The organism is Bacillus atrophaeus (genome assembly GCF_001584335.1).
GTDB lineage: Bacteria > Bacillota > Bacilli > Bacillales > Bacillaceae > Bacillus > Bacillus atrophaeus.
The window spans coordinates 683752-726248 of record NZ_LSBB01000018.1; the positions used below are offsets into that span (position 1 = coordinate 683752).

A 42497-nucleotide genomic window follows, 5' to 3' on the forward strand; every position below is an offset into this window, starting at 1 on the left:
TACGGGGGATGACGCTCGTTGCCAAAATCCATAAACAATTCCACAAAAGCATTTCGTTGAGAGAAGTGTTTCAATGCCCGACGATTGAAGAAATGGCGAAGGTCATTGCAGGTGCGGAAACGTGCGGACCGGATGATATCCCTGCTGCAGAGGTCAAAGATGTTTATCCTGTATCTTCCGTACAAAAGATGGTTTACCTGTCTACACAAATTGAAGGCGGAGAATTAAGTTACAACATGCCGGGAATTTTGACGTTGGAGGGAAGAATCGACATGGATCGTTTACAAATTGCGTTCCATAGACTGATTCAGCGCCATGAATCGCTGCGCACCGGATTTGAAATGATCCGCGGAGAACCGATGCAGGTGATCAAGCCGCAGGTGAAATTTTCTATGGAAAAGTACAAGGCAGCGGCTGACGAAGTCGAAGAGCTGTTCCGTACCTTCGTGCGGCCATTCGATCTTAGCCAGGCTCCATTGCTTCGAGCCGGTCTCATTGAGTTGGAACAGGACAAGCATATTTTTATGTTTGACATGCACCATATCGTTACGGACGGCGCTTCCATGAATATATTTGTCGAAGAACTGATTCAACTATATGACGGCAAAGAATTAACTCCGCTCCGGATTCAATACAAAGACTTCACTGCATGGCAGCAGCAGGCAGGGCAGAGGGAACGCATCAAGAGGCAGGAGGACTATTGGTTGGATGTATTTCATGAGGAGCTTCCGTCATTTGAGCTGCCGAAAGATTTTGCCAGACCGCGCGTTCGAAGCTTTGATGGGAAGCGATACAATTTTGTTCTTGATGAGACTGTGGTCCAAGGTCTAAAACAGATGGAAGAATTGACCGGAGCGACCGCTTATATGATCTTGTTGGCATCCTATACCATACTGCTGGCCAAATACAGCGCTCAAGAAGATATTGTCGTCGGTACGCCTATTGCGGGAAGAGTGCATGAAGATTTACAACATATCATCGGGATGTTTGTGAATACGTTAGCTATTCGTACGGCTCCGGCCGAAGAAAAGACCTTTATGGACTATGTAACGGAAACCAAAGAAACGATGCTGAAAGCTTATGAAAATCAAGAGTATCCTTTTGAAGAATTAGTTGAGAAGCTGGGAGTGAAACGAGATTTAAGCCGTAATCCGCTATTCGATACGATGTTCGTTGTGCAAAATACGGAACAAACGGATATTGAAGTGGATTCTCTTACTGTCAGACCTTATGAACAAACGAATACGGCGGCCAAATTTGATTTCCAGTTGACTTTCGTGATGAACCCGCACGAGATCCAAGGCAGCTTTGATTACTGTACGAAGCTATTTAAACAGAAAACCATCGCTACGCTGGCCAAGGATTATGCCATGATCCTGTCGGCGATTATAAAAGACCCATCGATTCCTTTAAAAGAAATTCAATTAAGTGAGAAAGTAAACAAAAGAGAACACTACGCAAGCGAAATCGAATTGAATTTCTAAAAACGGCCGGTTACGGCTGTCCGCGGCATGTTTATGCGGGGACAGCCGCCAGCCGGCTAAAATTTACTGGAGGGATATTATGTCAGAATTTAAACAACAGGAGTTGTTCTGGAGCAGCATGTTCAATGCGGAAGATCGTCCCAGTGCAGTCCCTTCGTTTCAAATGTCGGACTCAACAATAGATCACGATGCGTCGAGTGCCCCTACCTGTATTTACAGTTCATTGAGATCCGATGTATCCCTGCGCATCATGACTATGACGAATAAATCGCCAATGGCCGTTTATATGGTTCTCTTGGTTGGAATCGAGTGTCTTTTGTACAAATATACAGGAGAAGAGGGCATTATTGTAGGTGTTCCAACCTTTGAAGACGAAACCGATGAGGATCTTCGTTTGGATCAAATCATGTTAATCAAACAAAACATAATGGCGAGCAGCACATTTAAGTCTCTATTTAATGAATTCAAACATACGCTGAACGAAGCCATCTTAAATCAGCACGTGCCCTTTGATAAAATGGCCGGTCCATTGAGTCTGAATTACGATTCGAATCATTTGCCAATGATTCCTACGATCGTATCATTAGATCAAATTCACCCCACTCATTTCAGAGAAACAGTTGCTTCGGATACTTTATTTCAATTTGACATGAGGGATGACTCCATTCATGTAAAGGTAACTTATAATGAGCAAGCTTATGATCGTCAGTATATGATGCAAGTGATTGAACATTTAAATCGTATTTTTTCGATCATGTTATTTCAACCTGACCTCACGATCCGCAAGCTTAATATTCTGTCAGATTCGGAAACAAATAAATTTCTTGCCTATAATCAAACGGCGGCCGAGTATCCAAGAGAAAAAATGATTCATCAATTGTTTGAGGAACAAGCGGAACGTACGCCGGATCAAGTGGCTGTTGTATACGAGGATAGCCAACTGACGTACCGGGAACTGAATGAAAGGGCGAATCGACTTGCTCGGACGTTGCAATCCGAAGGCGTGCAGCCGGATGAGCCGGTTGGGATTATGGCCGAACGCTCCCTGGATATGATCGTGGGGCTCTTCGGGATCTTGAAAGCCGGCGGCGCGTACGTGCCGATTGACCCGAGCTTTCCGGAGGAACGGATTCAATACATATTGGAGGATTCGGATACGAAGTTGTTATTAGTACAGAATCATTTGCGGGAGAGAGTACCTTTTACGGGGAAAGTGCTTGAACTGGAAGATCCGCATACCTTTTGCAATGACGGTTCGAACTTGGAGCCGGCGGCTGGTCCGAATCATTTGGCCTATGTTATCTATACATCAGGGTCAACGGGCAAGCCGAAAGGTGTAATGGTAGAGCATCGATCAGTGATCAATCGACTGGTGTGGATGCAGGAAAAGTACCCTCTGGATGAGCGGGATGCGATTCTGCAAAAAACTGCGATCACCTTTGATGTATCGGTGTGGGAACTGTTCTGGTGGTCGATGGCAGGTTCTAAACTGGTGCTGTTGCCAAGCGGAGGAGAAAAGAACCCCGAGTTGATTTTGGATACGATTGCACAAAAAGGTGTTAGCACAATGCATTTTGTACCGGCGATGCTGCATGCCTTTCTGGAATCCATGGAGCAGAAGCCGAGCGAGACGCTGAAGCGAAAGTTAGCGTCATTACGACATGTGTTTGCAAGCGGCGAAGCTTTGAAGCCTGTGCATGTGGCAGGATTCCAAAGCATAATCACGTCGGTGAGCCAGGCTCAAATCATCAACTTGTACGGACCGACTGAGGCAACAATCGATGTGTCATACTTTGAATGCCAGGCGGATGATAAGTATGCATCGATTCCCATAGGCAAACCGATTTCCAACATTCAATTGTATGTATTACATGCCGGTTTGGAACATATGCAGCCGACCGGCGTGGCAGGAGAACTGTGCATAGCGGGAGACGGGCTTGCACGGGGTTACTTGAACCGTCCGAAGCTGACGGCGGAGAAGTTTGCAGATCACCCGTTTGCACCAGGAGAGCGGATGTACCGGACGGGAGACTTAGCAAGGTGGCTGCCGGACGGCAATATTGAGTATTTGGGCCGAATCGATCACCAGGTGAAAATCCGCGGGTATCGCATTGAAATTGGCGAAGTCGAAGCCGCCTTTTTTCGTATACCGCCGATTCAAGAAGCCATTGTTATTGCACAAGAAATCAACGGAGAAACATCCTTGTGCGCCTATTACACCGCAAACCGTGCATTAACAGCAGGCGAGCTCCGTGAACAGCTGTCCCGGCAGCTTCCATCCTATATGATACCTGCTTATTTCGTTCAGTTAAAAGAAATGCCGCTTACTTTCAATGGGAAAATCGATCGTCAGGCGCTGCCTTCTCCAAGAGAGAATCTTACAGGTATGAACTATGAACCTCCACGTACAGAACTGGAAAAAATACTGGCCGGGGTGTGGGAGTCGGTATTAGGCGCAGAGCAGGTCGGAATCTCGGATCATTTCTTCGAATTGGGGGGCGATTCCATTAAGTCGATTCAAGTGTCCTCAAGATTATATCAAGCCGGGTATAAGTTTGAAATCAAACACTTGTTTAAATACCCAACGATCTCCGAGCTTGTTCCTTACGTAGAGCCGGTAACCCGAATCGCAGAACAAGGAGAAATCAAAGGCCAGGCGCTGCTGACCCCGATTCAGCATTGGTTTTTTGCCCAGGAATACCCGGAATTACACCATTATAATCAAGCGGTTATGCTTTATTGGAAAGAGGGGCTAGATGAATCGAAGCTTCGGGAAGTCATGAAGAAGATTACGGAGCATCACGATGCTTTGCGCATGGTCTATGTTCCGACAGAACATGGATACGAAGCTCGAAATCGGGGGATCGGTGAAGGTGATCTGTTCAGTCTTGAAGTGATCTCATTACTCGAAGAAAATAATGTTGCCCAAGCGATAGAAACGGTATCCAATGAGATTCAGCAATCCATTCATCTAACCGAAGGCCCGCTCATGAAACTGGGATTGTTTCAGTGTCAAGAGGGGGATCATTTGCTGATCGCAATCCATCATTTGGTCATCGATGGCGTTTCATGGAGAATTTTAATCGAGGATATAGCGGCTGCTTATGAGCAGCTTCAAAACGGGGAAGCGATCCGGCTTCCGAAGAAAACGGACTCCTACCTATTATGGGCCGAACAGTTGAAACGTTATGCAGGAAGTCCGGAATTTGAAATGAAAAATCAATACTGGTTCGGGCATGAACATATTCGAGCAAATGTATTGCCAAAGGATAACGAACAAGTAATCGGTCAGGCCAAAGACCAGGAAACGATCATCGTCCAATGGACGGCAGAGGAAACCGAACGTTTATTAAAAAACGCTCACCGGGCTTATTCGACTGAAATGAACGATTTATTGCTGACTGGACTGGGAATCGCTATTCATCGCTGGACTGGATATGAAGACATTCTTATTCATCTTGAAGGACACGGCAGGGAGTCTATTATTCCAGATCTCGATATTTCACGTACAGTGGGCTGGTTCACAAGCCTATACCCGGTTTCGCTCCAAATCAAGGCTGATCAGGATATCTCGCAGCGGATTAAAACAGTGAAAGAAAATTTGCGAAAGATCCCCCAAAAAGGAATAGGTTATGGCCTGATCAAGTATTTGTCAGATCACCCGATGGCGTCCGAATTTACCGGATATCCGGAAATTAGTTTCAATTATTTGGGCCAATTCGATCAAGATTTCCGAAACGGGAGGCTCGAGGTATCTCCTTACTCCAGCGGGAAATTAGCCAGCGACAAGCGTCCCATAACCTATACACTTGATATCAACGGCATGATATCAGACGGCCAATTGTCGTTGGCCATCAGTTACTGCAGTAAGCAATATCAAAGAGAAACAATGGAAACATGTGCCGATCTCTTAAAAAGCAGTTTGCAAAAAGTCATTGAACATTGTGCATCTCAAGATCAAATTCAGCTGACACCCAGCGATATTTCGTTAAAAGAAATAACAATCGACGAATTAGATCAATTTGTGCAGCAAACGCAGCATCTTGGCGACATTGAAAATATATACCCATTAACCCCTATGCAGAAGGGGATGCTGTTCCATAGCTTGATCGATTCGGCTTCCGAAGCTTACTTTGAACAAGCCGCTTTTGATCTGAAAGGTGTCTTGGATATCGAGGCATTTAGGATGAGTTTAGCGCATTTGGCCGAAAGATATGACATTCTTCGAACTCATTTTTATACGGAATGGAAAGATCAGCCTTTGCAGATCGTATTCCGGCAAAAGCCGATTGAAATAGTCGTTGAAGATATTCGCAGCATGAACGTTCATCAACGCAGCGAATTCATTGCCGCTTTTGCGAGAAAAGATAAGGCGCGAGGATTCGATCTCACCCGAGATGCTTTAATGCGCGTATCGATCCTGCGAACAGAGGAAGATCAAGCGCGATTGATATGGAGCTTTCATCATATTTTAATGGATGGCTGGTGTTTGCCGCTTATTATGAAAGAAGTGTTTGAGACCTATTATGCGATTCTTGAGCAGAGGCAGCCGAAGCGGGGGGCCGTTACTCCGTACAGCCGATATATCGAATGGCTGGATGAACAAGATCACGAGCAAGCTGCAGCCTATTGGCAGGATTATTTGGATGGCTATGAAGGGCAAACCGTTTTGTTGAAAGAACAACCTTCCAATCAGACCAAAGGATACGAAAAAGAAGAGCATGTGTTTCGTTTAGGAAAGCAGCTCACAGAGGAGATCAAACGGACCGCCAGTCGCCATCAAGTCACCGTCAACACATGGATACAAACCGCATGGGGCTTATTGCTGCAAAGATATAACGGCAGTCAGGATGTCGTTTTCGGCACGGTCGTATCCGGTCGGCCTGCAGAAATTTCGGGTATTGAATCCATGGTCGGTTTATTTATCAATACCATTCCCGTACGAATTCATGGTCCATCTGAGATGACGGTTTCACAAGTATTGAAATTGAATCAGGAGCTGGCGCTGGCTTCTCAATCATACGATACTTATCCCTTGTATGAAATTCAGGCTCAAACCGAGCAAAAGCAGCAGTTGATCAATCATATTATGGTATTTGAGAATTACCCGGTCGAGAAACAAATGGAACATATGAAGAAGGGTGAAACCGCATTAGACATTATCAATTTTCATATGGAAGAACATACGCATTATGATTTTACTTTCATTGTCATGCCGGCTGGGGAAATTGAAATTCGTTTTGTGTACAATGCCAATGTTTATGACCAAGCTAGTGTAGAGCGGATGCAGGCGCATTTTATGCAAATCATCAAGCAAATGGCGGACGATACGGCGACTCGCGTCCAAGAACTGAATATATTAACAGCGGATGAACGATCGTTCCTCGTAGACAAGTTTAACGATACGGCGGCCGAGTATCCAAAGGAAAAGACAATTCATCAATTGTTTGAGGAACAAGCGGAACGAACGCCGGAGCAGGTGGCGATTGTTTTTGAGGATGAGAAACTAACGTATCGGCAGCTCAATGAACGGGCCAATCAATTGGCTCGAACGTTAAGGGCTAAAGGCATGCGTGCGGATCGGCTCGCAGCCATCGTCAGCAAACACAACATCGAGTTGGTTGTGGGAATACTGGCCGTATTAAAAGCCGGCGGCGCCTATGTGCCTATTGATCCGGATTATCCGGAGCACCGCATACAGTATATATTAGACGACTCCAAAGCGGAGATCATCTTGACGCAGCACCATCTTCAGCAGCGATTGGCACATGCAGGCACAATCGTTCTATTGGATGAGGAAAGCTCTTATCACGAAGAGCACTCTAATATGGAGCGGATCAGCAGTGTGAAGGATTTGGCGTATGTGATCTATACATCGGGCTCCACAGGCAAGCCCAAAGGCGTATTAATTGAGCATCAAGGCTTAACCAATTATATTTGGTGGGCTGACAGGGTATATGTGAAGGGGGAGAAAACCAACTTTCCACTATATTCGTCCATCGCTTTCGACTTAACGGTGACGTCTATTTTTACGCCGCTCATCAGCGGCAATGCCATCATTGTCTTCGGAGGAGAAGACAGGGCTACCTTGCTTTCATCCGTTGTACAGGATTCCAGGGTGGATATTATCAAGCTGACTCCGGCTCATTTGCAGTTATTAAATGAAATGAACATTCCCCATGAGTGCACGATCCGGAAAATGATTGTTGGCGGCGACAATTTAAGCACGCGGCTGGCCCGGGACATCAGCGAGCAATTTCAAGATCAAATTGAAATCTTTAACGAATACGGACCAACGGAAACCGTTGTCGGATGTATGATTTATTCCTACGATCCGCAGAAAGACAGACGAGAATCGGTGCCAATCGGTACGGCCGCGGCCAATATGAACATTTATGTGCTGAATGCAGATATGAAGCCGGTGCCGATCGGCGTCCCCGGAGAAATGTATATTAGCGGGACCGGCATAGCCAGAGGATACTTGAACCGTCCCGATTTAACGGCTGAGAAATTTGTCGAACATCCGTTTACCGCAGGCGAGAAAATGTACAAAACGGGAGATGTCGCTCGATGGTTGCCGGATGGACATATGGAGTATTTGGGACGAATCGATCATCAGGTGAAAATTCGAGGCTACCGCATTGAAATTGGCGAGATCGAAGCGGCTTTATTGCAAGTTGAATCCGTCAAAGAAGCGGTCGTATTCGCGCTCGGAGAAGAGGGCTCCAAGCAGTTGTGTGCTTACTTGGTAGGAGACAAATCATTAAACACGCTGCAGCTCAAGCAGCAATTGCTGCACAAACTGCCGGCGTATATGATTCCAGCCTATTTTATACGGGTAGAGGAAATGCCATTAACAGACAATGGTAAAATCGATAGAAAAGCTTTGCCTGCTCCTGATGGAAATATGCCGACCGGAACCGAATACGTGGCGCCCGGAACGTTGATTGAAAAGCAGTTGTCCGAGATATGGAAGGACGTTTTGGCTCATTCTGACCTGGGGATTAAAGATAACTTCTTTGACGTTGGCGGCCATTCGCTCAAAGTATTGCAATTAATTCATCAAATTAACGCGGTCTTGGGCATCAAAATGCATTATCACGTCGTTTACGATTGTCCTACCATCGAAACAATGGCACGCGTCATTCAAGCTGAGGCTTCAGAGTACAAGACGGACAGCGTATTCGTTAAGATGAATCAGAATGGTTCGATCCCTGTGTTCTGTTTCCCGCCTTTAATTGGGTATGGGCTGGTTTATAATGAAATGGCGAAAAGACTTGATGGCGACTGCATCGTCTATGCCGCTGATTTTTTAGAAGAGCCGTCTTATGAGAAACCGATGATCGACCGGTATGTAGAAAGCATAATAGGCATTCAAGAAAAAGGGCCTTATGTTTTGCTTGGTTATTCTTCAGGATCGAATTTGGCTTTTGAGGTTGCTCAAGCCATGGAGCAGCGGGGATGCGCCGTATCCGATGTTATCATGCTGGATTCTCAAATAACCACTTCGGTGACTCATTTATCGGAAGAGGAAATCGAAGAAATCGTCCATCTGAATCTGGATATCATTCCAGATTATTACAGAGAATTATTAACCATTCCTTCGATTAAGGATAAAATCAGAGGCTATCTCGCGTACCATAATCAGCTGATCAATTCCGGTGCCGTCAACGCAGACATTCATCATTTGTTATGCGACGATTTGATCGAAAGAGGATGGGCGCAATCAACTGCACACAATTACCTGGAATATGAATTAAAGGGAGACCATGTTACGATCTTTGATCTTAAATATATTGAAGAGAACGTGAATACGATTCGGTCTATTGTGAAAAGTATTGATGAGCGACATCATGGTGAACTAGTACTTCATGAACAACTGTCATTGGAACCGTTTGTGAGAAACGCAAAATTTGATAGAAGATAATGGGTAGTTCTATGGGTTGGTGTGACATTATTGCTAGTCTCCCATTCTGCTAGAAATCTAGGGGAGAACGGCGGTTAGTTGCCCTAGCGATGCCTTCGATCCGTGTTGGATAGATGCAAATCAACTAGCATTAAGATTTGGGGACAATCCCTATTTAACGCGGGAAAGTAGTTAACGCTCTCAAAATCCCCATACCTGAGGAAGAGCGTTTCCAAATGATCATATATATCAAAAAATCTCTCGGTAATGGCCGAGAGATTTTTTGAAGTGAAAGACACTGATGTTTTAAGCGCCATAGAGTGTCACACTACTCTCAAAGGAAACTTCTCAAAAAAGGCCTACTATGAATTCTGTTTATTCTGAATACTATAAATTGACGGACCCATTTTCTCTTCTCATAAGGAGACATAAAAATAATTAAAGATGAAAAAACAGATGATAAATGGGATGTTATAAAGAATGTCAACATTTAATCAAGATGTTATTGTTATTGGTAAGGGACCTGCCGGAGCAACTGCGGCTTCTAGTGGTTTACAGGGTCTAATCATTGATGAAAAACCATTTCCACGGTATCGATCTGGGAAAACGCTTCACCCAATAATTGATCTTGAATCGCTGTATGTTCTGTTAAATATCTTATAGTATTTACTATTAGATTTGTGTTTAGCGGAGGATGAAGTTTGGTTTGTCATTTTATCATCTGACCTCCTCAACGATTACGTTATCATTGAATTCTTTTCTATTCCAACGGACACATTTTGAAGAAAAAGTAAATCTAACAAAGTATGAATTTCTTTTTAAAAAAGAGCACTGATACGAGAACTTAAACGAAAAATACGATAAAATGAACTAAATAAACTATGTACCAAATGTTCATTATAAATTGTTTTCGCTCACTAGCCATATAAACAGCACATACAAATACACGAAATAATGATCTAAGAAAAAAGCAGGAAAAAAGAGGGGGGAATTGAATATTTAGTACATAGTGTTTTCAGTTAATAGAAGGAGTGTATACGCATGAAAGAAGAAAAAAGAAGTTCTACCGGATTTTTAGTGAAACAACGCGCGTTTTTAAAACTCTACATGATTACAATGACAGAACAAGAAAGGCTGTATGGCCTGAAGTTGCTCGAAGTGCTGCGATCTGAGTTTAAACAGATTGGCTTTAAACCGAATCATACGGAAGTCTATCGGTCGCTCCATGAACTGCTTGATGACGGGATCTTAAAACAAATAAAAGTCAAAAAAGAAGGGGCCAAGCTGCAGGAGGTTGTTCTCTACCAGTTCAAAGATTATGAAGCAGCGAAACTATATAAAAAGCAGCTGAAAATCGAACTCGACCGCTGCAAAAACCTGATTGAAAAAGCACTGTCAGATAATTTTTAATAAAAGCCAAAACACCCGAAATCCAGTATATGAGCGGGTGTTTCTGTTTTCCATTATACATATTTGTCGAAAAGAAACAATAAGAATCAATAAGACCTTCAAACTTGACATCGTATCCTCACGTGGTAACATTTTAAACGTGTGAAAATTTGAGCAATAAAGGAGATGTTACCGATCTTTGATCAAAAAAGAGTAGCTTTTATTGGAGCTGGATCCATGGCAGAGGGAATGATATCAGGTATCGTTCGGGCCAACAAAATTCCGAAACAAAACATCTGCGTTACAAACCGCAGCAATACAGAGCGTTTAACTGAACTTCAACGCAAATACGGGATACAAAGCGTTACGCTGGACAATATGCCTTGTGAAGATATTGATGTGTTTATTTTGGCCATGAAGCCAAAAGACGCAGAAAGCGCTCTGTCATCCTTAAAAACGCGCATCCAACCCCATCAATTAATACTGTCGGTGCTAGCCGGCATTACAACCTCATTTATAGAACAATCATTGCATAACCAACAGCCGGTCATCAGAGCGATGCCAAACACGTCAAGCATGATCGGTGCTTCCGCTACAGCCATGGCGCTCGGCAATTATGTGTCAGGCGATTCGAAAAAGCTGGCGGCATTATTGCTTAAATGCATGGGTGAAGTGTATATCATTAAGGAAAGCCAAATGGATATTTTCACCGGAATTGCCGGAAGCGGACCTGCTTATTTTTATTATTTAATGGAATTCATCGAAAAAGCGGGAGAAGAAGCCGGACTTGATAAGAAATTATCACGAAGCATCGGCGCACAAACGCTGTTAGGCGCCGCCAAAATGTTAATGGAAACAGGAGAACAGCCGAATGTTCTTAGAAAAAATATCACTTCGCCGAACGGGACGACAGCAGCCGGACTGGAAGCTTTGAAAAAATGCGGCGGCGGAGAAGCGATCTCTCAAGCAATTAAAAACGCCACTGACCGTTCCATTGAAATTAGTGAAAATATCGAAAAAGCGACAGCAACACTATAAAAGCGGATAACAGGAGTGATACAGTGACGTCTGATACAGAGATTAAAAGGGTCGTTGTGAAAATCGGAAGCAGTTCACTGACGAGTCTTCAAGGGGAGATCAGCAGACGCAAGTTAGAAACATTAGTCGATCAAATTGTTAAACTGAAAGATAGCGGATATGAAGTAATTTTGGTTTCATCCGGTGCTGTTGCGGCGGGATACCGCAAGCTCGGATTAATCCAAAGGCCTGAGAGTCTGCCCGAAAAGCAAGCCTCAGCTTCAATCGGGCAGGGACTTCTCATGGAAGCTTATTCGAAATTGTTTTTATCACACGGTTATATTGCATCTCAAATTCTAATTACGAGAAGTGATTTTTCGGATGAATATCGGTATAACAATGTTCGTAATACAATGAATGTGCTGCTGGAGCGCGGGATTATCCCGATTATTAACGAAAATGACACCGTAACGGTCAATCGTCTTAAATTCGGGGATAATGACACGCTTGCTGCGAAGGTCGCCGGATTAATCGACGCCGATATGCTTGCCATTTTGTCTGATATCGACGGCTTATACAATGATAATCCGAGAAGGAATCCTAACGCAAAAAGATTAAAGAAAGTCAGTGACATCACACCGGACATAGAAGCATGCGCGGGTGACGCGGGCAGCGAGGTCGGAACTGGCGGAATGCGATCTAAGCTTGATGCCTTTAAAATCGTTATGGCCTCTGGCATTAAAGGATTTCTCGGTCAGGCGGATTCCCCGGATATTCTGCGGCATGCGGTTACTGAATTAGCCGAGGGCACTTATTTTGAAGCGGAAGGAACACTTCCTTTAAATCATAAAGAACAGTGGATCGCATTTAATTCCGGTCCGGAAGGCGAAATTGTGCTTGTTGATGAATGCACTGATCAAATCGCGGGCGGACAATTGTGCTTATATCCGGAAGGGGTAAATGAAATTAAAGGAAGGTTCAGCAGCGGATCAGTCGTCCGGCTGCTAGATCAAAATGACGAGGAACTCGGACTCGGAATTGTAAACTTTTCTTCAGCCCAGCTTCAAACCTGGCAGAAAGACCCTCTAAAACATAAAGACATGTTAAACAAAGCAGTGATTGACCAAGAAGCGTTTGTTTGTCATGTTGAATTGTCTCTGCCTCTTTAATAGAAGAAATAAGATATACGGGCACAGAAAAACCCGATGCTTCATGTTGAAGCTCGGGTTTTTTCATTTATTTATATTGCTCCAGTCTGGAGAAAAAGCGAATAACAAATTCATAAAAATCCTTCGCCGACGGAGCAAGATCCCTGTTTTTCGGCTTAATGATGCCGACAGTTCGTTTGACTTCAGGAAATTCAATCGGAATCTTCACAGTAAAGCGCGGAATGGTTTCGGCAAATGTGCTTTCAGGCAGAAGAGTCACACCCATCCCGGCAGAAACTAACCCTTTTATTGCATCTAAATCCTCGCCCTCTGTTGAGACAATAGGGGCAAAGCCAGCCTGTTTACAAGCGTCGATCGCCATATTTCTAAGAATAAAACCTTCCGGAAACAACACAAACTGATCATTTCGCAAATCGACCAAGTGAACATTTTTTTGTTTTGCAAGCGGATGATTTAATGGAACAAGCGCGTAAATTTTCTCTGTGAATAAAATATTTCCTTCTATGTCTGGGAAATGGGTCGGAACGGGTCCTAATAAAGCGATATCAATATCTCTGTTTTTCACTGCTTCTATCAAAAATTTATAAGAGCCTTGGCGCAGTAAAAATGCTACATTCGGATATTCTTCCTTAAATGCTGAGACTACAGTCGGCAAGAGCTGACTGGCAAGACTTGTCGGAAAGCCGATTTTTACCGTTCCGCGATTCGGATCAAGGTATTCATCAATTTGCTCCTTCGCGTAGTCAATTGCTTTCATGGCCGTCTTTACATGATCTAAAAACTGTTTTCCTATTGGTGTCAGCTTAATATTTCTGCCTTCCCGTTCAAATAAAGTAACATTCAGTTCCTCTTCGAGATTTGCGATTTGTCTGCTGATGGCCGATTGGGCGACATGCAGATGATCAGCGGCTTCTGACACATGTTCTCTGTCAGCGACCTCCATAAAATAACGCAGCTGGCGCAGTTCCATACTAGTCTCACACCCATCTATCTCATTTTGAGATGCTTTTGATCTAAATTATATATTGTTTATATTGTTTTGAAAACCTACAATGAAGATAGAGTTGTTAGATTTTATGACCGGTAATTAACGGAAATTGATCGGGGGAGAGGAATTATGACTTACAATCACATGCCGAAAGCTCAAGGTCTCTACCGTCCAGAATTTGAACATGATGCGTGCGGAATCGGCCTATATGCACACTTGAAAGGCCATCCGACACATGACATCGTCAAACAAGGGCTTAAGATGCTTTGCCAGCTAGACCATAGAGGAGGTCAAGGCAGCGATCCGGATACCGGAGACGGTGCAGGCTTAATGGTTCAAATCCCTGATGCTTTTTTTAAAAAAGAGTGCGGAGAGATGGAGCTGCCAGAAAAAGGACGTTACGGGGTAGGAATGGTCTTTTTCTCAAATAAGGCGGATGAAAGAAAAAAAATTGAAAAACAAATCAATCAATATATTGAAAAGGAAGGGCAAACCGTTCTTGGCTGGAGAACTGTACCTGTAAATGTCGGAAAAATCGGAACAGTGGCACAAAACACTTGTCCGTTTGTCCGGCAAGTATTTATCGGCGCAGGTTCAGAGGTGAAAGACAATCTTGCCTTCGAACGTAAATTGTATGTCATTCGCAAACAGGCTGAAAATTGGGGAGTCAAAGAGGAACTCGATTTCTATTTTGCAAGCTTGTCTAGCCAAACCATTGTTTACAAAGGGCTGTTAACGCCTGAGCAGGTTGACGCTTTTTATATTGATTTGCAGGATGAATCCTTTGTTTCAGCTTTTTCACTTGTCCATTCTCGATTCAGCACCAATACATTTCCGACTTGGGAAAGAGCGCATCCAAACCGTTATTTGATCCACAACGGAGAAATTAACACACTGCGCGGCAATATCAACTGGATGAGAGCGCGTGAACAGCAATTTGTATCTGAAAGTTTTGGCGACGATCTCGAAAAGATCCTACCAATCTTGAATGCAGACGGCAGTGACTCATCTATTCTCGATAACGCGTTTGAATTCTTTGTCATGGCAGGAAGAAAGCCGGCGCACACAGCGATGATGCTGATTCCTGAGCCATGGACAGAAAACACACACATGTCTAAAGAAAAAAGAGCATTTTATGAATATCACAGCTCACTGATGGAACCATGGGACGGGCCGACTGCCATTTCGTTTACTGACGGCAGACAGATCGGTGCCATTTTGGACCGTAATGGTCTTCGTCCGGCACGCTATTACGTCACAAAGGATGATCATATCATTTTCTCATCTGAAGTCGGCGTCATTGAGGTAGAGCAGGAAAATGTACTGTTTAAAGATCGTCTGGAGCCTGGAAAAATGCTTTTGATTGACCTTGAAGAAGGGCGCATCATTTCAGATGAAGAAGTAAAATCTGAAATTGCAAATGAATACCCATACCAGAAGTGGCTTGAGGAAGAGCTTGTCCAAGTGAACCCGGACCCTGAGACAAGGGAAGAAGAGCAGTTTAAAGACCTTCTAGTCCGTCAAAAAGCCTTCGGTTATACGTATGAGGATATTCAAAAATATTTAATTCCGGTCATTACGGAAGGCAAAGACCCGCTAGGCTCCATGGGGAATGACGTGCCGCTTGCCGTCTTATCTGACCGCGCGCAATCATTGTTCCAATATTTTAAACAGCTGTTTGCCCAGGTGACGAATCCGCCGATTGATGCAATTCGCGAGCAGCTTGTGACATCCACGATGACTTGGCTCGGGGCGGAAGGAGACCTGCTTCACCCAAATGAAAGAAACGCGCGCCGTATTAAGCTATACACACCGGTTTTATCAAATGAGCAATTTTATGCGCTGAAAACAATCGTTCATCCTGATTTTAAAAGCCAAAAAATCAATGTCTTGTTCGATGAAGATATGGAGCGCGGCCTTGAGGATATGTTTGCACAAGCTGAGAAAGCCATTAACCAAGGTGTGAGCCTTTTGATTTTGTCCGATAAAGCGATGAATCAAAACCTGACTCCAATACCGCCGCTTCTAGCAGTAAGTGCATTGCATCAGCACTTAATCCGGCAAGGAAAACGCACAAAAGTCAGTATCATCGTTGAATCCGGTGAAGCGCGTGAAGTTCACCATTTCGCAGCATTAATCGGATATGGAGCAGACGCCATCAATCCATACTTAGCTTATGCAACCTATAAACAAGAAATTGACGAAGGCCGGCTGAATATCGGCTATGAAGAGGCTGTCAGCAAGTATGGAAAAAGCATTACAGAAGGCGTCGTAAAGGTGATGTCTAAAATGGGTATTTCCACTGTACAAAGTTACAGAGGCGCCCAAATCTTTGAAGCTGTAGGAATCAGCAGCGATGTCATCGACCGTTTCTTCACCGGTACGGCATCACAGCTTGGCGGAATTGACCTGAATACGATTGCGGAAGAAGCCAAACGCCGCCATCAAGACGCCTACCTTGATGATTACACCCAAACGCTTGATTCCGGAAGTGATTTCCAATGGAGAAACGGCGGAGAGCATCACGCATTCAATCCGAAAACCATTCATACCTTGCAATGGGCTTGCCGCAATAATGATTACAATTTATTTAAGCAGTACTCTAAAGCAGCTGATGAAGAACGAATCGGATTTTTACGCAACTTGTTCTCCTTCCATGATGGCCGGAAACCTCTCAGAGTTGAAGAGGTAGAATCGGCTGAATCTATTGTAAAACGCTTTAAAACCGGAGCGATGTCATTTGGCTCATTGAGTCAGGAAGCACACGAAGCATTGGCGATTGCGATGAACCGCCTTGGCGGAAAAAGCAACAGCGGAGAAGGCGGAGAAGATCCAAGACGGTTCACCCCGGATGAAAACGGTGATGACAGAAGAAGTGCGATAAAACAAATCGCATCCGGCCGTTTTGGTGTGAAGAGCCATTATCTTGTTAATGCAGATGAGCTGCAAATAAAAATGGCGCAAGGCGCGAAACCGGGAGAAGGCGGACAGCTTCCGGGCAACAAAGTATACCCTTGGGTTGCGGACGTTCGCGGATCAACACCGGGAGTCGGACTAATTTCACCGCCGCCTCACCATGATATTTATTCGATTGAGGATTTGGCACAACTGATTCATGATTTAAAAAATGCGAATCGTGACGCCAGAATCAGTGTCAAATTGGTTTCAAAAGCGGGAGTCGGAACGATTGCTGCCGGCGTTGCAAAAGGAACCGCGGATGTTATCGTGGTCAGCGGTTACGACGGAGGAACTGGCGCATCCCCGAAAACAAGCATTAAGCATACTGGTCTTCCATGGGAGCTCGGGCTTGCCGAAGCACACCAAACATTGATGTTAAACGGTTTGCGCGAACGCGTCGTATTAGAGACAGACGGTAAGCTGATGACGGGCCGTGATGTAGTGATGGCAGCATTACTCGGAGCGGAAGAATTCGGATTTGCGACAGCTCCGCTAGTTGTTCTCGGCTGCGTCATGATGCGCGCTTGCCATTTAGATACATGTCCGGTCGGCGTGGCGACCCAAAATCCGGAGCTGCGCAAAAAATTCATGGGCGACCCTGACCATATTGTGAACTACATGCTGTTTATTGCTGAAGAAGTCCGTGAATTTATGGCAGCTTTAGGATTCAAAACATTCGATGAAATGATCGGCCGGACGGATGTGCTGCAAATCAGCGAACGGGCGAAGGCTCATTGGAAAGCAAGCCAGCTTGATCTGTCCACACTTCTGTATCAGCCAGAGGGTGTGCGCACATTCCAAACACCGCAAAACCATAAAATTGATCAATCCCTTGATATGACGACGATTCTTCCGGCTGTAAAAGAAGCAATTGAATCAGGAAAAGAAGCGGATGTCGATGTAGAGATTAATAATACAAATCGTGTGGCAGGAACCGTAACGGGAAGCGAAATATCAAAACGCTATGGTGCGGAAGGCCTTCCGGATGACACCATTAAGCTCCGTTTCACAGGATCGGCCGGCCAAAGCTTCGGCGCGTTTGTTCCGAAAGGCATGTCACTTTATTTGACTGGAGATTCAAATGACTATGTCGGAAAAGGGCTTTCTGGCGGGAAAATTATCGTCAAAGCGCCTGAGACGTTCAATTGCTCCTCACACGATCATGTCATTATCGGCAACGTGGCATTTTACGGCGCGACAAGCGGAGAAGCGTTTATCAGCGGGCGTGCCGGAGAACGCTTTGCCGTTCGGAACAGCGGAGTGAACGTTGTTGTTGAAGGGATCGGGGATCACGGGTGTGAATACATGACCGGAGGCCGGGTTGTCGTACTTGGAGATGTAGGCAAAAACTTTGCGGCCGGGATGTCTGGCGGTATCGCCTACGTCTTAACGGATGATCCAAAAGCGTTTAAACGCAAATGTAATCTTGAAATGATCTCATTCGAAGCATTAGAGGATGAGCAAGAAATTCAAGACGTCAAAGCAATGATTGAAAAACACGCGGCATACACAGACAGTCCAAAAGCGGAAAATCTCCTTAATCAATGGGAAGAAACCGTTAAGAAGTTTGTGAAGGTCATTCCGAAAAATTATAAACAAATGCTCCTCAGCATCGAAGAACAAAAAGCGGCGGGCTTATCAGAAGAAGAGGCTATTATGTATGCTTTTGAAGCCAACACGAAGCCGGCGGCAAAAGCGAAAGCATCTGCAGATCAAAAACAAGCAGTAGCACAGTAAGAAAGGGGAGAGGAACATGGGGAAACCAACTGGATTTATGGAAATCAAACGAGAAAAACCAGCTGAGCGGGACCCTCTCACTCGCTTAAAAGATTGGAAAGAATATTCGGCTCCTTTTTCAGAGGAAGCATCGAAACGGCAGGGGGCGCGGTGTATGGATTGCGGTACACCGTTTTGCCAAATCGGTGCGGACATTAACGGATTTACATCAGGGTGCCCGATATACAATTTGATTCCCGAATGGAATGACCTTGTTTATCGGGGCAGATGGAAGGAAGCTTTGGAACGTCTCGTTAAAACGAATAACTTTCCGGAATTCACAGGGCGGGTTTGTCCCGCTCCATGTGAAGGATCTTGTACAGTAGCGATTTCTGACCCGGCCGTTTCAATTAAAAATATTGAACGGACCATTATTGACAAAGGGTTTGAAAACGGCTGGATTACACCGAGAATACCAAAAAAACGCACAGGCAAAAAAGTTGCTGTTGTAGGTTCGGGTCCGGCCGGTCTTGCCAGCGCTGACCAGCTGAACCAAGCCGGGCATTCCGTCACTGTCTTTGAACGCGCAGACAGGGCAGGCGGCCTCTTAACATACGGGATTCCGAATATGAAACTTGAAAAAGGAATTGTAGAACGCCGCATAAAACTGCTGACACAAGAGGGAATCGACTTTGTCACAAATACCGAAATCGGCGTGGATATCACGGCTGATGAATTGAAAGAGCAATTTGACGCTGTCATTCTTTGTACGGGGGCTCAAAAACAGCGTGATTTATTAATGGAAGGCAGGGAATCTAAAGGTGTCCACTTAGCGATGGATTACTTAACGCTTGCTACGAAAAGTTATTTAGATTCTAATTTTAAAGACAAACGGTTCATTGACGCAAAAGGGAAAGATGTTATTGTCATCGGCGGGGGAGATACAGGTGCTGACTGTGTGGCAACGGCATTGCGCCAAAAAGCGCGGAGTGTGTATCAATTCGGTAAGCATCCTAAGCTTCCGGCAGCACGCACGAGCGACAACATGTGGCCTGAACAGCCCCACGTCTTTACACTTGAATATGCGTATGAAGAAGCAGAAGCCAAATTTGGAAAAGATCCGAGAGAATACTCGATTCAAACCAAAAAAATCGTCGCTGACAAAAACGGACGTTTAAAAGAGCTTCATACCATTCAAATGGAAAAAGTAAAAAATGAGCACGGAAAATACGAATTCCACGAACTGCCTGGAACGGAAAAAGTATGGCCCGCTCAGCTTGTCTTTATCGCCATCGGTTTTGAAGGCACAGAACAGCCGCTATTAAAACAGTTTGGCGTAGATTCAACAAATCATAAAATTAACGCAGCATATGGGGATTATAAAACAAATATTGACGGAGTTTTCGCTGCAGGGGATGCCAGAAGGGGCCAAAGTTTAATTGTATGGGCAATTAACGAAGGCCGTGAAGTGGCGCGCGAAGTTGACCGTTATTTGATGGGGAGTTCAGTATTACCGTAAATAAAGGGGTTTTTATATATGATTCAGGAACTGGTTTTGCATTAGCCGGTTCCTGAATTTTTTATTTGCGTTAAATCCGAATATCTTTGGCCGTTATTCAGGTTTCATACATTTCAAATCTGTGAGTAAGGGGGAGCGTCAGGAAAGTGCTTATTTAACACCGTTAAAGAAATTCTAAAATGGGATACCCATAACTTTTCGGAAGTAAATTTCAACATAAATATAGCCAAATTCCTGTATGTTTAGGAATTTGGCTTATGTATAGATTTTTAATCTTTATTTATTGCAAACCCAAATTATTCGATGTAATGTTTCGCTAGAATTAGAATCTAATATAAATAAGGATTTATCACTTCGCTCCGTGGAAGTTTACTAGATCCGTCTAAGCTTTAACGGCGTTTATATGAAGATGCTTTAGCGAAAGCGGATGATTTATTTGGAATACTCTACATCTAACAAAAGCAGTTGCATAGCATCATATGTCACCTTTAGGCTGGGAACATATTAATTTACTAGGAGAATACCATTTTAATTCGGAGAAATTGGTATCATTACATTCTTTAAGACCACTAAAACTTTCTTAACGTTGTTAAAGACAGGGGGAATCGTCTTGAAAATGGGCTTAGCGTTGTAAATCCGCATTTTCCTGACGGTACCCCAGTAAGAAAAAATGCCAGGGAAGGCTTGGTGTCTAAATTTGTTAAAACGCCGTGTCGTAAAAAATAAATTTTTCAAATCACGGAAAGTCCGATGTTCCCAAATTGGCCCCCGTGTTTCATTCGGCTGAATGCAGCAGCAGCTTCCTGCAAAGGGTACATTTGATCAATAATAGGCCGAAGCGAATGCTGCTCCATAAAATGAACCATACGAGTAAATTCTTCACTGCTGCCCATTGAAGTACCCAGTATGCTGATCTGCGGAAAGAAAAGGGACCGCAGCGGGATGTCAATTGTATCTCCTGAACTTGCCCCAAAGCTTACAATCCGGCCGTTAGGCTTCAGGACTTCAAAATAGTTAGAGAATACCGCGGGACCTATACTGTCCAGAACGATATCAGCCTTTTCGCCATTCAGGCTTTTCTTCCAATCGCCGTAACTGTCAAAGGCGAAGTCGGCTCCGATTGTTAAAGCTGTTTTCCTTTTATCTTCACTGCGGGAGGTGACGCTTACTTTCGCTCCCGCAGCTTTTGCCATTAATAAAGCGAAAGTTGCCACACCGCCTCCGATTCCCGGTATAATGATGTGTTCACCTTTTTTTAACTTGCCTTTTGTAAAAAGTGCCCTATAGGCTGTCAGTGCTGATAATGGCAGAACGCCTGCTTCTTCCCATGACAGATAGGCTGGTTTTTTCACTGCATTTTCCGCAGGTATGATTACATATTCAGAAAATGTGCCGTCAGAAGGTCCTCCTAAAATATCTGGAACCTCCGGGAGGTTATCAGCTGATTTCCAATTCATCGTTGGATTGATAATGACTTCTGTATTGGCAGAAAGGCCCTTTACACCTTCTCCTACTGCTTCGATTATCCCTGCACCATCAGAACCAAGAATGAAAGCTGGATCATTTTCAGATCGGGCTTTCATTAAAAATAGGTCACGGTGGTTTAATCCCGCTGTTTTTATTTTCACCAATACTTCGCCGTACGCCGGTGTTTTACTAGGCACGTCCTTATATTTCAGTCCCTCAATGCCGCTCTTTCCATCATGAATAATCGCTTTCATTTCATTCTCCCCCTAAATGATGAGATCTCTTTTGTATTTACATATTTTACACACCTGTTTACATCAAGTAAAATGAACAAAAGTGATAGACGCGATCAATATAAATAATATCAGGAAGGCTGATTTAAGTGGAAAGCGGAGATTTGAAAATATTTCAGGCTGTTGCCAGGGAAAAAAGCATCACCAAGGCGGCGGATGCCTTAAACTATGTACAGTCCAACGTAACAAATCGAATTCATAAGCTGGAATCCCACCTAAACACCAAACTCTTTTATAGAACGAATCGGGGAATGATCTTAACAGCATCAGGAGAAAATGTATTGGCTTATACAAACAACATTCTGCACTTATTAAAGGAAGCTGAAAAATCGGCGCAGCTGACAGAGTATCCAAAAGGGCCTCTGCGGCTCGGCTCACTGGAAACCACAGCCGCGATTCATCTTCCAAAACTTTTGGCGGACTATCATAGCCGATTTCCTGAGGTTGATTTGTCACTGATCACAGGGGATACACACACCCTGGTGCAAAAAGTTCTCCATTATGAACTGGACGGCGCCTTTGTATACGGACCCGTTGAACATCCGGATCTTAAGCAAATTGCTGCTTTTGATGAGGAATTAATATTAATTTCAGAAACAGAAGAAAGCACGTTGAATGAATTACTGCAAAGGCCCTTGCTGTTTTTTGGGGCCGGCTGCTCTCACCGGGCAAGAGTGGAGAGATTGCTAAACGAAGAAGGTATTTTTCAACATAAAATGATGGAATTCGGAACATTAGAGGCGATTTTAGGCGGCGTCTCCGCCGGATTAGGGATATCATTACTGCCGAAATCGACCCTTAGCCATTTAAGAAATAAAGAGGATTTATACGTTCATACATTGCCTGAGCCATATCGGGAAATGAATGTATCATTTATTTACAGGAAGGACCTTTTTGCGACTTGCGCTTTTCAAAAATTAATTGACGATTTGAAAAAAATGCCGCATAGTCCGCTTTGATTGGAGTAAAGAAGAATGAATTTTTTGAGCGGAGAATCTGATCAATCAATAAAATAATAATAGAAAACAAGCCGTTTTTGTGATAAAAACGGCTTGTTGATGTTGTTCGGTTATCAGATCATCGCTTGTGCTTTAAATTAACACCAATCGCCGCTCCATTTCTGCTTGAATCGGCGACTCCTTTAAAAGTTCCGTTTTCATGGTCTATAAAGATGCTTTGTACGTTTCCAATTTTCACAGGGCTTTTGCCGAATTTATGCCCCATGCCATTTAACTTGCTGATCACGTCTTCAGGAACATCATCTTCATACCGGTAAGAGTTGATATTGTTGGTATAGATTCTCGGCTCCTCAACGGCTGCCTTCAGTTCCATCCCGTACTCGATGTTGTAAAGGATGGTTTGGAGAACGGAGGAAATAATGGTTGCGCCGCCTGGTGAACCTACAGTTAACACAGGCTTATCATCCTTAAATAAAATGGTTGGGGTCATGCTGCTCAACGGCCGTTTATTCGGCTGAACTTCATTCGCCCCGCCTGGGACTGCGTCAAAATCGGTTAATTCATTGTTTAAGACGACACCATATCCCGGAACCATGATACCGCTTCCGAATAGCTGTTCAATTGTTGTCGTATAGGAAACGACATTGCCCCAGCGATCCGCCACGGTAAAATGGGTGGTTTCGCCTTCTATTTTATCTTTCGGCTGTTCAACCTGCTTATAATTTGCTGAATCTTCTTCGTAAACCCAAGGATCACCGGCTGCAGGCTTTTTATTCACTTTATCTAAACTGATTAACTTTTGGCGTTCTTTAATGTAGTCGGGGTGGAGCAAACCTTTGAGAGGAACATTTACGAATTCGGGATCACCTGCATAAGCTGCGCGATCTGCGTAAGACAGATGCATCGTTTCTGCCAGCAGTTGATATTTTTCCCATGAGCGGATATCGTATTGTGAAAGGTTAAAATCATCCAAAATGTTCAGCATTTGCAGTAAGAATGCACCGCCTGAACTCGGAGGAGGCGTAGTGGCGATTTGATAGCCTTGGTATTCTCCCCACATTGGCTTATCGAGCGTCACATCATAGTTTTCTAAATCTTCTTCAGTCATTGATCCGCCAAAATCTTGCACCGTGTTTGACAGGGTTCTGGCGAATTTTCCGTCATAAAAGGCGTCTGTGCCTTTAAGCCAAATTAATTTAAAGGTTTTCGCAAGATCTTTCTGAACTAGTTTGTCACCTTCTTTTAACGGCTCGCCATTCGGAAGGAAAACATCTTTGGCTGCAGTGCGGGATAATTTGTCTTGATAGTCTGAAATAGCTTCTGCTAAGACAGAATCGATAGGAAATCCTTTTGCTGCGAGTTTAATAGAAGGAGCGATTAATTGCCTCATCGAACGCGTTCCCCACATATCGAGAGCCTTCTCAAGACTTTTCAATGTCCCAGGTACACCGACGGCTGTTCCTTTTGTTACTCTTTCAGAAAATGGGATCGCTTTTCCGTTTTCATCAAGAAACATATCAGGAGTGGCGCCGGCTGGAGCGCGTTCACGGCTATTAATGATCGTAGTGTCTTTTGTCTTGCCGTCATAGACCATCATGAATCCGCCTCCGCCAATGCCGGACATCATAGGTTCTACCACATTCAATGCAAATTGAATGGCAACTGAGGCGTCAATGGCGTTTCCGCCTTTTTTCAAGACTTCAGCCCCGATTTCAGAAGCAAGGGGGTGGGCGGTTGCGACCATGCCGTCTTTCCCAACATCTACCTGAGTATACTCATCATAGTTTTTTTGCGGTTTTTTCGCCTCTGCCTGAAAAGGCGCAATTCCGGCGGCCAACATGACACTTAGCAGGACGGTTAAACAGAGATTCCACTTTTTTTTCATATTCTCCCTCCTAAAGTTAATATCTTACATCTATAGCGTAAGGAAATTATGATGGTTTTACAAGTGACAAATGAAATATTCTGAATATTTATAGAGGGTATTTATGTGTATATTTGATTAGATGAGACTAGTCATTTGTCTCAAGACTGATAGCTCAATGAAATAAGGCTGTTATATTTAAGAAAGCCATTAAATTCATTCTATTGATTTATTTCATCATGCATTATAAAATCTGAGGATACGGAGCAGGCAGCAAGTAAAAGCAAGCCATTCTTTTAAAGGCTCAGAATGGCCGGAGAATATGAGTCTGAAAGGAAGTTGGGTCATGTATTTAACGATTAAAGAAACAGCAGAGTTTACTAATCTTCCTGAAGCGTATATCGAGAATCTAGTGATGGCGAATAAAATTCGCGCTGTCCATGACGGGCAGCAGTACTTAATTAACAAAGAACAATTTAACACCCATTTGGAACAGCTGGAAACATACAAAGAACTGATACAGGAAATATTAAATGAACCGATTCCAGAAGATATTGATGTAAAGGATGAAGATTAAAAAGACACAATTTCATATTGTGTCTTTTTTTACATATTTTTATAAAAATATCAAAGTTGACGAGACCTCAGAATGACCTGTAATCAATTTTTTCGTTCATTTGAATACTATAAGTCTCGCTAGAGGAAAAACAGCATATCGAGCCGTTAAATGCTTTTTATGAGATTGATGATCATGTTAAGGTTTTTTACCCTTTATGTAACACTATGTATATTATGTTACATAAAGAGGTTTAAGCTTTATTAATCAAGGGTTTTCTATTATACTAGTAACAATAGACTCAAAACGTTACATAAGCTAAAAAGGAGGATTTTGAGGGCAATTTGTCCGAGAAATCATAATGACTGCAATTTTAAAGGAGAAGCAAGATGCATATCGTTCAACCCATACGAAATTTAGAAAAAATTCAAGAAATAAAAAACTATTTAATTCGAAAAAACAAACGTGATCATTTTTTGTTTATTTTCGGCATCAACAGCGCGCTCAGGATTTCTGACATTTTGCCGCTTAAAGTAAAGGATGTGAGAAACAAAGACCATCTATGGGCAACGGAAAGCAAAACAAAAAAGAAGCGGAAAATCCTCATATTAGAATCATTGAAAGCTGAGATTTATGCTTATACAAGAGACATGAAGGAGCATGAATATTTGTTTAAATCCATCAGAACAAACAAGCCGATCTCAAGAATTCAGGCTTATCGAATATTAAAAGAAGCAGCGGCGGCATGCGGACTTGAAGAAATCGGCACACATACACTCAGAAAGACGTTCGGCTACCATTTTTATCAGCGGACAAAAGACATTGCTGAACTGCAGCGGATCTTAAACCATTCTTCTCCGTCGATTACCATGAGGTATATCGGAATTGACGAGGATACGACAAGAGCGGCTTATAAAGTATTCGGTGGATTGTAAAGACAAAGTTCTTGAAAATTATCATTTTACGCGCTAAGATAGATAAGTGGTTCAGGCTCTAGTAGCACAGCGGATAGTGCAACAGTTTCCTAAACTGTAGGTCGGGAGTTCGAATCTCTCCTAGAGCGTTTTTTACATAAGATAGGTGCAGGTTAATAATGTCTGTAAAACAGAAAAACCCTTGTGAAACAAGGGTTTTTGTCGTTTTCTTGAGTTTCTTATTTGTGTAAGAACCCGCTGGATAACGATGTGAATTTATATTATTTTGCACATTTTTTGCACATTGCTATACAAATGTTTACGCGGTCGGCATTTTTTCAAATAATTCAAGGGTGTTTCGTGTATCTTCTTCACGGAGTTCTTTAATTACATGTGAATAATAATTAAGCGTGGTAGCGGGCAGTCAAATCCACGAAAGATGAAGCGATGACAGTTGAGCAGGCTGCAGAATATCTAAAAGTGCATCCAGATTACATACCGGTGCTCGTGGCAAAGTCAGACGATCTGAAATTGATCGGCGATGAAACAATCATTGCCAAGCGTAATAAGACAAATGCTTGGCTCCTTGGGGCGATGGTGGCGGTTTTATTCTTTGCAATTGCGGTTCGCCGAGGATAGGGGGATGACAGCATGATTAAACAGCAATATGACGATGGCAAAAATCATATACACGTTCTTTCATACGGAGGGGGCACACAATCAACGGCCCTTCTCCTTATGGCTTTGAAAGGTGAAATAAATGGTGTTATTCCTGACTAAATCATTTTCTCTGATACTGGCTGGGAGCCTCAACACGTTTACGACTGGACCCGGAAAATAAACGAGTATATCAAGAGAACTTATGGACGAGAAATCATCTTTACTGATAACAGAAATATCCGAGATGACATTGTACAAGGTGCTGAGACAGGTGATCGTTTCGCGAGTATTCCATTCTTCACTCAGGATTCAAAAGGAGAAATAGGCATCGCCCGCCGGCAATGTACAAACGAATATAAAATACTGCCGGTTAACAGGAAAATCCGTTCACCCCTGGAAAGGCATCAATACCGATGAAATTCAGCGGGTTAAGCCAAGCCGGGAAATATGGCAAGTAGCCGAGCATCCTTTGGTTGATGTGGCTTTCATAGATCGTTCACGCTGCATTACCTATGTTGAACGTGAAGGGCTTGGGACACCGGCAAAGTCTAGCTGCATCGGCTGCCCTTTTCATGACTTTAACGCATGGCGTGAAATGAAGATGAAAGAACCCGATCCATGGAAAGACGCGGTGGAAATAGATCGGCTTATTCGGAAGCTGCCACGTTTCAAAAATAACGCCTTTCTACATAAGTCCGGGAAGCCTTTGGAGGAAATTGATTTCAATGAGGATCAGCTCGACATTGATCATTTTTTGAATGAGTGGGAATGGATGTGCGGTGTTTGATCGAATGCAGCTGCCCTGAATATGATTACGCTCAATACAACGGAATTAAAAAAAGATAGGGATGAAAGTCCCTATCTCCTGAAAAGATTAAACCCAGCCTTGATAAAAGCCAGTCCAAGATCCGTCACTATTTTGCCATGCATCTTTTAAATAAAATTTTGTACCGAAAACTTCAATTACATTTTTCAGTTCTGCTCTAGAATTAGCCCCTAGATAATAATCTTGTAAAACCGCTTGGGGTGATACTGATTCGTGATTTGTACTATGGTTTGTAGGGCTTGTAGCAAAGGCAGGAGCGGCAGAAACAAGTAAAGCAAGGGACAATGCAGAACCAGTTAAAACTTTTTTCAATTTCATTTTAAACACTCTCTTTGTTTTTTTAGTACAACTGTATTATCTCTTTATATGCAAAAATATACAAGGTAATTTTTGTTAATGTTTTGTGAACTTAGTTTAAATATAGAAATCCGACCAAATGCGTGTTGCCAGAAATGCAGCTGCAGCATAATAAGTGAGAAGGGGAATTAAATGAGTTTAGATCAAGCTTTAAGTGAATTATTTAAGTTATTAAAGATCACTAGTATTTTAACTTGTATATTCTTTATTTTAAAGAATATTAAACCTGTTTCTTTTTTTCGGCTATGTTGTTGAACGAAAATTGTTTTCAAAAGAACAAATGTTTATCTTTAAAGCAATTAAACATGTTTTAAATACGTTATTATGGATGATTGTATTATATCCAACTACATTTTATATTAGGGACATTATACCCGATCCTAATGATTTTTTTCCTATGTGATTGTAATTGTTGGTGGAATTATATGGGGTGTAGTGAATATAAACAAATGAGGGAGCTTTACAACAAATTAAGTCTAGTAGACTATGTAAGGCTTATTTGTTGTAGTTTTTATGGTTTGTTTAATACTTTTTTATACGCAGCTCTATAGCTTTTTTATAGATTCATTGTTATCAGAAAAGGAAAAGTTTAACCTGAAAGTTTTTGGGGTGAGTATGCTTGTTTTGTTCTTATTTACACTTCCAATTCCGTTTATTTTAATACCTATTTCAAAATTTATTAAATGGTCACACGAACAAAGTGTTTATATAGAAGATAAAAAAAACAAAAATGGTATATTTTATATTCAATAAATAAAGAGACTGTTTTGTTAGGAAATAAAAATGAACAAAGATTATGCAGTAAAACTATGATCAAGAGGAAAGAAGAGCTATATAACACACCTTTCGAGATGGTTAAAACTGATAATTAAGTCCAAGACGGAGAGCCTGCGGACACTGATCCTTGCACAGAAATTACTGTGCAAGGATCAGTGTCCGTTTTTTCAGGAGGGATGACATGAAAAAGGAAAAGAAAAAGCCAAATAAAAACGCACAGGAGCGTTCAGAACGCTTTTGGCGGCAAATGATGGGCAGCTGACAGGCAAACGCTGAAACGAGGCAAAGGCGGGGCTTTAAGACGCAAATAAACGGGAGGGTAAAAATATGAATCAATTAACTTTAAATATACCTCGGATTGACGAAGAAGCGACTAAATCAAAAGCAGAGGAGCTGCTTGATCAATACCGGCTATATCTTTTACAAGTGCCAGATGATTTTTTACCAAAGGTTACACCAACTTATAGCATCGTTCCGCCAAGTATTACAAATGAATTTCATTCATCGACAGAAGATACAACATTAAAGCGTCTTGATTGGGAGATTCAGCGTGATAAATTCTTAAAAGGATACAAAGGGCTGTAAACCGGCTTTCCCAAAGAGAACGGCAAATTATTGTCATGCTCTATATGCAGCCGGAAGAAATGTACGATTATGAAGTATATGGAGAAATGGATCTGAGCCAGCGTAGCTATTACCGTGTGAAGGCAAAAGCTTTCTACAGACTGGCGTTTGCTCTGAGAGAAGAAGTCTACAAGAAAGGGGCGGCTTCTTAATGAATTTTGTACAGCCTATACGTGATCCGGAATGTATCTTCTACATCAAGAGGTTTTTAAAAGAGCAAAATATGAGGAATTACATGCTATTTGTGACCGGCATTAATTCGGGGCTTCGCATATCGGATATTCTGCAGCTGAGAGTAAGTGACGCGAAACGCCCTTATTTCAATCTTATAGAGAAGAAAACGAAAAAGAAAAAGAGAATCGACATGACGCCAGCTCTTCAACGGGAATTTAAAGCATATGTTGAAGAGAAAGAGGATCATGAATTTCTCTTTAAAAGCCGTGAAGGAATCAACAAGCCAATATCACGGTCGATGGCGTACAAGATTCTCAGGGCCGCTGCTGAGTATGTGGGTTTAGATGACATCGGCACGCATACATTGAGGAAAACATTTGGCTATCACTTTTACAAACAAACAAAGGATGTGGCTATGCTGCAGAAGATTTTTAACCACTCGGACCAACGGACAACACTGCGATATATCGGAATCAATCAAGACGCCATGAACAACGCCATGAAGAAATTTAAAATATAACTTGGCTCATCCAAAACAACAAGGATGGGCCTTTTTCTTTGCATTTTTCTTCAATTCCTCAAAAATAACAGGTGTGTAATTCATTTTAGGGATATTGGTTAAAAACAGAGAGGACAAGGGATTGGCTCAGTTCGGCGAGTTGCACAGTATAAAACATATGGGTAATTCGTGGATTGTGTGGATAACCATGTTGCTATTATTTGGATTAATATGTACATTATTATTAATATTATGTCTTTGGGAGTGTTAGCTTATGGACAAATTTATAGATTTGTTTAGTCAAGGATGGGTCGGTTCGTTAATAGGAATTATCGGAATAATATTTGCGGTTTATTCCTATTCAAAAGGAAAAATCAAACGTGATTTTGCATATTTGCTTAGTACTCGTAGAGTTGTTGGAAAAGACAATTTTGCAGCGAAAGATATTGAGATTAACATTAAAGGTAAGTCTATAAAAACACTAGATAATACAATAATCAAAATTAGAAATAACGGGAACGAAACAATTAATGGTCAAGATATATCCGCGAAAGATCCTATAAGGTTTGAAGTTAATAGCGGTGAGGAAATTATTTCTGCAACAATCTTAAATCAAACTAAATTAACAAATGACATCTCAATTAAACATAGTTCTAATGAGCCTAATATATTGCACATAGAATTTGACTATTTAGATCCCGGAGATGGAACCGCAATAGAGGTTTTACATACAGATAACAAGGGTCCTCATGATATAAAGGGAACCATTAAAGGTATAAAGTCTTTTAAAAATTATACAGACAATACTATAAAGAAACGCTCTCAAGTGTTTGTATTGTGGACTGTGGTAGTTCAAACAATAATGATATTTGGTCTTGTTGAACGAGATTCTATTGAAGCTATTTCTCGGACTGCTCAGGTAATACATTCAATAATAATACTAGTAATAGCATTAATTATTTTGACACTGCAATTTTTAATGTTTAAAGATAGTTTAAAAGAAATGAAGTTCTTAAGATTTATAAAAGATAAATAATAAAATGGCACAAACTTGGCAGAATAACGGCACACCATTTTATTTTCAGTAAGGTATTATTGTAATAGGTAATAATAAATTGAGGAGCGGCACTGCTAATGAGGGAGGGCGCTTTTTTATATGTCACCAATAAAACTATGCACTAAATTTTCAATTGCAAAAGTAATTCTGTGATTAAGGAAGTAAAGCTTTACGGTGAATCATTCGACAAATTCTGCAAATTATTCCTTATTTCTTCTCTTTCACCGATAATATAAGGTGGGAGTGAGAGAAATGAATAAGCAAACGACAAAAATTAATTGGGACTATGTTTTTTGGATTATTATTTTTTCGATAATACTATTTGATCTTATAATTTATGCTGGTGTAACTAAAGCTCTCTTTGGTGAAATTGATACCACAATACTATCTGCCTGTATTGCATTTATAGGTGCAATAATTGGAGGAGGTATAACATTTATAGGTGTTAAAAAGACAATCAAAGCTAATGAGGATTTATACTACAGAAATGAATTACCAAAACAACTATATAGGCTTGATAAGGTAATAACAGATGTTGATAGGATTAATAAATTTGAACTTCCGGGAGTTAGGGGCAACAATTACATTAATGATCGGTTCTTTTTTTCTTTGACTGGACAATTAAAATTAAAAAAAAGAGATCCATACAAAGAGTTTACAGTTGATTACTTAGAGAAATTTAAAGATGAACTTATATTTGTAGATGGTGAAGGATATAAAATTTGGATAGAGTATAAAGAAAAAATCATTGCTATCGAAAAGTATTACAATACTGCAGAAGTTTTAACGCAAAAATTTCATAACGTACATAGTCATGAATATATGCAAGGTTATTTTAATGGGGATTTAGATAAATTAAATAAAAATATACAAGAACTAACGGATAACGTAAACCAATTGGAAGAAAACTTTTATGAGGAGTTAAGTCAAATATATATAGAATTTCAAAATAAATTAACCTCAAAGCAAGATCGAATGATTAAGGAAATGGATTTCTAGTATGACAGGCCTCTTTTGGAGGTCTATTTTTGTTTACCCAGGTGATAGAATGCTAAAATCATTAAAACCTTGTAGTGAACCCTGTTGCTCTAACCTGACTCGAGTAAGTTACTGCGAACAGCACAAGCGAACTAAACCAGCCTATGATCAATACCGGGAGTCCGCTGCCAAACGGGTGTATAACGGCAAGTGGAGGCAGGCACGTCTTGGCTACCTGTCAAAGCATCCATTTTGTGTATCGTGCATGATGGAAGGTAGACGGGTCCCGGCAACAGTAGTCGATCATATCAAACCGCATAAAGGAGACATGAAACTCTTTTGGGACTCCAGCAATAGGGCAGCCTTTATGCGCGCCGTGCCACAGCAGAAAGACAGCGAAGGAGGACGGAGGATTTGGGAACAGAACATCAAACATGCATGTGTGATGAATGTGGAACAATGATCCTAGTCAAAGGTTGCTCGAAAATTAGGAAGCATGATGACGAAATCCGTGAACATTATATCAAGTGTCCACGGTGTCGGACCGAGTATACATCCTATTAGACGAATGCTGACATAAGGAGTATTCAACAGAAGGTAAAGAAACTGTTTGCTCTTCGTGCAACGATGAAAAAGGAAACAGCATTCGATCTGTATACAAAGAAATTAAAAGAAGAACAAAAGAAATTAGAAGCCGCAATGTTGCAGTTGAATGAGGAAATGAGCACCCCCCACCCTAAAATCGCTGAGGGGTGAACGCCGGAGACCGCGCTCCCCTCCCCATTTTAAAAAATTCCCTAAATGAAAATTCGGAAGGAGGTGAGGGAATGGCTAGACCGCGGCAACCAGTCGATTTGTTACTCTATAAAGGCAAGAAAAACTTGACAAAACAAGAGATTGAGGAACGACGGGAGCAAGAAATAAAGGCGCCGAATGATAAAGTGAAAGCCCCATCATATTTGCCAAAAGATTTAAAAAGAGAGCTTAAAAAGATAGCGGACGAGCTTAAAAACATCGGAATTATGACCAAATTTTAAGGCGACATCAATCACGTTTGCTTTGAAAGCGGCTAACTCTTGGGCCGCCAATGTCAGCCTGCGCCTTCGGATATATTCAAATACGGTCGATCCTGTCAGCATAAAAAACATTCGCTGGTAATGGAATTTTGATGTGTACGCAGCTTTCGCAATCTCTTCAATCGTTATATCTTCCTGTAAATTCTCTTCGATATAATCAAGGCTGTTACTCAGCTCCTCAAGCATGCTCCCGCCGCCCCTTTCTGTCATTTATGGTATTAGCTGACAGGAATCAAATCCGGTCATTTAGTGCTTCGCCTGAACAGTATTTTATTTTTATTATAGCGAGGCAGGAGACAAGTAAAAAGAAAAAGCCCGCCAAATGGCGGGCTTTTCTCTAAATCACTGCATCAAACTGATTGATCTTCCATTTGTTATTCTCTTTCACATACGTCACTTTCCGTTTCACTGCAGGGGAACCATCCAAGAGCGGCACTGTGAATTCGTATGTTCGAACGCTGCTTTTTTTAGATACTAGCTTGGATAATGCTTTTTCCCAATTCAGAAGGTTATCGCCATCACCGATCGGAACTGCAAATTTTCCTTTGTAAACCGTAAAGTGATAATCTTTTAAACCATTTGTGACAGCTTCTTTTGTAAAGACTGGCGTTAAGTAATGTACGACTTTTGCTTTTGTATCGAACTCACTGCACATATAAATATATTGAAGGTTTTGATATTCAAACGTTTTGTTCGTGCAAGTTGAGTTTTTCGCCTTCGGATTATGTCCGCTCATTGTATTCCAAAAATGCTCACGCGCCTGAAGCGCCAATTGCAATGCCTGTTTTTGTGTTAAATCACTAGATGTATTTTTTGCGGCAGATGCCGTGCCGACTGATAGAAATAATGATGCCGTGATTAGAAATAGGATTAGTTTTTTCAATGTCTCTCTCTCCTTAAGAAAAATTGTCTTACTCTTATGTTACAAATGTTACAATAATTACGGATAGATTACAATAGTTTTTCAAGAAAAATTTTCCGGACTTATATTTCACGCCTTATATATATATGATAGATTGCTTTACTCTATTCATGGCCAAGATTAAAGTGTCGAAAATGACATATTTCATAACCATTTGTGTGATTTTAAAAGGAGAATAGCTGATGACATTGAATTTCTATACAAACGGTCAGTATAAAAGGGAGAGGTTGAATGGCGATGACAAACTTTATTGAAGAAACCACATACCTTGGTGCACCGGCAATAAGAGCCGGGAATCAGCACATGGAGTTTATCCTCGTTCCAGAATGGGGAAGCAATGTCATTTCTATTGTGCATAAGGGAACAGACATGCATTTATTAAGAGAACCCGAATCCGAGAAACAATTCCATGACAATCCCATCTTATATGGAACGCCGATTTTGTTTCCGCCCAATCGGATTAGTGACGGTACTTTTGATTACAAGGGACAAACCTATCATTTTGAAATAAACGAAAAAGATAAACATAATCATATCCATGGTTTTCTTTACAAAGAAAAATGGGAGGTTACAACGTCAAAAATAGCGGGAAATCAAGTGATTCTTGAAACTGAAATTGATATTTCTCAGCATCCTCATATTTATAAGCAATTTCCCCGCCACGCGGTCATCCGAATGTCTTATATCCTTGAAGAAGCGACACTCCGTCAGCATGCAGTGATTACCAATAAAGGGGAAGAAGCGTTTCCGTGGGGTCTCGGCTATCACACCTCATTTATCTTCCCGGAAGACAGCTCCGCCTTTTCTTTAACGGCAGATCAAAAATGGGAATTAGATGAACGTTTTCTGCCGACAGGACAAGTAGAGGATATTGCGGATAAAGAGCAGTTACACGCAGGAATCAGCCTTAAAAATAAGGCGCTGGATGATGTGTTTCTTTCTTCTGACTCTAGCGGCAGAGAAAATCAAGCAGTCATTTACCATCAAAATCCCAGCGTAAAAGTCGTTTATCGAGGAGATGAACATATTAAACATTGGGTTGTGTACAACGCAGACGGCATACAAGGCTTTGTAAGTGTGGAGCCGTATACTTGGGTAACCAACGCGCCCAATCTCAAATTGCCGCCATCCCTTACAGGCCTCAGAGAATTGAAGCCGGGAGAACAAGCAACTGTGAAAACTGAGATATCCGTTATCATATAATGAATGGCTGTCATCCATATTATGTAGTGGGAAGGAACCATTCGAAAGGCGGGAAGGAAAATTGATGAGAAAAAAGCTTAAATTGAGTGTCTGTATTTTGTTGATCTTCATTTTTGCGTTGGTTCCTTACATCCATGATACCGGCAATGCTGCTCTTGCCGCTGAAAATAAGGGAGATCTGGCCGAACAACTGGATGACTTATTGAATCATGATCCGATCTTAGATGGAGCGCTGGCAGGTATTAGTATCCGATCAGCTGATACAGGCGATATTCTTTATGATCATCTTGGTGATACCCGCTTAAGACCCGCTTCGAATATGAAGCTTTTTACCGCTGCTGCGGCTCTTTCTGTATTAGGAGAAGATTATAGCTTCGCAACAGAAGTCCAAACAGACGGATCGATAAAAGGAAAAAATCTGAATGGAAATTTATATTTGAAGGGAAAGGGAGATCCCACCCTTTTAAAATCCGATTTTGATAAGCTTGCGGAAAAAATCAAGCAACAGGGGATAAAAGTCATCCGCGGACACCTCATCGGTGATGATACTTGGTACGATGACATCCGTTACTCGCCCGACCTGCCGTGGAGTGATGAGCATACGTATTACGGAGCTCAAGTATCGGCGCTGACAGCATCACCAAACGAGGATTACGATGCAGGCACTATTATCGTAGAGGTAAATCCCGACAGCAAATCAGGAAAAAAGCCCTTGGTGACCTTATCACCGAAAACCGGCTATGTGAATATAGAGAATCATGCTAAAACCGTATCAGCAGATGAAAAAAAAGACATAACCATTGAGCGGAAGCACGGAACCAATACGATTACCATTAAAGGCACGATACCTGTCGGCGCCTCAAGGACAAGGGAATGGATCTCTGTGTGGGAGCCAACCGGATACGCGCTGGACTTATTTAAGCAATCGCTGGCGGAACATGGCATAACATTGCGCGGAAAAGTAAAAACAGGCGCTGTCCCCAAACATTCCCGTCTCTTAACAACTCACCATTCCATACCATTATCAGAGCTGATGATTCCCTTTATGAAATTTAGCAACAACGGGCACGCTGAAATCCTTGTAAAAGAAATGGGGAAGGTGCAAAAAGGGGAGGGAAGCTGGGAAAAAGGGCTTGAGGTGCTAGAAAAAGAACTGCCTAAATTTAATGTAGATACAAGCAAATTAGTAATAAGAGACGGATCGGGTGTTTCCCACATCAATCTGGTCTCCGCTAATCAAGTGTCTGCTCTTTTATATTCCGTTCAAGATGAAAAGTGGTTTCCCTCTTATATAAACGCCTTGCCTGTCGCTGGCGCAAGTGACAGATTAACGGGAGGCACACTGCGTGACCGCATGAAAAACACGGTTGCAGAAGGAAAAGTGAAAGCGAAAACCGGCTCTTTAACCACTGTCAGCACCCTTTCAGGCTATGTCGATACAAAAAGCGGAGAAACGCTTGTTTTTTCTATTCTCTTAGATCATCTGATAGATGACTCTAAAGGCAAAGACGTGGAAGATAAAATCGCCGTGGTTTTGGCAAATCAGTGAATTGTCACCGAGCAAGTTATGACTTTAAGGCCAGTTTCAAAGAAAACTGGTCTTTTTTATGCGTTTCTTTTTTACTATATGGTATCTTTTAAAACCCCAGAAATCCCATTAATTTAACAATAATGTGTCAACTTTATTAAACATTCATTTTAAATATATCTTTAATACAAAATAACCCTTATTATAAACATGTATTAGCAATACATCTTATAAAAAGGGTTGTGATGAATCATGTTGAGTAAACAAACAATAAACATAATCAAAAGTACAGTGCCGGTATTAGAAACGCACGGAGAAGAAATAACAGGACGCTTTTATGATCTCATGTTTCAAGCTCACCCTGAGTTGCTAAACATGTTTAACCAAACCAATCAAAAGAAAAAAACACAAAGAACAGCTTTAGCTGCCGCGGTTTATGCAGCAGCAGCCAATATTGATCAGCTGGAAAACATTATTCCTGTAGTAAAAATGATCAGCCATAAACACCGCAGTATCGGAGTAAAACCTGAACACTATCCGATTGTAGGAACATACTTATTAAAAGCGATCAAAGATGTGTTAGGAGACAAAGCCACACCGGACATTATGCAAGCCTGGGAAACAGCTTATGGCGTAATCGCAGATGCGTTCATAGGAATTGAAAAAGACATGTACCAGCATGCGGGTGAACAAAAGGGCGGATGGATCGATTATAAACGTTTTCTCATTTTGAAAAAGACGGAAGAGAGCAAGGAGATTACATCTTTTTACCTGCAGCCGGCCGACGGACAGTCTTTACCACCATTTGAAGCAGGACAGTATATCAGTGTCAGAGTTCGTATTCCTGGATCTGCATACACACATATTCGCCAATACAGCCTGTCAGACGCTTTTCATGGAAATGTGTATCGTATTTCAGTCAAAAAAGACGGTGTTGTTTCAACCTACTTGCACGATCAATTAGAGGAGGGAGATTCAATAGAAGTCAGTGCGCCTGCCGGAGACTTTGTTTTAAATGACTCCTCTGAAAAGCCTTTAGTACTGATTAGCGCGGGAGTCGGGATTACTCCGATGATGAGTATGCTTCACACAGCAGTAAAACAGCAGCCGGAACGTCACATTCTATTTATTCATGCAGCTAAAAACAGCGAACACCATGCTTTTCGCCAAGAAACGGAAGAGGTCGCAAAAGACTCTTTTGCACAACCGGTTTTTATATACAGTGAACCGACAAATGATGATTACAAAAAAGGTATCGCTTTTTGTGAAGGGCGCATTGATAAGATCTTGATTAATCGGCTGGTTGTAAATCCGCAAGCAGATTATTATGTATGCGGCTCCGAGGCGTTTATGGCTCATATGCAGCATCTGATTACCACAGAGCTTGGCGCGCCGGCAGATTCTATTCATGTGGAACGTTTCGGTCCTCAGCTCAGCATGAAGGCTTACAACTAAATTTAAAAGAGCAGAACATAGGATTTCTATCTTTTCCAGTTCAAAAATAAGTGTTGAAAAATAAGAGGATAAGAAGAAAAATGATGTAAATTCAAAAAAATGTTATAAAAATTTAAACTTTTTTAAAATTTTTATATTGTACTTTATGAAATATGTTTTAAAATAGTGCTTATATGGATTATTAAGTAATATACTCTTTTGTTTTTGTCATTATTTCACTTTCTTATCCTCTTAAAATTAGAACTGGAGGGAATACGTTGAAAAGAAACACTTATTTTTTAACTCATGCTCAAAGAAGAGTATGGTTTACAGAACTGCTGGAGCCCGGCACAAGCATCTGCAATCTCGCCGCCTGCGTGAAATTCAGAGGTGCGGTTGACCTGGAAGTTCTTCAAAAGGCATTGAACCTTTCAATCTCCCGAAATGACGCAATAAGATTTCAGCTGACAGAAGGAACAGACACAGAACCTCATCTTTACCTCACTGAACATGAACCTATGTCCATTGAGATTATTGATTTTGCAAATAAAAGCTTGGAAGAAGTCGAAAAATGGGTTCATGTTCAGACCTCCATTCCATTCAAGCTGTTTCATTCGCCTCTTTACCAATTTTACTTCCTAAGAATTAACACTGAAGAAGTTTGGCTATATGCTAAATTTCACCATATCATTATGGATGGCATTTCTTTGAACCTGATGGGAAATCAAATAATCGATCTCTATCTGACACTCATCCGAAAAGATCCTGTACCTACACACCACGAACCTTCATATCTTAGCTACATAGAAAAAGAGAACCAATACTTACATTCTTCCCGTTTTGAAAAAGACCGTTTATTTTGGACGCAAGCCTATCGCAAACCGCCTGAATATCACTCATTAACAGACCAGGCTTCCGTTCAAACGCACGGCACTACCGCTTCCAGAGATACACTCACTCTTTCACATGACGTAGAACGAAATATCAGAGACTTTTGCCAAGAACAGCAAATCAGCATCATTTCCTTGTTTATGGCCTCTTTATACATATGTATCAGCCGCCTTACATCTAAAAACGACCTTGCGATTGGAACCTACTATGGTAACCGGGGCTCCAAGGCCGAAAAAGAAATGCTGGGGATGTTTGTCAGCACTTTGCCAATTAGAATGACAGTCGATCCTGACAAAGATTTTCTTTCTTTTGTCCGCAGTGTCGGCAGGGAGCAGCTCTCTGTCATGCGTCACCAGAGGTTTCCTTATAATTTGCTCGTTAATGAATTAAGAAAAGAATACAAGGACCTGCATAATCTTGTGGGCATCTCGATGCAATATCAGCCTCTTCAATGGCAGCAGGCTGATTGTTTGAATTATGAAACGGCTATGTATTTCAGCGGCCATACCGCAAACGAGCTGTCTATCTTAATTAAAGAACGTATAGATACCGGAACCATCCAACTTAATTTCGACTATCAAACAAGTCTGTTTACACCGGACGAAATCAAACGGATTCAACACCATCTGCTTACCGTGCTGAAAAACGCGCTGAACGATCCGAGCCAGCTGATAAAAGATATGGATTTCGTTGAAGAAAACGAAAAACAGAATATCTTGTACGAATTTAACAAAACAGAAGCTGCTTCACCTATAGCTCCGACTCTCCACGGCCTGTTTACACGCCAGGCGGCGCTTACGCCGGATCGGCAGGCGATTCACTTCGCTAATGGGAGCCTGACATACGGGGAGCTTGATGCGTATTCAAACAGGGTGGCCGTACGCCTTGCGGCGAAAGGCGTGACGAAAGAAAGCATCGTCGGCATCCTTGCCGAGCGCTCGCCGGAAATGATGATTGCCGTGCTGGCCGTTTTGAAAGCGGGCGGCGCTTATCTGCCGCTTGATCCGGCGTATCCTGACGGGCGCCTGAGCTACATGCTGAAAGACAGCGGGGCTTCTCTTATGCTGACACAGTCTGGTTTAACGGTTCCCGATTTTTCAGGTGAGATGCTTGAAGTGGATCTGGCGGCGCTTGTGGATGGCAATCCTTCAGAAGTGCCTGCAGGCACAGCCGATGGCGGCTCTCTTGCGTATCTCATTTATACCTCCGGCTCTACGGGGCAGCCAAAGGGAGTGGCGGTGGAGCATCGCCAGGCGGTTTCTTTTCTGACTGGCATGCAAGGGCAGTTTCCGTTACATAAAGAGGATGTCATTGTACTGAAAACGTCATTTTCATTTGACGCCTCTGTCTGGCAGCTGTTCTGGTGGACACTCTCAGGCGCTTCGGCCTATCTGCTTCCGTCCGGCTGGGAAAAAGATCCTGCGCTCATGGCAGAGGCATTCACGCAGGAACGGGTGACAACGGCTCACTTCATTCCTGCGATGCTGAACAGCTTCTTAGATCAGTTGGAGATGGAAACGCCTGAGCGAAGGGACGGGCTCACGACAGGTCTTAAGCGGGTATTCGCCGGAGGCGAACCGCTCACGCCTCAAGCAGCTGCCCGATTTGCTGATCTCTTGCCGGAGACGTCGCTGATCCACGGCTACGGGCCGACAGAAGCCACGGTGGATGCGGCATTTTACGTGTGTGACAGAGAAAAAGACAGTGAACGGCTGCGTCTTCCGATCGGAAAGCCCGTGCCGGGCGCGCGTCTTTATATCTTGGACCCTCAGATGGCTGTTCAGCCTGCGGGTGTCATAGGCGAACTGTATATCGCCGGGAATGGCGTGGCCAGAGGCTACCTGAATCGCCCCGAGTTAACGACGGAACGCTTTCTCTCTGATCCCTTTTATCCTGGGGAACGGATGTACAAAACGGGAGATCTGGCGCGCTGGCTGCCGGACGGACAGGTTGAGTTCCTCGGCCGTTTGGACGATCAAGTCAAAATCCGCGGCTACCGGATCGAACCCGGCGAAATTGAATCAGCTCTCCGGAACCTGGAAGGCGTACAGGAAGCAGCCGTCATCACCCGCGCAGACAGCGGGGAGACAGAGCTATGCGCTTATATTCAGGGGCGTGATAAAAACGACGTGCGGGCACAGCTTGCGCATGTGCTGCCCGGCTATATGATCCCCGCTCATTTTGTACAGATCGACACATGGCCAATCACACCAAGCGGGAAGCTTGACCGGAAGGCTTTGCCTGCTCCTGATGGAGCAGCTGGTCAAGAATCATACAAGGCACCAAGAAATCTTACCGAAATGAAGCTGGCCCAGCTTTGGGAAGACGTGCTGAAAAACGGTCCTGTCGGTATCACGGACGACTTTTTCGACCGAGGAGGCCACTCGTTAAAAGCAACGGCGCTCATCTCCCGAATCGCCAAGGCATTCGGCGTCCAAGTGCCGCTTAAAGACGTATTTGCCCGACCGACCATAGAAGGGCTGGCTTCTGTCATCCGCGAGTTGGAGGAAAGCCCGTATGCGGCGATCGAACCGGCCGAAAAGGGGGACACCTATCCGGTCTCCTCGGCGCAAAAACGGATGTATGTCCTTCAGCAGCTGGAAGATGGAGGCGTCGGCTACAATATGCCTGCGGTGCTTGAGCTGGAAGGCAAGCTTGACCGCAAACGGCTGGAGACGGCCTTCCAAGCGCTGATCAGCCGCCATGAGTCGCTCCGGACGTCCTTTGAAACCGGAAACGGAGGGGAGCCGATCCAGCGCATCCATCATGAGGTGCCGTTTACGGTGACCGAAGAGAACTCGGCTGATGCGTTTGTACGTCCCTTTGATCTCAGCCAGGCTCCGCTTTTCAGAGCGGGACTCGTAAGAGAAACAAACGAGCGGCATGTCCTTTTGGTCGACATGCATCACATCATTTCTGACGGCGTCTCAGTCAATACGCTCATTCGGGAATTCGGGGCATTGTACGCCGAGCGGAAGCTTGAGCCGCTGCGCATCCAATACAAAGATTACGCCGTATGGCAGCAGGACTTCAAAAAAAGCGACACATATCAGAAGCAGGAATCTTATTGGCTGAAGCAGCTCGGAGGGGAGCTGCCTGTGCTTGAACTGCCGGCGGACAAGCCCCGCCCGGCGGTGCGAAGCTTCGCCGGTGACAAGATCTCATTTACTCTGGACCAAGAAGTCACGTCCGGCCTGAACCGCCTCGCGCGGGAAAACGGCAGCACCCTGTATATGGTGCTTCTTGCGGCCTACTCAGCTCTTTTGTCACGCCTCAGCGGGCAAGAGGAGAT

27 protein-coding genes, 1 tRNA gene and 4 pseudogenes (1 of these 32 running past the window's edge) are annotated in these 42497 nt (G+C 42.8%); 26 read left to right on the forward strand and 6 right to left on the reverse strand.

Features of this window, described 5'->3' with window-relative positions; genetic code table 11:
• The 6 genes from AXI57_RS12230 to proB all read left to right on the forward strand — a co-directional run.
• On the forward strand, positions 1 to 1484 hold the 3' end of the coding sequence (locus tag AXI57_RS12230; RefSeq protein WP_061670218.1) for a non-ribosomal peptide synthase/polyketide synthase. 14617 nt of this gene lie to the left of the window's left edge; 1484 of the gene's 16101 nt are visible here — the last part of the coding sequence; the start codon falls outside the window, past its left edge; it ends in the stop codon at positions 1482 to 1484.
• Between the two features lie 79 nt (positions 1485 to 1563).
• On the forward strand, positions 1564 to 9411 hold the full coding sequence (locus AXI57_RS12235) for a non-ribosomal peptide synthetase (protein WP_061670219.1): 7848 nt from the start codon (positions 1564 to 1566) through the stop codon (positions 9409 to 9411).
• 459 nt (positions 9412 to 9870) lie between these two features.
• Positions 9871 to 10053: a hypothetical protein gene (locus AXI57_RS12240; protein ID WP_061670220.1), complete on the forward strand. Its 183-nt coding sequence runs from the start codon at positions 9871 to 9873 to the stop codon at positions 10051 to 10053.
• Between the two features lie 378 nt (positions 10054 to 10431).
• On the forward strand, positions 10432 to 10800 hold the full coding sequence (gene rtp, locus AXI57_RS12245) for a replication termination protein (RefSeq protein ID WP_003326000.1): 369 nt from the start codon (positions 10432 to 10434) through the stop codon (positions 10798 to 10800).
• Between the two features lie 165 nt (positions 10801 to 10965).
• Positions 10966 to 11817 carry a pyrroline-5-carboxylate reductase gene (gene proC / locus AXI57_RS12250; RefSeq protein WP_072053244.1) on the forward strand — a complete coding sequence of 284 codons (852 nt, stop codon included), beginning with the start codon at positions 10966 to 10968 and terminating at the stop codon, positions 11815 to 11817.
• A gap of 23 nt (positions 11818 to 11840) precedes the next feature.
• Positions 11841 to 12965 carry a glutamate 5-kinase gene (proB, locus tag AXI57_RS12255; protein WP_061670221.1) on the forward strand — a complete coding sequence of 375 codons (1125 nt, stop codon included), beginning with the start codon at positions 11841 to 11843 and terminating at the stop codon, positions 12963 to 12965.
• Positions 12966 to 13032: 67 nt separating this feature from the next.
• Here proB and gltC read toward each other — a convergent pair whose 3' ends face one another.
• Positions 13033 to 13935 carry a glutamate biosynthesis transcriptional regulator GltC gene (gene gltC, locus AXI57_RS12260; protein WP_003326003.1) on the reverse strand — a complete coding sequence of 301 codons (903 nt, stop codon included), beginning with the start codon at positions 13933 to 13935 and terminating at the stop codon, positions 13033 to 13035.
• 147 nt (positions 13936 to 14082) lie between these two features.
• Here gltC and gltB point away from each other — a divergent pair, with 147 nt between their 5' ends.
• Both gltB and gltD read left to right on the forward strand, forming a co-directional pair.
• Entirely contained in the window at positions 14083 to 18648 is a 4566-nt protein-coding gene (gltB, locus tag AXI57_RS12265) for a glutamate synthase large subunit (RefSeq protein WP_061670222.1), read from the forward strand.
• A gap of 16 nt (positions 18649 to 18664) precedes the next feature.
• Positions 18665 to 20146 carry a glutamate synthase small subunit gene (gltD, locus tag AXI57_RS12270; RefSeq protein ID WP_061670223.1) on the forward strand — a complete coding sequence of 494 codons (1482 nt, stop codon included), beginning with the start codon at positions 18665 to 18667 and terminating at the stop codon, positions 20144 to 20146.
• 731 nt (positions 20147 to 20877) lie between these two features.
• Here the strand turns inward: gltD and AXI57_RS12275 are convergent.
• The gene (locus AXI57_RS12275) at positions 20878 to 21867 is read right to left on the reverse strand and encodes a zinc-binding dehydrogenase (RefSeq protein WP_061670224.1); all 990 of its coding nucleotides are present in this window, start codon (positions 21865 to 21867) and stop codon (positions 20878 to 20880) included.
• Between the two features lie 128 nt (positions 21868 to 21995).
• Between AXI57_RS12275 and AXI57_RS12280 the strand changes: the two genes are divergently transcribed.
• The gene (locus tag AXI57_RS12280) at positions 21996 to 22865 is read left to right on the forward strand and encodes a LysR family transcriptional regulator (RefSeq protein WP_061670225.1); all 870 of its coding nucleotides are present in this window, start codon (positions 21996 to 21998) and stop codon (positions 22863 to 22865) included.
• Positions 22866 to 22983: 118 nt separating this feature from the next.
• On the opposite strand, the gene ggt is transcribed toward AXI57_RS12280, so the two are convergent.
• Positions 22984 to 24750 (reverse strand): gamma-glutamyltransferase, encoded by a 1767-nt coding sequence (ggt, locus tag AXI57_RS12285; RefSeq protein WP_061670226.1) that lies wholly within the window; start codon positions 24748 to 24750, stop codon positions 22984 to 22986.
• 325 nt (positions 24751 to 25075) lie between these two features.
• Here ggt and AXI57_RS12290 point away from each other — a divergent pair, with 325 nt between their 5' ends.
• The 6 genes from AXI57_RS12290 (at position 25076) to AXI57_RS22070 (ending at position 27646) form a co-directional block, all read left to right on the forward strand.
• Positions 25076 to 25306, forward strand: a complete 231-nt coding sequence (locus AXI57_RS12290; RefSeq protein WP_003326012.1) for an excisionase family DNA-binding protein — start codon at positions 25076 to 25078, stop codon at positions 25304 to 25306.
• 368 nt (positions 25307 to 25674) lie between these two features.
• Complete coding sequence (locus AXI57_RS12295) at positions 25675 to 26220, forward strand: site-specific integrase (RefSeq protein ID WP_003326013.1); 546 nt, start codon at positions 25675 to 25677, stop codon at positions 26218 to 26220.
• A 55-nt stretch (positions 26221 to 26275) separates the two neighbouring features.
• Positions 26276 to 26348: transfer RNA gene (locus AXI57_RS12300), tRNA-Arg, on the forward strand.
• Positions 26349 to 26646: 298 nt separating this feature from the next.
• Complete coding sequence (locus AXI57_RS12305) at positions 26647 to 26838, forward strand: hypothetical protein (RefSeq protein ID WP_061670227.1); 192 nt, start codon at positions 26647 to 26649, stop codon at positions 26836 to 26838.
• A 12-nt stretch (positions 26839 to 26850) separates the two neighbouring features.
• On the forward strand, positions 26851 to 26979 hold the full coding sequence (locus AXI57_RS22285; RefSeq protein ID WP_255265359.1) for a hypothetical protein: 129 nt from the start codon (positions 26851 to 26853) through the stop codon (positions 26977 to 26979).
• Between the two features lie 349 nt (positions 26980 to 27328).
• A complete protein-coding gene (locus tag AXI57_RS22070) occupies positions 27329 to 27646 on the forward strand; it encodes a hypothetical protein (protein ID WP_238380181.1) in 318 nt (105 codons plus the stop codon).
• Positions 27647 to 27733: 87 nt separating this feature from the next.
• Here AXI57_RS22070 and AXI57_RS12315 read toward each other — a convergent pair whose 3' ends face one another.
• Positions 27734 to 28003: an LCI fold-containing protein gene (locus AXI57_RS12315; protein WP_061670228.1), complete on the reverse strand. Its 270-nt coding sequence runs from the start codon at positions 28001 to 28003 to the stop codon at positions 27734 to 27736.
• A 997-nt stretch (positions 28004 to 29000) separates the two neighbouring features.
• Here AXI57_RS12315 and AXI57_RS22495 point away from each other — a divergent pair.
• The 7 genes and pseudogenes from AXI57_RS22495 to AXI57_RS22080 form a co-directional block, all read left to right on the forward strand.
• A pseudogene (locus tag AXI57_RS22495) lies at positions 29001 to 29130 on the forward strand (hypothetical protein).
• Between the two features lie 16 nt (positions 29131 to 29146).
• Positions 29147 to 29595: pseudogene (locus tag AXI57_RS12320) on the forward strand (ArpU family phage packaging/lysis transcriptional regulator).
• Positions 29595 to 30137 (forward strand): tyrosine-type recombinase/integrase, encoded by a 543-nt coding sequence (locus tag AXI57_RS12325; protein WP_061670229.1) that lies wholly within the window; start codon positions 29595 to 29597, stop codon positions 30135 to 30137. The pseudogene AXI57_RS12320 and the gene AXI57_RS12325 overlap by 1 nt, the downstream one beginning before the upstream one ends.
• 253 nt (positions 30138 to 30390) lie before the next feature.
• Positions 30391 to 31152: a hypothetical protein gene (locus tag AXI57_RS12330; protein WP_061670230.1), complete on the forward strand. Its 762-nt coding sequence runs from the start codon at positions 30391 to 30393 to the stop codon at positions 31150 to 31152.
• A 273-nt stretch (positions 31153 to 31425) separates the two neighbouring features.
• Entirely contained in the window at positions 31426 to 32172 is a 747-nt protein-coding gene (locus tag AXI57_RS12335; RefSeq protein ID WP_061670231.1) for a hypothetical protein, read from the forward strand.
• Positions 32173 to 32221: 49 nt separating this feature from the next.
• Positions 32222 to 32597 (forward strand): annotated as a pseudogene (locus AXI57_RS22075) (HNH endonuclease signature motif containing protein).
• Positions 32598 to 32978: 381 nt separating this feature from the next.
• Positions 32979 to 33179: pseudogene (locus AXI57_RS22080) on the forward strand (phage terminase small subunit P27 family); the annotation flags it as partial.
• Here AXI57_RS22080 and AXI57_RS12355 read toward each other — a convergent pair.
• Both AXI57_RS12355 and AXI57_RS12360 read right to left on the reverse strand, forming a co-directional pair.
• The gene (locus tag AXI57_RS12355; protein WP_326938292.1) at positions 33123 to 33437 is read right to left on the reverse strand and encodes a helix-turn-helix domain-containing protein; all 315 of its coding nucleotides are present in this window, start codon (positions 33435 to 33437) and stop codon (positions 33123 to 33125) included. The pseudogene AXI57_RS22080 and the gene AXI57_RS12355 sit on opposite strands and share 57 nt — an antisense overlap.
• 127 nt (positions 33438 to 33564) lie before the next feature.
• Positions 33565 to 34110, reverse strand: a complete 546-nt coding sequence (locus AXI57_RS12360; RefSeq protein ID WP_061670233.1) for an IseA DL-endopeptidase inhibitor family protein — start codon at positions 34108 to 34110, stop codon at positions 33565 to 33567.
• 276 nt (positions 34111 to 34386) lie between these two features.
• Here AXI57_RS12360 and AXI57_RS12365 point away from each other — a divergent pair, with 276 nt between their 5' ends.
• From AXI57_RS12365 to AXI57_RS12380, 4 genes are all read left to right on the forward strand, one after another.
• Entirely contained in the window at positions 34387 to 35352 is a 966-nt protein-coding gene (locus AXI57_RS12365) for an aldose 1-epimerase (protein ID WP_061670253.1), read from the forward strand.
• Between the two features lie 64 nt (positions 35353 to 35416).
• Positions 35417 to 36901 carry a D-alanyl-D-alanine carboxypeptidase/D-alanyl-D-alanine endopeptidase gene (gene dacB / locus AXI57_RS12370; RefSeq protein WP_061670234.1) on the forward strand — a complete coding sequence of 495 codons (1485 nt, stop codon included), beginning with the start codon at positions 35417 to 35419 and terminating at the stop codon, positions 36899 to 36901.
• Positions 36902 to 37132: 231 nt separating this feature from the next.
• The gene (gene hmpA / locus AXI57_RS12375) at positions 37133 to 38335 is read left to right on the forward strand and encodes an NO-inducible flavohemoprotein (protein ID WP_061670235.1); all 1203 of its coding nucleotides are present in this window, start codon (positions 37133 to 37135) and stop codon (positions 38333 to 38335) included.
• 257 nt (positions 38336 to 38592) lie between these two features.
• A partial coding sequence (locus tag AXI57_RS12380; RefSeq protein WP_155724089.1) for a non-ribosomal peptide synthetase occupies positions 38593 to 42497 on the forward strand: 3905 nt, incomplete at its 3' end.

Excerpts from the sequence above, each read along its gene's own strand:
- gltB (WP_061670222.1), top strand. The coding sequence starts at position 14,083 with ATGACTTACAATCACATGCCGAAAGCTCAAGGTCTCTACCGTCCAGAA.
- AXI57_RS12335 (WP_061670231.1), top strand. The coding sequence starts at position 31,426 with ATGAATAAGCAAACGACAAAAATTAATTGGGACTATGTTTTTTGGATT.
- AXI57_RS12295 (WP_003326013.1), top strand. The coding sequence starts at position 25,675 with ATGCATATCGTTCAACCCATACGAAATTTAGAAAAAATTCAAGAAATA.
- AXI57_RS12290 (WP_003326012.1), top strand. The coding sequence starts at position 25,076 with ATGTATTTAACGATTAAAGAAACAGCAGAGTTTACTAATCTTCCTGAA.
- AXI57_RS12325 (WP_061670229.1), top strand. The coding sequence starts at position 29,595 with ATGAATTTTGTACAGCCTATACGTGATCCGGAATGTATCTTCTACATC.
- hmpA (WP_061670235.1), top strand. The coding sequence starts at position 37,133 with ATGTTGAGTAAACAAACAATAAACATAATCAAAAGTACAGTGCCGGTA.
- AXI57_RS12275 (WP_061670224.1), bottom strand. The coding sequence starts at position 21,867 with ATGAAAGCGATTATTCATGATGGAAAGAGCGGCATTGAGGGACTGAAA.
- AXI57_RS12365 (WP_061670253.1), top strand. The coding sequence starts at position 34,387 with ATGACAAACTTTATTGAAGAAACCACATACCTTGGTGCACCGGCAATA.
- gltC (WP_003326003.1), bottom strand. The coding sequence starts at position 13,935 with ATGGAACTGCGCCAGCTGCGTTATTTTATGGAGGTCGCTGACAGAGAA.
- AXI57_RS22285 (WP_255265359.1), top strand. The coding sequence starts at position 26,851 with ATGATTAAACAGCAATATGACGATGGCAAAAATCATATACACGTTCTT.
- gltD (WP_061670223.1), top strand. The coding sequence starts at position 18,665 with ATGGGGAAACCAACTGGATTTATGGAAATCAAACGAGAAAAACCAGCT.
- ggt (WP_061670226.1), bottom strand. The coding sequence starts at position 24,750 with ATGAAAAAAAAGTGGAATCTCTGTTTAACCGTCCTGCTAAGTGTCATG.
- dacB (WP_061670234.1), top strand. The coding sequence starts at position 35,417 with ATGAGAAAAAAGCTTAAATTGAGTGTCTGTATTTTGTTGATCTTCATT.
- AXI57_RS12355 (WP_326938292.1), bottom strand. The coding sequence starts at position 33,437 with ATGACAGAAAGGGGCGGCGGGAGCATGCTTGAGGAGCTGAGTAACAGC.
- proC (WP_072053244.1), top strand. The coding sequence starts at position 10,966 with ATGTTACCGATCTTTGATCAAAAAAGAGTAGCTTTTATTGGAGCTGGA.
- AXI57_RS12235 (WP_061670219.1), top strand. The coding sequence starts at position 1,564 with ATGTCAGAATTTAAACAACAGGAGTTGTTCTGGAGCAGCATGTTCAAT.
- AXI57_RS12240 (WP_061670220.1), top strand. The coding sequence starts at position 9,871 with ATGTCAACATTTAATCAAGATGTTATTGTTATTGGTAAGGGACCTGCC.
- AXI57_RS12305 (WP_061670227.1), top strand. The coding sequence starts at position 26,647 with ATGACAGTTGAGCAGGCTGCAGAATATCTAAAAGTGCATCCAGATTAC.
- AXI57_RS12330 (WP_061670230.1), top strand. The coding sequence starts at position 30,391 with ATGGACAAATTTATAGATTTGTTTAGTCAAGGATGGGTCGGTTCGTTA.
- rtp (WP_003326000.1), top strand. The coding sequence starts at position 10,432 with ATGAAAGAAGAAAAAAGAAGTTCTACCGGATTTTTAGTGAAACAACGC.
- AXI57_RS12315 (WP_061670228.1), bottom strand. The coding sequence starts at position 28,003 with ATGAAATTGAAAAAAGTTTTAACTGGTTCTGCATTGTCCCTTGCTTTA.